Here is a 51196-nt window from a genome sequence, read left to right as displayed (position 1 = left end):
TTGATGGGGAGGGCAGGGTGGGGTGGCGAGAGCACCGATCTATCAGTTGCCCCACCGGCTGAATGTCGATTCACCCTCATCCTCCCCTCAAGGGGAGAGGGGACCAGATTGCCTCCAGCCCGATCACTTATCCCCCTCGGTCCCCACCGGTCATAAGATGCTCAGAGGGGGGAGCGATGTCGCCAAGTCTCAAAACACCAGACCTGACGCTCCGGAGCCCCTCACTCAACCCCATCCAGCCGCTCCCGCAGGCTCACCAGCTCACGCCGCAGCGCATCGGCCCCCGCAATATCGAGTCCACTGGCCTTGCCCACGGCCAATGGAATGCTCAGCGCCTTCTCGCGCAGCGCGCGGCCCTCATCGGTCAGCAACACCCGCACCTGCCGCTCGTCCTCTGCATCGCGCCGCCGCTCGACCAGCCCGCGCGCCTCCAGCCGCTTGAGCAGCGGCGTGATCGTGCCCGAATCCAGCAGCAGCCGTTCCCCCAGCGCCTTGACCGTCAGCCCGTCGCCTTCCCACAGCACCAGGAACACCAGATATTGCGGATAGGTCAGCCCCAGCGCGTCCAGCCGCGGCTTGTAAAATCGCGTGAAAGCATGCCCGGCCGCATAGACGGCAAAGCACAGCATCGAATCCAGCTTGAGCAGGTCCGGTTTGTCGGTCACGCCAGTCTCCATTCCACAACCACCGCCAAGAGTGTATCACGATAAATTAGATTGCGCAAAATTCAATTGCGCGCTATGTACAATCATCCAAGGAGACACAAAATGATCAAATCAGCCATCTACACCGCCCATGCCACCTCGACCGGTGGCCGCACCGGCACCAGCGCCACCGATGACGGCCGCCTCTCGGTTACCCTCGATACGCCCAAGGAAATGGGCGGCAATGGCGGCCCCGGCACCAATCCTGAACAGCTTTTCGCCGCCGGTTATTCCGCCTGCTTCCTTGGCGCCATCAAGGCCGTCGCCCGCGGCGACAAGATCAAGGTTCCCGACGAAACCAGCATCAACGCTGCCGTTTCCTTCGGCGAAAACGCCAATGGCATCGGCTTCGGCATCGCCGTCGCGCTCGAAGTCACCATTCCCGGCATGGACCATGACGCGGCCCTGGCGCTGGTCGAAAAAGCCCACCAGGTCTGCCCCTATTCCAACGCCACGCGCGGCAATATCGACGTCAAGCTCAGCGTCGCCTGATAACAAGACAGCCGCCCGGACCTGTGTCTGGGCGGCTGCGATCTTTGAAACCAAACTAAGTTCAGGCGGCTTCCGCCACCACATCCAGCGGTTCCCAGCGCTGCGTCTTGCGGTCCAGCGCCAGCGAGATGAAGAACAGAATCAGCCCGCCAACGGCCATGATCGCCCCGACCACGCCGGTCGATCCCCAGCCATAGCCCGCCGAAATCGCCAACCCGCCCAGCAGCGCCCCCAGCGCATTGGCCATGTTGAACGCTGCATGGTTGAGCGTCGCCGCCAGCGTCTGCCCTTCGGCTGCCACATCCATCAACCGCGTCTGCAAGGCCGTGCCGATGGCCACGGTGAAGCCCACCAGCAGCACGCTGATCGAAGCCGTCAGCCAGAATTGCGCGGTAAAAGGAATGATCGCCAGGCTCACCACATTGAACGCCAGCATGCCGCCGATGGTCGCCATCAGCGCCTTGTCGGCCATATAGGCACCCAGAATATTGCCCAGCGTCATGCCGATGCCGAACAGCGCCAGCACCAACGGCACCCAAACCATGGCAATACCCGTCACCTCGGTCAGCAGCGGCACCACATAGGTGAACACCGCAAACATCCCGCCGCAGCCAACCGCGCTGATCGCCAGCGTCAGCCACACCTGCGGGCGCTTGAGCGCACTCAATTCGCGTAAGGGACTCGCCCCATCGGCCAGCGCCACCATGGGCGCAAAGCGCGCGATCATCACCAGCGCCAGCACCCCGACAATGCCCACCCCGGTAAAGGTCGGCCGCCAGCCCATATATTGGCCCAGCCACGTCGCCATCGGCATGCCGATCAGCGTGGCAATGGTCAGCCCCAGCATCACCCGGCCAACGGCGCGGGCGCGATAGCCCACATCCACCATGGAGGCCGCCACCAGCGCGACAATGCCGAAATAGGCGCCATGCGGCAGCCCGCTGACAAAGCGCAGCGCAATCAGCGCCAGATAGTCGGGCGCCGCGGCACTGCCGAAATTGCCCAGCGCAAACAGCGCCATAAGCCCCAGCATCAGCGGCTTGCGCGGCACCTTGGCGAACAATATGGCGATCAGTGGCGCCCCCACCACGACGCCAAGCGCATAGGCGCTGATCACATGCCCCGCCTCGGGTTCGGAAATCCGCAGATCGCCCGCCAGATTTGGCAACAGCCCCATGATCGCAAATTCGCCCGTACCAATACCGAAGGCACCGATGGCCATGGCAAAGATCGCCAGCTTGGTGGACAGCGAGCCGAGCCCGACAGAGGGGTGGGAAGAATCGGTCACGGCAAATACTCCGGCAGACGCAAGGGCACGGCACAAAACGCCGTTACCGTCAGCAATGTGGGATGGCCGCAAAGGGATTGCGGTTCACCCCGACACTAAAATGTCAGCCCGCCACCCCACAATGCCGCTTTATGCAGGGCCGCGTTGCACCAATTGCCTGCCAGGCAAGGATAATCCGGCGACTTGCAAGCGCGACTGCAAACTGGTCATTTGCTCGAGCATTTCCCAGAGCCACAGCCATGACCGACCTGACCTTTCGCGACGCCACACCCGCCGACATCCCCACCATGCTCAAGCTCAGCCATGCAGGCGATGCCCGTGGCGCCGATACGCCACCGCTCGATCCGGCCACGCTGGACGATCCGCGCTATCGTGCCGCCTTTGACGAAATCGCCGCCGATCCCAAGCACCGCCTGGTCGTCGCCGAAAAAGACGGCGAAGTCGTCGGCACTCTGCAGATCAGCTACCTCCCCGGCCTGCCCAATTTCGGCATGAAGCGGGGCCTGCTCGAAAACGTGCATATCCGCAGCGACCTGCGCGGCGGCGGCTACGGCAGCATCATGGTGAAATGGGCCATAGAACGCTGCCGTGAAGCCGGATGCGGACTGGTCCAGCTGACCTCGAACAAGGTCCGCGTGGACGCGCACCGCTTCTACGAAAAACTCGGTTTCGCCAAAAGCCACGAAGGCTTCAAGCTCAAGCTCTAACCCTACCAGATCGCGTTATTGGTCGCCGGATCGCTGCCAACCTTGCCATTGGCGCGATCCAGCGCGGCGATCTTGGCCATGTCGTCCGCATCGAGTTCGAAATCGAACACATCTGCATTGGCCCGGATGCGGTCGGCATGCACCGATTTGGGGATGACGATCAGCCCCTCCTGGATATGCCAGCGAATGATCGCCTGCGCCGGGCTCTTGCCATGCTTGCTGGCAATCTCGCCAATCGTGGCATTGTCCAGCGCCGCGCCGCTGCCGAGCGGGCTATAGCTCTCAATGGCAATATTGTGCCGCTTGTGCAGGTCGCGCACGTCGCGCTGCTGGAATTCGGGATGCAACTCGATCTGGTTGACCGCTGGCGCAACGCCGCTATCGCCAATGATGCGCTCAAGATGCTCGGGCAGGAAATTGGACACCCCGATCGAGCGGATCCGGCCATCGCGCTGCAATTGCACGAAGGCCTTCCAGGTGTCGGAATATTTGTCCTGCGCCGGTACGGGCCAGTGGATCAGGAACAGGTCGAGATAATCAAGACCCAGCCGGTCCAGCGATCCCATGAACGATTTGAGCGTCGCATCATACCCTTGGTCGCGTGTGCGCAGCTTGGAGGTGATGAACAGCTCTTCGCGCGCCAGTCCACTGTCCTTGATCGCGGCCCCAACACCCTGCTCGTTGCTATAACCCTGCGCCGTATCGATCGAGCGATACCCAGCCTGTAGCGCCACGGCAATCGCCGCACCCACTGCATTATTGGGTATCTGCCAGACGCCAAACCCCAATTGGGGAATGGTCCGGCCGTCATTGAGCGTGATTGTCGGAATATCCGCCATCGTAAAAAATCCTTTGAGGCTAGAAAATGATCGCCAGGCCCGTGAGCGCCAGCAGGACAATAATGGCGATGCCGATCAGCATGATGAAGAAAATGATCTTGGCCAGTGCCGCGGCGCCCGCAGCTATGCCGGTGAACCCAAGCGCACCGGCAACCAATGCGACGACGACGAGAAGAATGAGCAATTGCAGCATGGTGAATTCCTTGTGGCGGCTTACCCTCGTCAACGCGCCGCCACCACAGGCCGTTCCGCCTTAAGCTGCGCCGTATCGTTCGCGGGCCCGCTCGCGCGCCTTGGCCGCAACCACTTCGCGGTCTTTGGGTGGCGCATCGGTATCGAGCGATTTGAGCAGCTTGCGCACCACCGCCTCGATCTCCTCGACGGCGGCGTGAAAGGCGGCCTCATTGGCTTTGGACGGGTGGGTATAGCCCGAAATCTTGCGCACGAATTGCAGCGAGGCATCGTGCATTTCATTGCGCGTGGCGGGCGGCTCGAAATTAAACAGGGTTCGGATATTGCGGCACATGACACCTCTCCTCGTACCCCAAGGCTGACTCCATCTCCCCTTTGGCGCAAGTCCTTGCGCTTACCAAGTATTAGCCAGCCCAAGCCTGCGCGATTGACCATCACCCGCCCGCTCCGTCAGATGGCGCCTCACTCGACGGCGAGGAACGCGACCGGTGACATCACGCAATGTGATCCTGCTCGGCGCGGTATTGGCCACATTTGGTGCAGCCCTGCCCTTGGCCGCCGCTGCTTACCTATCCTGGCAACTGGCCCTGAACGGGGAGCAGGAGCGCCTCTCCGCGCTCGCCGAACGCCTCATCACACGCATCAATATGACCATTGACGACGCCGGCCAGGCGCTCGAGACCATCAATGCCACAGACCTTGTGCCCTGCTCGGAACCGCATATCGCCGAAATGCGAGCACTGACCACGACGGGCACGATCAACGAGGTCGGCTATTTCGTGGGTGGTCTGCTGAAATGCACCTCCTGGGGCATCACCAAAACGCCAGTCCCGATGGCTCCCGCCGATTTCACCACAGCCAATGGCATCGCCATCACCGCCCCCTTCCAGTCCAGCATCGTCAGCGATGGGCGGCCGGTCATGGGTTTCCAGCTCGGTTCCTATAGCGTGCTGGTCGATCCGCAGCGTTTTGTCGATGTGAATGATGACACCAGTTCCGGCCTGGTCATCGCCCATGAAAACGGCACGCTGATCAGCGCAAACAACATACCCAACCCGGCCTTGCTCGCCTCGCTCGTAGCCAGTCCTGGCAGCGGCATGGATGACGGCACCATCTTTTCAGTCGCCGGGCAAAATGGCTGGCTCACCATGGCAACCAGCCCGCGCAGCACCATCCTTGCCGGCCTGCAACGCCAATTGCTGGTCCTGCTGCCCATCGGCATTGCCATAGCGGCGCTGATCGTGGGCGCCATCATCTGGGTCTCGCGCAAGCGCCTCTCCCCGGCCAGCGAATTGGCCCGCGCCGTGCGCAACCGTGAATTTTGTCGTCCACTACCAGCCGCTCATCGAACTCAAATCCGGCATTTGCGTCGGTGCCGAAGCCCTGGTGCGCTGGCGACGGCCTGATGGCACCATGGTCCGCCCGGATCTGTTCATCCCCCTCGCCGAGGAAAGCGGCCTCATCCTGCCCATCACCGATCAGGTGATCGAGGCCGTCATTGCCGATCTAGGCACGACACTGGTTGCCGACCGCTCGCTGCACGTCGCCGTCAACTTCTGCGCCGACGACATCCGCACCGGCCGCATGCTGCCAATCCTTGAGCACAAGCTGCGCAACGCCGGCATCAGGCCCCAGCAAATCTGGCTCGAAGCCACCGAACGGGGTTTCATCGATATAGAAGCCGCCCGCGCCACCATGAGCCGGGCTCGCGCCATGGGCCATTCCGTCGCCATCGACGATTTCGGCACCGGCTATTCCAGCTTGCAATATCTGCAGGACTTGCCGCTCGACGCGCTCAAGATCGACAAATCCTTCATCGACACGATCGGCAAAGGCAGCGCCACCAGTTCGGTCACCCCGCACATTATCGCCATGGCCAAAACCCTTGGCCTGTTCACCGTCGCCGAGGGAATCGAGACCCAGGAACAGGCCGATTATCTGATCGATCAGGCGGTCGGTTTCGGCCAGGGCTGGCTCTATGCCAGGCCCCTCCCCGCCAAGGCATTCATCGCCTTTCACCAGCAAAACCAGGCCAGCAAGGGCATCGCGCCCGAAGTGCTGCGCGCCGCGCCCTAGCGCAGCGGCACTGTCAGCGTACCACTCGCATTGAACAGGCGATTATCCGTACCGATGCCGCCATAGCCCAGTGTGGTTTTCCAACGCATCCCCTCCGGCAACGCGATTTCGACAGTGCCTTCCAGCCGTCCTCTCAATCCTTCAAAGCCATCCACGCTGTCGCGGCTCAAGACCGTTGCGCTGGTGTCGAGCCGCAGGCCCGCATTGATGACCACATTGTTTTGCGTCGTCAGCCGATAGGACACACCCGGCCCGATGGCGAGTCTGCCGCGGCCCAGTTCCTGCCCGAACACCAGATTGCCGGCTCCATCAAGGTAGGGCGCAACCCGCTCATCGAAATAGCTGAACCTGGCTTGCGGACTGAACGTCCACCGCCCCGAAGTCCATTGGCCCAGCAAGGCCGCCGTCATCAGCCAGGTGTCGGCGGCAAAGCGACCCTCTATGCCCTGGGCTTGGGTTATACCGGCCGACGAGCCACCGCTGCCCATCAGGTCGGCATAAACATTGTCCAGCACCCGCACCGTGGCATAGCCACCGGCCATCCAGCCGCCCCTCACCAATGCCGAAGCATCGCTCCAGTCCCGGATCATCGTGTCGGCTTCGACAAATCCCCCGATCAGCAAATCTTCGCCCACCACCCGGTCGACACCCATCGCCGCCACGCCGTACCGGCCCGCGGCCCCCTGCTCATTTGCCAGGGCAAAGGTCCCGCGCATCCAGACATCCCAGACATTACGCTGCTCATTGCCCAATATCCTTTCGAAGGCACCCAGCGAAGCCGCCACGGGAATGGGTCGTCCAGCCACAATGCCCGGGAGCGCATTCATGAAAAGCTGCGGCGAAGCCGCCACCGACACCGCTCCCTTGAGCCGCTCGATACGATCCTCGCTCGGCGGCAGGCTGGACAACAGCAGGTCCCCCCGCGCCGGCACCAGGCTCTCGATCAGCGCGGCCGCTCGCTCGGGCGCGCTCATGACGCTGAATGTGCAGATCAGCAATTCTCCAGGGTCCAGTACCAGTTCCGCCGAACCACTGGCCCGATCGCCCTGGCTATTATCGTCCGAACAATCCACGGCGCGCACGCTCATGCCCATGCCACTCGCATCATCGATGCCGATCCTGTATTCCCCTGCCGGCAGGGTGATTGGCCCGCTCTCGGCCATCCCGCCAAGACTGGCCAGGTGCAGATTGAGCGGTGGCGTCAGCGAGGAAAACCCAAACATCGCATCGGCACCGCTGACACGGATAACCACCAGGCCCGGCTCGCTGGCGGGTTGGCCCAGTGCCGGAGCAACGGCCGCCAGAACCAGGCACAAGGCCTTCAGCCCGCGCCGGAAAAGCCGGGCGAGGAAGAACATCCCGCATTGTCTCGTCCGGCGCCACCCGGACAATCCAACCATTTGCAATTGCCGTCCCTGCTTGCTCGGCGCCTAGTCGCGACCAAGCGGCCGCAGCGCCTCCTGCGTCTGGAGAGCCCCAGGACTGACGCTGGCTCTCCGCTCACCCCTCAGGGCTGCGGTTATGGTCACCCCGTTTGCCGTCACAATCCACCCCGCAGGCCGCAAGGGCGTCATGACCTGAGAGGGCGACTGGCCGATCGGGGACAGTCACACCCCGCCGCCCTGTCCACGACAAAGGGGCAGACCACCCCTTCCCTTTCCCGACTATCTCCGCTAGACAGCCCACCTAACCACCCCGTCCAAGCCTTCCCCAAGCGCCGCAACGCCCTGTTGTCGTGCGCGAATGGTGCGGGTGGCCTGAGCGCCGGGTGATTCTTCCTCGCCCGCCCCGTCCGTAGACCGAGCCGAGCGAGCCCAAAGAAATGCCAAAACGTACCGACATTAAATCGATCCTCATCATCGGTGCGGGTCCGATCATCATCGGGCAGGCTTGCGAGTTCGACTATTCGGGCACCCAGGCGTGCAAGGCGCTCAAGGAAGAGGGCTACCGTATCATCCTGGTGAATTCGAACCCGGCGACGATCATGACCGATCCGGACCTGGCCGATGCCACCTATATGGAACCGATCACTCCTGAAGTGGTTGCCAAGATCATCGAAAAGGAACGTCCCGATGCCCTGCTGCCCACCATGGGCGGCCAGACGGCACTGAACTGCGCGCTGTCGCTGCGCAAGATGGGCATTCTCGAAAAGTACAATGTCGAAATGATCGGTGCCACCGCCGAGGCCATCGACAAGGCCGAAGACCGCGAGCTGTTCCGCGACGCCATGAAAAAGATCGGGCTGGAAACGCCCCGCTCCATGCTGGCGCATAACACGATCGAAGCGCTGCAGGCCCTTGAGGTCATTGGTCTTCCCGCCATCATCCGCCCCAGCTTCACCCTGGGCGGCACCGGCGGCGGCATTGCCTATAACCGCGAGGAATATCTGGCGATCTGCGAAAGCGGCATCGACGCTTCGCCCACCAATGAAGTGCTGGTGGAAGAAAGCGTGCTCGGCTGGAAAGAGTACGAAATGGAAGTTGTCCGCGACAAGAAGGACAATTGCATCATCATCTGCTCGATCGAGAATATCGATCCCATGGGTGTGCATACCGGCGACTCCATCACCGTCGCCCCCGCCCTGACGCTGACCGATAAGGAATACCAGATCATGCGCGACGCCTCCCTGGCGGTGCTGCGCGAGATCGGCGTCGAGACCGGCGGCTCCAACGTGCAGTTCGGCATCAATCCCGCTGACGGCCGCATGGTCGTCATCGAGATGAACCCGCGCGTATCGCGCTCCTCCGCGCTCGCCTCCAAGGCCACCGGCTTCCCCATCGCCAAGGTCGCGGCGCGCCTGGCCGTCGGCTACACGCTGGATGAATTGGACAACGACATCACCGGCGGCATGACCCCGGCCTCGTTCGAGCCCACCATCGACTATGTCGTGGTGAAAATCCCGCGCTTCGCCTTCGAAAAGTTCCCCGGCGCCGACAATCGCCTGACCACGTCCATGAAGTCGGTCGGCGAAGCCATGGCCATTGGCCGCACCTTCCAGGAAAGCCTGCAAAAGGCCCTGCGCTCGCTCGAAACCGGCCTCACCGGTCTCAACGAGATCGGCATTCCCGGCCTGGGCGAAGGCGAAGACAAGAACGCCATCAAGGCCGCGCTCGGCACGCCCACGCCCAATCGCCTGCTGCATGTTGCCGAGGCCATGCGCCTGGGCATGAGCCTTGAGGACATTCACGAGGCCTGCAAGATCGATCCCTGGTTCCTCGAGCAGATGCAGGGCATCGTCGATACCGAGACCAAGGTGCGCCAATTCGGCCTGCCCCAGGACGCCGCCAATCTGCGCGCCCTCAAAGGCATGGGCTTCTCCGATGCCCGCCTCGCCCAGCTCGCCGCACTCAGGCCGTCCGACGTGCGCAAGCTGCGCCACTCGCTCGACGTGCGCCCGGCCTATAAGCGTATCGACACCTCCGCTGCCGAATTCGCCTCGCCAACGGCCTATATGTACTCGACCTATGAAACCACCTTTGCCGGCGCCGTGGCCGACGAGGCCCGCCCGTCCGACCGCAAGAAAGTGGTCATCCTGGGCGGTGGTCCCAACCGCATCGGCCAGGGCATCGAGTTCGATTATTGTTGCTGTCATGCCGCCTTTGCGCTGGCTGACGCCGGCTATGAAACCATCATGGTCAACTGCAACCCCGAGACCGTCTCGACCGATTACGACACCTCCGACCGGCTCTATTTCGAGCCACTGACCGAGGAAGACGTTATCGAAATCCTGCAGCGCGAAAAGCAGAACGGCACCCTGCACGGCGTCATCGTGCAATTCGGCGGCCAGACCCCGCTCAACCTGGCCGAAGCCGTGCTCAAGGCCGGCGTACCGATCCTGGGCACCCAGCCGGACGCCATCGATCTGGCCGAAGACCGCGACCTTTTCTCCAAGCTGCTCAACAAGCTGGAATTGACTCAGCCCAAGAACGGCATCGCCTATTCCCTTGAACAGGCTCGTCTTGTTGCCGAGCGCCTGGGCTATCCGCTGGTGATCCGCCCCTCCTATGTGCTGGGCGGCCGCGCCATGGCCATCGTCCACTCGGCCAATGATTTCGAACGCTATGTGCAGGACACGCTCACCGGCCTGGTCCCGCCCGATATCCTGCAGCGCTACCCCAACGACAAGACCGGCCAGATCAATTCGGTCCTCTCCGACAATCCGCTGCTGTTCGACGCCTACCTGTCCGGCGCCACCGAAATCGACGTCGACGCCCTTTGCGACGGCAAGGACGTATTTATTGCCGGCATCATGGAGCATATCGAAGAGGCCGGCATTCACTCCGGCGACAGCGCCTGTTCGCTGCCCCCGCAGAACCTGACGCCCGAAACCATGGCCGAACTCAAGCGGCAGACGGCCGAATTGGCCTTCGCCCTCAAGGTCGGCGGGCTGATGAATGTGCAATATGCGCTTAAGGACGGCGTGATCTACCTGCTCGAAGTCAATCCGCGCGCCTCCCGCACCGTGCCCTTCGTCGCCAAGGTGATCGGCCAGCCCATCGCCAAGATCGCCAGCCGCATCATGGCCGGCGAGAGCCTGGCCAGCTTTGGCCTCGTCGAAAAAACCTTCAAGCATGTCGCCGTCAAGGAAGCCGTGTTCCCGTTCAACCGCTTCCCCGGCGTCGATACGGTCCTCGGGCCGGAAATGAAGTCGACCGGCGAAGTGATTGGCCTCGATACCAATTTCGCCATGGCCTTCGCCAAGTCGCAAATGGGTGCCGGCTCCAAGGTCCCCACCAGCGGCACCGCCTTCATCTCGGTGCGTGATGCCGACAAGGCCTATATCGTCGATATGGCCCGCCATCTCGCCGAGGCCGGTTTCACCATCCTCGCCACCAGCGGCACCCAGCGCTATCTGGTGGAAAACGGCATTGCCGCCACCAAGATCAACAAGGTGCTCGAAGGGCGTCCGCACATCGTGGACTCCATGAAAAATGGCGGCGTGCAACTGGTGATCAACACCACCGATGGCATGAAGTCGATCTCCGACAGCCGCGACATCCGCCGCACCGCATTGCTCGCCAAGATCCCCTACTACACCACCATCGACGGCGCCCTCGCCGCCGTGGAAGGCATCGTCGCCCTCAAGCAAGGCAGCATGCAGGTCCGCTCCCTGCAAAGCTATTTCGCGGTTTAGCCGGCTGGGGGCTCACCCTGCCCCGAGACCGCCCATTCCATCGTCATTGCCCGGCTTGTCCGGGCAATCCATGCTTCCGCCAGCGCTGAGCAATGGATCACCCGGACAAGCCGGGTGATGACGATGAACCATGTGGTCGCGAGAACCACAAAGGTACAGTAAAGTTCCTTCGGCTTGACCACCCCCGCCCTCATACCTATCCTGCCCCCACCATGATGATGTCCGAAGCAACTAAGTTCGCAGTGCACTTGAACGCCTAACGGCGCTCATTGGAGCACGTCCGACGAGCGGTTTCCGCTCGATCCGGCTGTCCCTACGACGGCCACGCGAACTTATGGACATATCTCATGCCCTCTCATTCTGCTGCGCTCAGCCAAGCGCAAATCTCTGCCTTCATCAATGACGGCTTCGTCCGCATCGACAACGCCTTCCCCCACGAACTGGCCGACCAGGGCCGGGCTATCCTGTGGCGCGATACCGGCTGCGATCCTCATGATCCCGGCACCTGGACCAAGCCGGTCATTCGCTTGGGCTTCTCTTCCGACCTCCCCTTCCGCACCGCGGCCAATACCCCTCTCCTGCATGCAGCTTATGACCAGCTCACCGGCAAGGACCGGTGGCTGCCGCCGCAAGGCCTGGGGACGTTCCCTGTGCGCTTCCCCTCGCCCGATGATCCCGGCGACGCTGGCTGGCATGTCGATGTCAGCTTCGGCTGGCAGGAAAACCCGACCGATTTCCTGGCCTGGCGCGTCAATGTCAGCTCGAAAGATCGGGCCTTGCTGATGCTGTTCCTCTTCTCCGATGTCGGGGAGTTGGACGCGCCAACCCGCATCCGGGTCGGCTCGCATCGCGACATTGCCCGCCAGCTGGAACCTGCCGGAGAAGCCGGACTAAGCCTGCGCGAACTGGCTGCCGACGACTTTGCCGGCACGGCCCATTGCCCCGAAGTCCTGGCGACGGGCGAGGCCGGCACGGTCTATCTGTGCCATCCGTTCCTCGCCCACGCGGCGCAGCCCCACCGGGGAACGCGACCCCGCTTCATGGCCCAACCACCGCTCCAGCCCAGCGAACAGCTCTCGCTGGACCGGCCCGACGGCGCCTATTCCCCCGTCGAAACAGCCATCCGCCAGGCGCTCAACCGCGCCTGACATCCACCAGTAGGCCTCATGGTGAGCCAGTCGAACCACGCGGTCGTGGCACTATCTCGCCACGACCTCGCCCTTCGACAAGCTCAGGGTGAGGTCTGCCGGGAAATCAGCATTTCTCAGAGAACAAAATGACCAACTATTTCAAAGACGCCTTCAGCGGCATCCGGCTCGATGAGCAAGTCACCAATCCCAACATCATCGTGGGCCGCTACAGCTATTATTCCGGCTATTACCACGGCCATAGCTTCGACGATTGCGCCCGCTTCCTGATGACCACGCCGGGCGTCGACAAGCTGATCGTGGGCAGTTTCTGCTCCATCGGCTCAGGCGCTGCCTTCATCATGGCCGGCAATCAGGGCCATCGCTACGATTGGGTCAGCTCCTTCCCGTTCCACTACATGGCCGACGTGCCCGGCTTCGGCACGGCCGCGGACGCCTTTGCCCCGGCTGGCGATACCATTATCGGCAATGACGTGTGGATCGGCACCGAAGCCATCATCATGCCCGGCATCACCATCGGCCATGGCGCCGTCATCGGCACACGGGCGCTCGTCACCAAGGATGTCGAGCCCTATGCCATTATCGGCGGCAATCCGGCCAAGCCCATCCGCAAACGCTTCAGCGACGAGCACATCGCCATGCTGCTCCAAATGGCCTGGTGGGATTGGCCCCATGAACAGCTGATCGCCGCCATGTCATTGCTGACCAGCGGCGATATTGATGCCCTGCATCGCCATTGGCAGACGCTCTAGCCACGCTCAGAGGTCGCGGCCCCCGCCGCGACCTCAAGCCTATCCCCGGAAAAACGCCGCCACTTCAGCGAGTGCTCCGTCCACCGCCTCGTCATCGACATCCAGATGCGTCACCCAGCGTTGCTGGCCATAGCGTCCCGTCGTCCCGATGCCGCGTTCGCCGAGGAATGCATTGAACCGCTCGCCCAGTTCCGCCTCGCAATTGAGGAAGATGATATTGGTATGCGGGTTGATCACGGTGAGTTGGTCAAACGACGCCAGGCCTTCGGCCAGGCGCTTGGCCCGGCGATGATCATCGGCCAGCCGGGCGACATTATGCTCCAGTGCATAAAGCCCCGCCGCGGCCAAAATCCCCGACTGGCGCATGCCGCCGCCCAGCATTTTACGATTGCGCCGGGCCGTCTCTATCAGATCGCTCCGCCCGACCAGCACCGACCCCACCGGCGCACCCAAGCCTTTGGAAAGACAGATCGAAACCGTATCGAAATCTGCGACAAACTCCTTGATATCCATGCGCAGAGCCACGCTGGCATTGAACGCCCGCGCACCATCCAGATGCAGTCCCAGCCCATGCCGCTGCGCCAGCGCCGCCACTGCAGCCATGTAGTCCACCGGCAGGATCTGCCCGCCATGGGTATTTTCCAGCGCGATCACCCGCGTCGTCGCGAAATGGCTGTCACCGGCCTTGATCGCCGCCTCGATATCGCCCAGCGCCAGCGTGCCATCGGGCTGATGCGCAATCGGCTGCGGCTGGATCGAGCCGAGCACAGCCGCGCCACCGGCTTCCCAGCGGTAGCAATGGGCATTCTGCCCGGCGATATATTCGTCGCCGCGCCCGCAATGGCTCATCAGCGCCAGCAGGTTGGATTGCGTCCCCGACGGCACGAACAAAGCCGCGTCCTTGCCCAGCTTGGCCGCCATAAGCTGCTCCAGCCGGCTGACCGTGGGATCGTCGCCAAACACATCGTCGCCCAGCTCGGCCTCGACCATGGCCGTCCGCATGGCAGCGGAGGGCCTGGTGACAGTGTCGGAGCGGAAATCGTAGCGAATAGTGTTCATGCGGCAACCTCTATAGATATCGGAACAATCTCTACTGAGCGTTGCGGGTTTTGTCAGCAGCTAGGCCGCCACCCCACTGGCAGCGCCAAACAATGCAGCCATCTCGTCGTCTAGCGTTAGCGGACTGTTAACGCTGAGCGGCTTTCGCGCTAACACAAGGATGCCCTCGATGGGGGATCCGCGATCCTGCCGCAGCGTCGCCTTTTCGAAGCGTAGCACTTCCAGCCCGGCATCGAGCAAAGCCTGCCGCGCGGCCGCAACGCCATGGGCATAGCGCAGCGATGGCCGCAGGAACACCGCCTCATCGCCGTCATGGGCTTCAAGCGAAAATGCCAACAGGCCTCCGGGCAACATGGCCGGCACCACACCTGCCAGCACCGGCGGCAGCGCGCCGCAATAGATGAACACATCGGCCGCCGTCACGAGATCAGCCACGGCCACCCTTCCCGCCAGGGCGGCGACCAGCTCGGCCTTGTCGAGGCGATCGTAAATGCCCTTCTTGCCGGTTTCGGCAATCATGGCGGCGCTGAGGTCGACGCCTTCGAGATAGGATACCTTGGCGCGCACCCGCTCGCCCATCAGCCCGGTACCGCAGCCCAGGTCGATGGCGCGGGCGAAATGATCGATGCCCAGGTTCCCCATTTCCGCAACCAGCATGGCGTCGAGCAGAGCCGGCACCTGATAGCCGAGCGTCTGCAGCAATGCGCTTTCAAAGCGCGGCGCATATTGGTCGAACAGCGCCTCGACATAGCTGACCGCGGTGCCTTCGCTGGCACTGGCCGCGCCATGCGCCGCGAGCTTCAGGCCGGCGCCGAACAGCCCATCATCATCCAGCGCCTCAAGATGCCGCCATGCCGAGATCGCGCCGGAAATATCGCCTGCTTTTTCGCTATAATTGCCCAGCAATTCCCAGCCGGCCGCCCAGAGCGGCGTCAGCTCGAGCGCCTGCCCCATCAGATCGGCAGCTGCAGCATAATCCCCGCCCTCGGCCAGCATTTTGGCATAACCGGCACGGCGGTCGGCGATGACATCGCCGGAAGAATGAAACGCCTTGGTCAAGACGAAGTGATCTCTGGAGGGCAACCGGGCCCGCTGGCCCGGCGAGCCGGGGATTTGCAGCAAATCCGGGCCGAAATCAAGCCGCTCTTTGCGCTGCATGGCTGGGGTGCGACCAACAGGGCAATAGCCAATATCTGCAATTGGCGTAGTATGCCTGCGTCCCGGCCGGATTATTCACATCCGGCCGGCGGCAGGACGCCTTTGGCCGCAGGCTCATCGCGTGTCCGCACCGGGTTCCCCAAGACCTGGCGCAAATACTTGACGGAATTCATCTTTCCCCCGGCAAATCAGCAGATTGGCCGGGCGCTTTGTCATGTGTAAACAAATTATTGAACGCCGCTTTTTTTGCGGCTAAGCTCATCGGATCGAATATTGCGGCCGACCGATCTGATCCTGCGAATACCATTCGCGCATGCTGACGTCATTTTCCGATATTTCGATATCATCAAGTCTTGGTCATCACGACTGGGACCGTCTACCGCAGCGATTGCACGAGGGAAACGCGCATCATGGCAACTGGCACTGTGAAGTGGTTCAACGGCCAAAAGGGATATGGCTTCATTCAGCCTGACGAAGGCGGTGCGGACGTGTTCGTCCACATTTCCGCCGTTCAGCGCTCGGGTCTCAATGGCCTGGATGAAGGGCAGAAGGTCAGCTACGAGATCGTCAAGGACAAGCGGACCGGCAAATCCGCCGCCGACAATCTGACCGCATCCTGATCTAATCTACCTGCAGCAAAATCAATCAAGGGCGCATCGAGGGGATGCGCCCTTTTTGTTTGGGCGGGTGCAGATGCGCGTCACCATTGCTTTCCAAATTCGCCCCGCTTTCGCGGGAATGACACTGTTGGGAAGATGGTCCCGCCTCAGTAGACCTCATCCTGAGCCTGTCGAAGGACGGGGTCGTGGCACGCCGGCCTCCACTCGCTCGACCTCGTGGTTCGACAAGCTCACCATGAGGTCTCACAGGCAGGGGCCCCTACACCCCCTCCGGCGCCACCCGGATTACCTGCCCATTGTCCGCATCGGTCAATGCATAGATCGCGCCATCGGGGCCCACCCGCACATCGCGGATGCGGCCCAGTTCGCCTTCGAACAGGCGTTCTTCGCCCACAACCGTGTCGCCGTCCATGTCGAGCCGCACCATGACATTGCCGCTGAGGCCGCCGGTGATCAAATCGCCCTGCCAGCCCTTGATCAGCTCGGCGTCATAGAAGGTGAGGCCCGATGGCGAGATGGAGGGGTCCCAATAATGCAGCGGCTGCTCCATGCCCTCCTTTTCCGTGCCCTCCCCGATCGGGTCGCCGGAATAATGTTCGCCATAGGCGATGACCGGCCAGCCATAGTTCGCGCCCGGCCGGGGCATGTTGACCTCGTCGCCGCCGCTGGCACCATGCTCCACGATGAACAATGCCCCATCGCTCTGCCGTATCGCGGCGCCTTGCGGATTGCGGTGGCCCTTGCTCCACAATTCGGGCGCCCAGCCCTCCGGCCTGGGATTGTCGTCTGGCACCGAGCCATCGGGCGCGATGCGCACCACGGCGCCCGCCAGATCGCTCATATCCTGGGCACGATCCCTTCCCCCACGCTCACCCAGCGTCACGAACAGATTGCCATCCTGGCCGATAACGATGCGCGAGCCATAATGCAGGTTCCCCCCGGTAAAATTGTTCATGCGGAAAATGACATTCCGCTCGCTGAGCGCACCACTATCGCCCGCAAGTGACAGTGTGGCCGCCAGCACCGCCGTGCCCTGCCCGCCCTCGCCCGGCTCGGAGAAGCTGAGGTAAATCCGCCCGCTTTCAGCAAAATCCGGCGCCAGCGCCAGATCGAGCAAGCCGCCCTCCGCGCGCGCCACCACCGCCGGCAGGCCTTCGATCGGCGCGCCGACCGCCCCATCCTGGTCCACCACGCGCAATTGCCCGCTGCGTTCGGTCACCAGCATGCGCCCATCCGGCAGGAACCCCAAAGCCCAGGGATGATCGAGCCCTTCGGCAATCACCATCGCGGTCAGCGGCCCGGCAGAAGTCTCGATGGTTTGCGCTGATATAGGCGCCGCCAGCGACAGGGCCAGCGCGGCGCCAGCAAAAACCGGCAGGCGAGAGGGAGAAAGATGAAACATCCTTGGGCCTTTCGTTGGCAAATGCGCTAAATCTTGAATGGGCATGTGGAGATAACCATCTTCATTGTCCACACCCGCTTGACCGCAACGCGGCAGGCGGGCAATTTGAACCTATCTCCCCCAAAAACTTATCGTGATGCACACGCCGGGTTTGGCTGGGGAGTTTGACGTTTTTGCCGTGCCGAATGGAGGCGACGAATGGACAAGATCCCGATGACGGTCGGAGGCCACAAGGCCCTGACCGCCGAATATGAGCACCGTACTGCAACCGAGCGCCGTCGCATCATCGAGGCGATCGCCGAAGCACGCGCCCATGGGGACCTGTCGGAAAACGCCGAATATTCGGCCGCCAAGGAACAGCAGAGCCTCAATGAAGGCCGCATCCAGGAGCTGGAATCGATTCTGGCCCTGGCCGACATCATCGATGTGACCAAACTGTCCGGCGGCAGCGTGAAGTTCGGCGCCACGGTGACCTTCCTCGATGAGGATACCGAAGAAGAAAAGACCTATCAGGTCGTTGGCGATCCCGAGGCCGACGCCACTGGCGGACGCGTGTCGATTTCCTCGCCAATTGCCCGCGCCATGATCGGCAAGGAAGAAGGCGATTCGTTTGAAGTTTCGGCGCCCGGTGGGTCCCGCAGCTATGAGATCGTCAAGATCCAGTACATTTAACCGGGCCGATCGACAGTCATCTCAGGCCGAATCGAAAATGGTGTTTTCGAGAACCGGACCGGAGCGTACCTTTGGGTACGTGAGGACCGGAAGCGCAGAAAACGCCATTTGCAGGCGGCACCAGATGAATGACGGGGGTCCAGGCGCTCATTTCTTGGGCATTTGCCCAAGGCAGGCTGTGACATTTTAGTGCGATCCACAGCCGCGAGCGCCACAAAAGCGACTTAGCCTTGAAAGAGTACACCTTCGGCCATTAACCTAGGACCAATCGCCATTCGGCTTCAGCTGGATGGCGGCTGGCCCAAAAGGGAGGGCCGAGGGCTACTCGCATTTGTTGGAGAGCGTTGCGATGCACGCGAAAGTCATCATCATCGGTTCCGGTCCAGCCGGCTACACCGCCGCCATCTACGCGGCGCGCGCCATGCTGGAACCCGTGATGATTCAGGGTCTGCAGCCCGGTGGCCAGCTGACCATCACCACCGATGTCGAGAACTATCCCGGCTTTGCCGATGTCATCCAGGGCCCATGGCTCATGGACCAGATGAAGGCGCAGGCCGAACATGTCGGCACCAAGATCGTCAACGACCTCATCGTCAATGTCGATTTGGACAAGCGCCCCTTCGTGCTCACCGGCGATAGCGGCGACATCTACACCGCCGATAGCTTGATCATCGCCACAGGCGCCCAGGCCAAGTGGCTTGGCATTCCGTCCGAGCAGAAGTTCCAGGGCTTTGGCGTCTCCGCCTGCGCCACCTGCGACGGCTTTTTCTATCGCAACAAGGAAGTGCTGGTGGTCGGCGGCGGCAATACCGCGGTCGAAGAAGCGCTGTTCCTCACCAATTTCGCCTCCAAGGTCATCGTTGTGCACCGCCGCAACGAATTCCGCGCGGAGCGCATCCTGCAGGATCGCCTGTTCAAAAATCCCAAGATCGAAGTGCGCTGGAATACCGAGGTCGCCGAAGTCGGCGGCTCGTCCATGCCCACCTCGGTCAATTCGGTCACCCTGCGCGACACTACGACCGGCCGCACTTATGAACAGCCGATCGACGGTATTTTCGTCGCCATCGGCCATGCCCCAGCAACGTCAATATTTGCCGGCAAGCTGGACATGAAGCCCGGCGGCTATCTGCAGGTAAAGGCCGGCACGACCGAAACCAATATTCCCGGCGTCTTTGCCGCTGGGGATGTCACCGATGATGTTTACCGTCAGGCAATCACGGCCGCAGGCATGGGTTGCATGGCAGCGCTTGAAGCAGAACGATACCTGGCTGAACACGAGCTCGCCGAAGCGGCGGAGTAGACTGACCGACGACCCAAATAGAAAGCGTCACAAGAAATGCTCGACTGGGACAAGCTCCGGATTTTCCACACCGCCGCCGAGTCGGGCAGTTTCACACATGCCGCTGAAAAGCTGGGCATGAGCCAATCCGCCGTCAGCCGGCAGATCTCGGCGCTGGAGGATGATCTGGGCCTCAAGCTCTTCATCCGCCATGCGCGCGGGCTGGTGCTGACCGAAGTGGGCGAGCAATTGTTCCGCACCGCCCATCGCATGCATTGGGAACTCCAGCAGGTCGAAACCCAGATGTCCGAAAGCCAGGACGTCCCCACCGGCCCGCTCATCGTTACCACCACCGTGGGTATCGGTTCGACCTGGCTGTCGTCGCGGCTGGATGAGTTTTTGAAGCTCTATCCGCTGATCCAGCTCGAAATCCGCCTCAACGATGCCGAGCTCGACCTGGCCATGCGCGAGGCCGACGTCGCCATCCGCCTGCACCGCCCCAACCAGTCCGAAATGATCCAGCGCAAGCTGTTCACGGTGCACAACCACTTCTACGCCACCAATAGCTATATCGACGAATTCGGCATGCCCGCCACGGTCGATAACCTCGAAGACCACCGCATCATCAGTTTCGGCGAGCCGGTGCCCTCCTATCTGGGCGATATCAACTTCCTCGAACGCATGGGGCGCTCCGATTCCAGCCCGCGCCGCGCCGCACTCAAGGTCAATTCGATCTATGGCATGCTGCAGGCCTGCCGCGCCGGCATCGGCATCGCCATGCTGCCCGACTATGTGACTGAGAAGGAAGACGGCCTGATCCAGGTGCTGCCCGAGATCGAACTGCCGGCTTACGAAGCCTACTTTGTCTATCCCCCGGCTCTGAAGAACTCCAAGCGCGTCGGCGTGTTCCGCGATTTCCTGGTCGGCAAAGCCCGCGAGTGGAGCTTCTAATATCCCTTTGAGACCTCATGGTGAGCTTGTCGAACCACGAGGTCGGGCGCGCCAGGCGATCCCTACCCACGGTGTCATTCCCGCGAAAGCGGGAACCTCTGTTGGGAAGCTCAGGAAGAAAACGGAGGTTTCCGCTTTCGCGGGAATGACTCAGCTGTTGTAACTGGCCGGGTGGTTTACCATGCCCCTCATCACCACCATCGCCTTCGACGCCGATGATACGCTCTGGCAGAATGAGCAGTTTTTCCGGCTGACCGAGCAGCGCTTTGCCGATCTGCTCAAGGACTATACCGACGCGCCTGACCTCAATGATCGGCTGATCAAGGCGGTCACCGCCAATCTGCAATATTACGGCTTCGGCATGAAGGGCTTTGCCCTGTCCATGATCGAAACCGCGCTGGAAGTGACCGATCATAGTGTCCCCGGCACGGTGATTGCCGAAATTCTCGCCGCCGGGCGCGAGTTGCTGACCTATCCGCTGCAGACCCTGCCCTATGTCGACCAGGTGCTGGGCCAATTGCAGGATAGCCATCGGCTCATCATCATCACCAAGGGCGACACGTTCGACCAAGAGCGCAAACTTGCCGCCTCCGGCCTGGCCGATTATTTCGCCGCCGTCGAAATCGTCGCCGACAAGGATCCCGCCACCTATGCCCGCATCTTCGAGCGGCACAGCGACGGGGCAGCCCGCACGCTGATGGTGGGCAATTCACTGCGCTCCGATATCCTGCCGCCGCTGGCCGCCGGCAGTTTCGCCGTCTATGTGCCGCATGCACTGACCTGGTCCTATGAGCATGCCGCCGAGCCGGACGGAGAATCGCGCTATGCAAAAATCGAGCATATCGGGGAGCTTCCTGCCGCCATTGCGGCCTTCGAATCCAGCCATGGCTGAGATGGCCTGCTATTTTAAAGGCATTTGCGCCGCCGGCCCGCCTGCGACATACCGTACCGGCTCACGCTGGGCCTCTGATTTCATTGATATTTTAGCGCCAACATGCTCGCTGCGCATGGCTGGCATGTAACCTGCCTAATTGTTGAGCGCGATGCCGCCTCTTATATGAGCGCCATCACAGCGGCGCTTCCCTCCTCCCTTGCGCGCTGCTGCGTTCCCTCCTGGCGGGATTTATCCCGCTCCCTTGTGGCTTCGCTCTCCCCTCGAGCGAGGCCACTTTTGTTTTACCTGCAGCTTTTGCATGGCTGACATGTCAGCTTTCGTATTGCCGACTAGTTCAGTAGAGTTCATATAGAAGGCGTCGCTGAGGCGCGCTCCGAATCCTCCTCCCTCGGACCCCGCATCGCGACACCGAACCTGAGCCGTATCCTCCTCCCTCGGCAAAGGTTCAACGGTAGAGCGCATATCCTCCTCCCTTGCTCTCTACCCCACTTCAGATTTGGCTTCGGCCCAGTCATCGGCCCCATCTTCGGATGGGGCCTTTTTTTCGCGCCTATGCCGGCGCCGTGCATAGCTTCACTGCTCAAAGAATGGACAACTTGTCGCAGTGCCTAATGCATGGCTGACATGTTGAGACGGCCATTGCTGACCGGACGGTCAAATTCTATATGTGTATTCGTCGCTGGAAACGCCGCTCCGTATCCTCCTCCCTCGGACCCGCGTTTAGGCGACACCGGATCGAAGCCGTATCCTCCTCCCTCGGCTTGGGTCCACCCGGTTTGGTGCATATCCTCCTCCCTTGCACCGGACCATTACTTACGATTTGGCTTCGGCCCTATCATCAGGCCCCATCTTCGGATGGGGCCCTTTTTTTGTTCTGAAGTACGTGGAGCACGGGACAAACGCGGAGACCGGCTCTCAAATCCCGGCCATGCATGGCTGACCTTCCCATTGAGCGTTTGTTCCGCCGCATCACATGGTCGATAACGGCCTTAGGTTTTCCGCTTCGGCAGAAAGCCCCTGGCCTCGCCCATCCCCTCGGGCGGGGCCTTTTGCTTTTCAGGCCGGACAATTCTGCCGCCACAAGGCAAATTCTGCCGCCCTGAAATGGGTCGGCTGCGCTAACCCCCTGAAACCATTGAGCCGGCAAGCGGCACAGCGCTTGCAACGACCTTCTGGCAAAGCCAGGAGAATGCCCATGGTTGCCGTCAGCACGGCCTATAGCGCCAACACCTATTACTCTGCTGCGGCAAGCCAGACGGCCAATGCAAAAATCGCCGGCACGACCAACCCCGCCGCAACCGCGACAACGGATGCCGCAGCCACCTCGGTCACCCTCTCCGACGCTGCCAAGGCCGCGCTGGCCGCCAAGGATTTTGCCACCGTGCTGGCCGAGGCGCGCGCCAAGCTCAATGCCCTGCTGACCGAAGCTGGCCGCACCAATCCGCTGGAAAAGGATAAGCTGGCGCTCGATCTTTCGAGCCTTGACCCCCGCGAACTCTACGCCATGGCCAGCGACGACAGTTTCACCGCTGACGAGCAGACGGCGGCCGGGCTCGAAATGCAGCGCCAGCTCGAGGCCGCCTTGGCTGGCCCCGCCGCCGTCGCCAAGGTCACCGGCAATTATCAGGGACTCTACAAGGCCGCCGCCGAATATCTCGATAGCCTGGGCGCCGAGGAAAAAGCCGCCCCCGACTGGATCGCCGCCCGCGCCGCCGTCACCGAAGGCCTCAAGCAGTTGCAGGCCGATCCCAAGAAATTGCCCGATGCCGGCGAGGACGATCCCGTCGCCATCTACCTGGCGCTGCTCAAGGCCGGCGAAACCACCACGCCGCGCCCCATTACCGACGTCGCCACTTCCGCCCGCAGCACGCTCGACGCGCTCTATGCCGATGCCACCGCCTCGGGCAAGGCGCCCACCTTCAACAAGAATACGAGTGTGGGGACCTATATCGACCTGTCCAAATTCGACAGCCGCATGCTGTCCTCCATCGTGCTGGACACGTCAGGCCAATTCACGCCCGAGGAAACCCGCGCCGCCGACCAGGCCCTGCGCGCCAAGAGCGGGGCAGCGCTGGTCGCCGGCTTCCAGAACGCCGCCAAATCCAGCGACCCCACCGCCTTCAGCCAGAACATCATCTCGATCTATGCCTCGATGAGCCCCGAAGAACGCCAGGCCGCCGGCTGGAGCGAAGACTTCTACGAAGCAGCGTTGGGCAGCTACCAATCGACCTCCCAACTGGTCAAAATGTTCGCTGACGCTGGTGGGTCCAGCACGAGCTTTTTGGGATTGTTGGGGCAGTAGGGGGTTCTCGGCCGCCTGAGTTTCTCAACCGAGGGAATTCGGCCGCGGATCTCTCAACATCCACCGTGTCATTCCGGCGCAGGCCGGAATCCAGGTCCGTGGCGCACCGCACACATCCAGCGCCGGGATAGCCTTCAGCATGGATTCCGGCCTGCGCCGGAATGACATCGTGGCGGGGTGAGATGGCGGCGCACGCCCATTGCCTCCACCATCACCGCATCTCCCTCGGGCTCGACCCGAGGGCCGTCCTCAACCCGGCACAAGCGGCGAGTGGCCCTCGGGTCGAGCCCGAGGGAGATCGTGCGGAGGAGGGAACGGGTGCCTCGGTCCACATCCACCGGGTCATTCCCGCGGATGATTGCAAGACCAGGCGACCGTTGAGGGGTCTCGGTTAGGGCCTACGCAATCCCCGCGCAAAACCCCTGGATCCGCCTGACCGCTTCTTCCAGCTCGGCATTGCTCGCCGCATAGCTCAGCCGGAAATGACCCGGTAGGCCAAAGGCCGCGCCATGCACCAGCGCCACGCCGGTTTCTTCCAGCAGCGCCATGACGAAATCCTCGTCCGTGGTCAGCAGCTTGCCGCCGGCGCTGGTCTTGCCGAGCAGCCGCTTGCAGGAGGGGAACACGTAGAACGCGCCTTCGGGCACGAGGCAATCGAGCCCGGTATTGGCATTGAGCCCCGCCACCACAAGATCGCGCCGCTCTTGGAACGCCTGCCGCCACTCGGCCAGAAATTCCTGCGGCCCGTTCAGCGCCTCGACGGCGGCCCATTGCGAGATGGAACTGGGATTGGTGGTCGACTGGCCCTGCAGCTTGGTCATGGCCGCCAGCAGTGGGCGTGGGCCAGTGCAATAGCCGATGCGCCAGCCGGTCATGGCGTGCGACTTGCTCACTCCATTCATGGTCAGCGTCCGCTTCTGCAAAGCCGGCTCGACCTGGGCGATGGTGGCGAAAACCCCGCCATCATAGACCAGCACTTCATAGATATCGTCGGTGAGGATATGCACATGCGGGTGGCGCAGCAGCACCTCGGCCAGCCCCTTGAGCTCGGCGGCCGAATAGGCGGCACCCGTGGGGTTGGATGGCGTATTGAGGATCAGCCACTTGGTCCTGGGCGTAATGGCCGCTTCCAATACTTCGGGCCTCAGCTTGAAGCCGGTCGTGTCATCGGCCACGGCAAAAACCGGCTCGGCGCCGCAGAGCCGCACGATTTCGGGATAGCTGACCCAATAGGGCACCGGCACCACGACCTCATCGCCCGGATTGAGCGTCGCCATCAGGGCATTGAAAATGATCTGCTTGCCGCCCGAGGAGACGAAGCAATCGGCCGCCGTGACATCGAGCCCGTTGTCGCGCCGGAACTTGGCCGCCACCGCTTCCTTGAGCTCGGCAATGCCATCCACATTGGTATAACGCGTCTTGCCTTCGTCCATGGCCTTGATCGCAGCCTGGCGCACATGGAGCGGGGTGTTGAAATCGGGTTCGCCCGCCGAGAGCGCAATAATGTCGCGCCCCTGCTCGGCCATCACCCGGGCCTTCTGGCTGATCGCCACCGTCGCCGAGGGGGCCACCCGCGCCAGTGCATCAGACAAGAACGCCATTTCATCTCTCCCGGGAAATATTGGGCAAACTGATATTGCCTCAGGCCCGCCGGGGCAACTGGCTTGATGGCTTATTTCGCCGGTGGCGGCGCCGTGGACTCCCGCACGACCAACTCCGTCGACAAGACCCGCCGGCCCTCGACCTGGGTTTCGCCCAATGCTGCATCCACCGCCAGCCGCGCAATCTCGTGCATCGGCTGGGCCATGGTGGTCAGCTTGGGCGTGGCGACCGCGGCCTCAGGCACGCCATCAAAGCCGATCACCGATACATCGCCGGGCACATCCCGGCCCGAGCGGAACAGCCAATCGACGGCATACATGGCGATCTTGTCGGACATGGCGAGGATGGCGGTTGGAGGCTCGGGGGCAGCAAATATCTGCGCCATAGCCGCATGGGTGCTGGTCTCGTCCTCCAGCGTGCCATAGATCGGCACCGATTGCGGATCCATCCCGGCTTCCTGCAGCGCCTGCCAATAGCCCAGCGCCCGGTCGCGCGAGGTGGAATACCAGGCCTGCCGCACCAGTGCCTCGTCGGCCTTTCCGAAGTGACCATCGCTCAGCATTGTCGACAGGATCGCAAAGCGGCGATGTCCCAAGCCCAGCATATGCTCGGCCGCGAGGCGCGCGCCGTTGAAATTATCGACGCCAATGGCCGGGACCGATTGATCCTCCGCCCCGATCGCCAGCGCCACATAGGGCAATTGGCGTTGCCGCGTGATATCGACCAGCCGTTCCCCGCCCTCGACGCAAAGCAGGATGAAACCATCCACCAGCGCCGATTGCACATTCCAATCCAGCCGCTCGTCGCTTCGTGCCGATATCAGCGCCACACCCGCTCCGCGCCCATCGCAGATATCGGAAATCTCGGCCATCAACTGGCGGGCCCACAGGTCCTCGAAAAAATAACTGAGCGGCTCGATGGCGGCGACGCCCACCGCATTGACCTTGCCCGCCCGCAGCAGGCGCCCGGTAATGCTGGGGCCGCCATATCCCAGTTCCTTGGCCACGGCATGCACACGCTCGCGCACTTCCTCGCGCACGATTTCGGGACGGCTGAACACATTGGACGCGGTGCCCTGCGACACGCCGGCCGCCTTGGCCACGTCCCTCAGCCTGATTTTTTCCGGACCCTGCTTGGCCAAAAGCCCCGCCTTTCAGTGGTTATTTCATTGACTAGCATCAATTTTGGATCGGTTCAATTTTTGCTTGACTCCCCCTAGCACAAAGACTTAGATTTGAACCGGTTCAACGCATTCCCATGCCGGCGAATTGAATCGGTTCAATTCGTTCATTCGCCTCAGGAGGTTCAAATGATCCCTGCCAGCTATATGTTCAAGCAAGTCTATCATCAGCATTGGGAAGCCGCGGAGCCGGAGGTTGCGCTCGTCACCCAGCCACGCGGTGGCATTGTCATTCCCCTGCGCCAGATCATCGCCCTGGCGGCCCGCGCCCTGGATAATCTGCGGCATCGCGGCCATGGAAATTCCGCGCACACCGCCGGGTAACGCCACACTTCTGCCGCCAAATGGTACGCCACGGGTCGCATTCGGTCCCAACTCGAACCGCATTCGCATGGCTTTATGGGATGATCGCAACGAACATACGACGTCGATCCCATGCACAAATCTGCGTCCCCCAAGCGGAAAAGTCTCAAGCTCTATGCCATCGCCTCGTCGGCCGCCCTGGCCCTCGGCGCATCTGGTGCCCTGGTTGCTGGCGTCACACCGGCAAGCGCGGCGAGCCTGGCCCACCAGGTTGACCCGCAAATCGCGGCCTTCATGGTGCCGCTGACCATTCTGCTGTTTGCGATCCTCTACGAAGCCGGCCGCATTGCCCTGCGCGGCAATCTCCCTGTGGAGGCCCCTGCTCATCGCACGGCGCGCCGCTACTGGTCCCCGGGCCGCGGCGAAGGCTGACTTCAAGCCTACCTGATCTCCCAAAGTTCCTGACCAAATCAGACTGGACCGGCCTTGCGCCGGTCCTTTTTCATTGCACGATGTTCGACCAACCGACTATTGCCCTCCCCGGTCAGCAGGATCACACTCCTTATCGAGGAGGACTGAACCATGCTGGTTGATACGATACTGCAGAACAAGGGTGCTCTGGTTTACACCCTGCCCGAAACGGGCACGCTCGCCGACGCTGTCGCCATGCTCAACGCGCACAATATCGGTGCGGTCGTCATCACGCATAAGGACGGCACCATTGCCGGTATTCTGTCAGAACGCGACGTCGTGCGCCGCCTGGGCGAAGGCGCAGCTTCGGCATTGAGCCTCACCATTGCCGAATGCATGACCCGCTCGGTCCACACCACCAGCCGCCAGGCCCATATCGACGACATCATGGAGCGCATGACGCTTTCGCGCGTCCGCCATATGCCGGTCACCGAAGGCAAGACACTGATCGGCATCGTCTCGATCGGCGACGTGGTCAAGCTCAAGATCGAGCAGATCGAACGCGAAGCCGAGGAATTGCGGGAATATATCGCATCATGAACTAGCCGGCAGATCGGGCCTCCCTCCCCCTTGCTAGGAGGGAGGCACATCGCGGCTTATCAGATATTCGCGTCGACCAGCGCCTTGAGCTGGGCCATTTCATCCCCGGTCAGATCGACCAGCGGCGGACGCACGGGGCCGGCTTTGCGGCCGCGCACTTCCAGGCCCGCCTTGATGATCGAGACGGCATAACCCTTGCGGCGGTTGCGCAGCACGGTCAGCGGGAAGAAGAAATCCTTGAGAATGGCGTCGGTCGTCTTGGTGTCGCCGGCCCGCAGCGCGGTGTAGAAGCGCTGCGCCAGTTCTGGGACGAAGTTGAACACGGCCGAGGAATAGGTGGTGACGCCGGCGGCGAAATAGGCCGTGGCGTAGAGTTCGTGCGTCGGCATGCCGCCGATATAGGTCAGGCGATCACCCAGCTTGGTGGTGATTTCGATCACGCGGTCGACTTCGCCATAGCCGTCCTTGAAGCCGATCAGGTTGGGGCATTGGTCGCATAGCTTTTGCAGGCTATCGGCGGTGAGCACGATATTGTCGCGGTTATAGACCACGACGCCGATGCCGACAGCATCGCAGATCGCCTTGACGTGGGCGACCAGGCCCTCCTGCTCAGAGAACATCAGATAAGGTGGCAGCAGCAGCACGCCATCGGCGCCGGCAGCTTCAGCGGCCTTGGCCATTTCGACAGCCATGGCCGTGCCATAGGCCGCGCCGCCCAGGATTGGCGTCTTGCCCGCCGTGGTCTTGGCAATCCGGGTGATATGGGCGACTTCGGCCGGGGTCAGCGAGAACAGCTCACCCGTGCCCCCCGGGGCGAACAGCACGGCGGCACCAAACCCATCCAGCCAATCGATATGGGTGCGATAGGCCTCCTCGTCGATGCTCAGATCGGCATTGAAGGTGGTCACGGGGAAGGAGAGCAGGCCGCTGCCGAGCGCTACCTTGAGTTCGCTGGGGGTCATGGAAAAGGGATCCTCTAAATCAGGAAATTAATAGGTGTCGAGCGCCTGCAGCAGCGCGGCGGTGTAGCCATAGCAATAGGCAAAGGCGACGCCTTGCGGATCGCGGCCGGCAATGGTGGGAACGTGGTCGGGCATGACCATGTATTGGTAGCCCACTTCCTTGTAGACCTTGAGCGAGGCGGCCATGTCCATGTCGCCTTCATCGGGGAAGGTTTCCATGAAGGACAGCTTGTGGCCGCGGATATTGCGGAAATGCAGGTTGAAAATCTTGTTCCGGCTGCCGAACCAGCGGATCACGTCTTCGATTTCCGCGCGCGGATTGTCGAGCATTTCGCCCACCGTGCCCTGGCAGAAATTGAGGCCGTGATAGGGGCTCTCATGCATGGTGACGAACTTCTTGAGCCCCTCCACCGTGCCGAGTACGCGGGTGACGCCCTTGTAGCCGGGCGGGGTATAGGGATCATGCGGGTGGCAGGCGAGGCGGATCCTGTTGGCCTCGGCGACCGGCACGACGCGGGAAAGGAAATAGTCGATCCGCTCCCAGTTTTCTTCTTCCGAAAGCACACCGGCCAGGCCCGGCGCGGCGTTCTGGTCGGTCTTGTCCCAGCGGAACGAGGCATTGAGCGAGCCGCCGCGACCCAATTCGTCCGGTGTGCGCGGAATGCCGATCAGGTTGAGATTATATTTGGCGGCGGGAATACCGGCGATCGCCAGGTTTTCGATCAATTGGCAAATGGCATCGAGCTGGCGGTCGCGCTCCGGCCCGGCCAGCAGAATATCGGGATAGGTCGCCGTCTCGATCGGGCTCGAGGGCAGCGGCAGCTGGATCATGTCCAGGATCAGATCGAAACTCTCGACCTTGTCGCGCAGGCGCTTGAGATCATCGAGCGTCCAGGTGCCGAGCTTGGTTTCGGGATCGGCGCAGATGTGCTTGATGCCAAGCTGCGCCCAGACGCGATAGTCATCGTCATCACGGGCGGCGAGCTGAGTTCCTACATACATGACATACCCCTCGTTCAATCAACGAGGTATGACATAATATGAATTTTGAAGTCTGTCGAGCGATTAGCGCGCCAGCCGGCGATAGCGCTTCTGGCTGTTGAGCAGATGTTCGCGCATGGCGGCGCGGGCGCCCTCGGGGTCCTGGTCCGCGATGGCGTCGATGATCCGGCCATGCTCGGCAATGACGCCGGTCAAATAGTCTACATCCCTAGCGTCGGGCAACGTCGGGAACTGGCTGCGCGGGATCGAGCGGGGGCCGAAGCGGGCCAGCGATTCGCTGTAGTAGTGATTGTTGGTGGCCCGCGCGATGGCCAGGTGGAAGGCGAAATCGGCATCCACCGTCGGCGCGCCGGCCTCGATATTGGCAATCATATGCTGGTTGGCGTCGCGAATCGCTTCTTCTTGCTGGGGAGAGCGGCGATAGGCCGAGATAGCGGCGGATTCGACCTCGATGGCGAGGCGGAATTCCAGCAGTTCCAGGGTTTCGGGAATGCTCTTGATCTCGCCGGGCGTCAGGTGGACCTGGCTGCGGTCGCCCTGCGGTTCGGCCACGAATATGCCCTTGCCCTGCACGGGGGTAACGAGCCCGGCGGCGCGCAATTCGGCAATCGCCTCGCGCACCACGGTGCGACTGACGCCGAATTCGAGTTCGAGCTGGATTTCGGTGGGAAGCTGGGCCCCGACGCTGAGATCGCCGGTGACGATGCGGTCGCGCAAGGCATCGATGACAGCCTGGGCCAGTCGCTGGCGGCGGCGGATCGGGCTCTTGCTGTCGCTACTCATCTATCCCCCTCGGCATCATCGGGCCGTGATTCCAACCGGCTTGCCAGCCATCATCACATAAAGTAAGTCATATGACGAGATACCAATGACGTCTTAGCGCCAAAGGTAGCAATGCCGGAGGAAAAATGGAACTGTTTTCGATTCGATTGGGCGTGGACGCTGCCCAATCGGTATTTCCACATCCGACGGTCGCGCCTGGCACAATCGCCAAGCCGCATGCCATCTGAAACAGAGCGGCCGACATGAAAGAATTCAACTTCAAGGAACTGGGCCAGCGCTTCGTGCAATTGCTGGTCAGCCTGTTCATCCTGCTGCTGGTCACCTTCGTGATCGGCCGCGTGCTGCCCACCGATCCGGTTGGCGCCATTGTCGGCGAACTGGCCGATCCGGCTGCGTTCGAAGCCATGCGCCAGCGGCTGGGGCTCGATCTGCCGCTCTATCAGCAATTCTGGATCTATGTGACCTCGCTGCTGCATGGCGACATGGGCACCGCCATCCTCACCGGCAATCCGGTGACGCAGGACCTGGCCTCGGCCTTCCCCGCCACGCTGGAACTGGCGACGCTGGCGGTGATCATCTCCACCGTGGTCGGCGTGCCGCTCGGCATGGCGGCAGCGTTGTACCGCGACACGCTGGTCGACCAGATCGCCCGCGTCGTCTCGCTGGTCGGCCATTCCATTCCCGTCTTCTGGTTCGGCATTGTCGGCCTCGTCATCTTCTATGCAGGCCTCTCCTGGGTCGGTGGCCCGGGCCGTGTCGACATTTATCTCGAAGGCCTGGTCGAGCCGCGCACGGGGTTGCTGCTAGTCGATAGCCTCCTGGCCGGAGACATGGAGGTGTTCTGGAACGCGATCAGCCACATCATCCTGCCGGCCTGCATCCTGGCCTATTCGGCCATGGCCTACATTACCCGCATGACGCGCAGCTTCACGCTGGAACAGCTCAACCAGGATTATGTCACGGCAGCGCGCGCCAAGGGCGTGTCCTCGGCCGGCATCGTGATCGGGCATATCCTGCCCAATATTTCGGTGCAGCTGGTGACCATTCTCGCCATTTCCTATGGCGGGCTGCTGGAAGGCGCCGTAGTCACCGAGATCGTCTTCTCCTGGCCCGGCATCGGCCAATACATGACCAATGCGCTGATGATCGGCGACATGAATGCCGTGCTGGCCTCGACGCTCATTATCGGCCTCATCTTCATGCTGCTCAATTTCGTTGCGGACCTCGCCTATGTCTTCCTTGATCCCCGTACCCGCGAGGCGACCTCATGAGTAATGTCGAGACCCTTCCCGGGCGTGGCGGCTTTGGCCGCCTGTTTGGCCGCATGACGACCACCGTGCGGCTCAGCCTCTCCAAACTGTCGCGTGAACCGCTGGGCATGCTGGGCTTTATCGTCTTGGCGCTATTGATCGTCATCGCGATCTTTGCGCCCTGGATTGCCCCCTATAGCCCCACCGCGCAAAACCTGCCCAATGCCTTGCAGGCGCCGAGCTGGACGCATTGGGCGGGCACCGATGAATTCGGCCGCGATATCCTGTCGCGCCTGATCCATGGCACCCGCATCACCATCCAGACCGTGCTGGCAGTAACGCTGATCGTCGGCCCGGTCGGGCTGATCGTGGGCGTGGTGGCCGGCTTTGTCGGCGGCCGTACCGATGCCATCCTGATGCGCGCCACCGATATCGTGCTGTCCTTCCCCTCGCTGATCCTGGCGCTGGCCTTTGCCGCCGCCATGGGCGCCGGGCTGCAAACCGCGATCATCGCCATTTCGCTGACGGGCTGGCCACCGATCGCGCGCCTGGCACGGGCCGAGGCGCTGGTCGTGCGCAATACCGATTATGTGGCGGCCGCCCGGCTCTATGGCGCTTCGCCCCTGCGCGTCCTGTTCCTCTATATCGCCCCGATGTGCATTCCCTCGGTGGTGGTGCGGCTGACGCTCAATATGGCCGGCATTATCCTGACCGCTGCGGCTTTGGGCTTTCTGGGTCTGGGCGCCCAGCCGCCGGCGCCGGAATGGGGCGCGATGATTTCGAACGGCCGCAAATTCATGCTGGATTATTGGTGGGTCGCGGTGATGCCCGGCCTGGCCATTCTCATCACCAGCCTTGCCTTCAATCTGGTGGGCGATGCCCTCCGTGACCTGCTGGATCCGCGCCATGTCCGCTCCTGATCAGACCATTCTCAGCGTCAGCAAGCTCTCGGTGCGGTTTGCGCAAAGCCAGGTTCTGGCCGTGCGCGACGTGAGCTTTGAGCTGGGCGCCGAACGGCTGGGCATTGTGGGGGAGTCTGGTTCGGGCAAGTCCACCGTCGGCCGCGCCATCATGCGGCTGCTGCCCAATTCGGCCAGGGTCGAGGCCGAACGGCTCGACTTTGAAGGCACACCCCTGCTCGGACTCAACGAAGCCCATATGCGCAAGCTGCGCGGCCACAAAATGGCGCTGATCATGCAGGATCCGCGCTATTCGCTGAACCCGGTGCTCTCGGTGGGCAAGCAGGTGGCCGAGGCCGCCAGGCTGCACCTGGGCCTGGGCAAGCGCGAGGCCTATGCCACGGCTTCCGCCATGCTCGAGCGCGTCCGCATTGCCGATGTCGAACGCACGATGCGGCTTTATCCGCACCAGATTTCGGGCGGCATGGGCCAGCGCGTGATGATCGCCATGATGCTGCTGGCCAAGCCGGCTGTGGTGATTGCGGACGAGCCGACCTCGGCGCTCGATGTCAGCGTCCGCGGCGATGTCCTCAAGCTGCTCGACGAATTGGTCACCGAGAACAATTCGGGCCTGGTGCTGATCAGCCATGATATCCGTATGGTCGCCGCGTTCTGCCAGCGCATCCTGGTCATGTACAAGGGCCATGTGGTGGAAAGCCTGACCCGGCTGGAAGACGCCAGCCACCCCTATACCAAGGGCCTGATCGCGGCCATGCCCGATCCCCGCCATCCGGTAAAGCGCCTGCAGGTGCTCGACCGCAAGGCAATCGACGCAGCGGAGGCGCGGCCATGATCGAAGTCGAAAACCTGGAAGTCGCCTTCGGCAAGGGCGACGATCGCAAGCAGGTCGTCAAATCGGTGTCGTTCAAGGTCGCCAAGGGCGAAACGCTGGGCATTGTGGGCGAATCCGGCTGCGGCAAATCCACCGTGCTGCGCTCGCTGGCCGGGCTCGACCGGCACTGGACCGGCCGCATCGCGCTGGCCGGGCAGGATGTTGCCAAGGAGCGCACCAAGGAACAGTTCGAGCTGGCCCAGATGGTGTTTCAGGACCCCTATGGCTCGATCCATCCACGCCATCGCATCGAGCGGGTGCTGGCCGAACCTTTGCGCGCGATGAAGCGCGGCGAAGGCTGGGATCGCGTCGTCCCAGCCCTGGAGCGCGTGGGTCTGCCGGCCGCTTTTGCCGAACGGTTTCCCCATGAATTGTCCGGTGGCCAACGCCAGCGCGTCGCTATCGCGCGGGCCCTGATGCTGGCGCCGCAGATCCTGCTGCTGGACGAACCCACCTCCGCGCTCGACGTCTCGGTGCAGGCCGAAGTGCTCAACCTGCTGAGCGATCTGCGCGAAGAGCGGCAACTGACCTATGTACTGGTCAGCCACGACCTCTCGGTCATCGCCCATATGTGCGACCGCGTGCTGGTGATGAAGGAGGGTATGTTCGTGGATGAACTCACCCCCGACGCCTTCCGCGGCGGCGAGATTACCCAGCCCTATTCCAAGACACTGTTCGAGGCGAGTTTCCTGTAAAGGCAGCGAGCCCCGATCCAGTCCCCTCCCCCTTGAGGGGAGGGCTAGGACCGCCGCTTCACCTCTCCCTTGGGGGAGAGGTCGGCCCGTTTGGGCCGGGTGAGGGGGCCTTCCTTGGCTCCGCACCAAGAAAAGGCCCCCTCACCCCACCTCTCCCCCAAGGGAGAGGGGGCGATCGCACAAATATCGCGGGACGGTCCCACAGACCTGAATGTCGATTGATGGGGCCAGCCGCCCTACCCCACCGCCAGCACCAACCGGCTCACAATCGTCCCCTCACACCACATGGGGAAATTGGTCCCCCACTTATTATTGTGAACGTTGACGCGAAAGCCCCCGGAAAAATCCGGCCGCCCCAGCTGAAACGGCATGAAATCCGCCCCGGCCGGTGCCACCAGCGCGCTATCGAGCAGGCCCACGCTCACCGGCACATCGCCAATCACCGCCCGCACCGCCTCGACGGCCTGCAATTGCCCGCCGCCGCGCTCGACAATGGCGTCGCTCGCCTGCCACAACCCCATCTTGCACAAAGCCCAGCCAGTTGCATTGCCGGGTGTGAAGGATAGGAAACTGGCCTCCGGCATACGATTGGCCGGCTTGTCGCGCAGCACCGCCGAAATCTCCAGCTGCCGCGCATCCAGCGCCCTGATCGTCAATTCAATCTGCCGCGGCGCCCCCAGCGTCTCATGCGCCAGCCCCGGCATTTCGCCCACCGCACTCCGACCGGCAATGCCTTTGAGAACCGGCACAAAGCTCTGCGTCACGGCCGTCCTGGCTCGCGCCAGCCCCGGCTTGTCATGATCGAGCACGGCCCATTCCAGCCGATGCTGCAGATAGCTATCCAGATGCCGCTGCAACTCGGTCCAGTCATAGCTTTCATAGCGATAGCCCAGTAGCGAACTATCAACACCCTCGATGACGACACCCGCTGGCGACACAATCCGCGCGACATCGCCCATCACCGGGTCAAGCGTCACCACCCAACCGCCATCGCTCAATTGATGCCCCGCAGTCAGCGCCCCCACCACCTCCGGCTCCCGCACCGCGGCCTCAGCCAAGGCACGATCCTCCTGCCCCAAAGCTGCGACCGCCGCATCGAGATAGCCCCGCTGCTCGGCCCAGGATTGCTCGGCATAGGCAAAGCGATAATCGCTCTGCCGCGCCGCCTCGAAGGCCGGCCGGTCCCATGCCCTGTCATCCCGCAGATAGGTCTTGATATCGACGCCCCAGGTGTGTTCGGCCACCATGGCGAGCCCACGCCCAAAGGCCAGCCGCTCCGGCGTCAGCTCGGCCTCAAACTCATCATAAAGCCGCTGCAACGCCCGGAACCGCGCAACTTTGGCGGGATCGCTCCCCACCCCATGGATCCAGCTATCGCCGATCTCCTTGGTCACCGCGGGAAAGCTGTCGCGCCGCTCCCACATCGCCGCCGCGAAAGTGTCCAGCGTCGACGCCACGATCTCCGCATCGGGCTGGGCATGCCCCAGCGCCCGCACCGCCTCGACCGTCTGCCCCACGCTTTGGGGCCCGATATTGTCGTTGGTATGGGCAAAACTCAGCCCGATATCGGCGCCCGCCGGGAAATCCGTCTCCCCATAGGACGCCTGATACATGACCACGATTTCGGATCCATCCGGCGCCTGCCAGCGGAAGATCGGCGGCACAGTGGGCACCGGACTGGCCGTATTCACTCCCAGATGCAGGAATTTGACCCCCGCCTCAACCAGCAACGGCACCATGCCCAAAGTATGCCCCGGCACATCCGTCATCTTGGCCGCAATTGTAGTCTTACCAAAACGCTCGTCCAGCTCTCGCGCATAGCTCAGCCCCGCCCGGAAAACCGAAGGCGACATCAGCTCGGTATGCGTCGTGAACGGCAGAGCGTGCCAGGCAATCAGCCCCCGCTCGATAGCCCGCTCCAGCCGCTTGACCCGCTCTGGCCCCTGGCTATTGAGATGGTCCCAGATCAGCCAGGCCCCCGTCGTCCAGATGAACGCCGGCCGCTCCGCGTTCTCGGCATGAAAATGCTCGCCGGTTGCAATGGCCTGCGGAATGAACTGCTCATGATATTGGCGCCGCACCTTGGCCGCGTGGTCGGTAAAGCCGATATCGAGATGGGTCTTGAAGACCAGATGGATACGCTTGGTATTCATGAAAATTCCGATCAGCCCACAGTGCCGCGCACGACCAGCCTTGTTTGCAAAGTCTCGACAAAGGCGGGCGCGCCGGGATCGTTGAGCCGCCGCAGGATCAGCCGCACCAGCGCCCGCACGCGTTCGCCGAGGTCGATCTTGACCGTGGTCAGGCTGTAGCTTTTCCAGTGCGATTGCTCGATATCGTCGAAGCCGACGACCTTGACATCTTGCGGCACGCGCAGCCCGAATTCGTGCCGCAGCGCATCAATCACCCCGAAGGCGCCCACGTCATTGGCGGCAAAAACCGCATCCGCCCCCTGCCCCACCCGGAACAGATCGATGGTCGCGGCATAGGCCGTGTCATAGGTAAAATCGCCCGGGAAAACGATCGGCTCAGCCAGCCCGCGATCGGCCATCACCGCGCGCAAGGTCTGTTCCCGCGCCACGCTCGCCAGCGATCGCGGCAGGCCCGACAGATAGGCAATCCGCCGCGCGCCATAGCCCTGTAGCAGCGCCACTGCCTGCTCGATACCATTGCGCTGCATGATATTGAGCCGGTCATGCAGCGTTTTATCCGAGACCAGCACGCCCGTTTCAGGCTGCCCCTCCAGCGGATAATGCACATAGATCGGCACCGCCCGGTCGAGCACCCGCGCCAGTGTCGCCGGCGGGATATTCTCGACAAACGCAATGACCGCGTCTGGATTGAACCCCTTCATATAGGTCAGCAGCGTCTCATCCATGCTCATATCGGTCTGCGTCTTGAACAGCAGGGTGGCAAAGCCCTCATTCTGCAGGGCCGTGGTCAGCGCGTCGATTTCCTGGCTTTCCCAGGGGCTGCACACATCGGGCACGATCACGCCCACCAGGTGCGAACGCCCGCTGACCAGCGCCCGCGCCGCCCGGTCCGGCGTGTAATTCAGTTCCTGCGCGATGCGCAGGATCAGCGCGCGCTTCTCCGGTTTGAGCGAGGTATGCGGATTGAACGCCCGCGACACCGCCACGCGCGACACCTTGGCCCGCTCCGCCACCATCTGTGCCGTCGCACGTTCCCGCGCAGGCGCCCCGGTCTCGCTCAAGCAATCCTCCCGCACATTTATGAAATCGTGTTCAAAACACTGGCTTTCGTCCGCCGCACTGTCAAGCATGGGCTTTTTCGCCGCGCAATCGAAATCCACATGATCTGTCATGCAACCTTTGCAAAACATGGCCACCATGCCCCGGCACGTTTTGACCCTCGTTGCGCCGCGCATTGACGAGTCGTGAAAACGTGTTCATTGTTCATGGGTTCGCGTCTTTCGGGCCCAGCCCGGAACCGCGAGCCAATACCGGCTACCGGACCAATCCGGAGCCATACATGGGAGGTTTTGCGATGAGCAATCGTCTGCGCGCCCTGGCCTTTGGCCTTGTCGGCGCTACTGCAATGGCCGGTCCGGCTTTCGCCGTCGACCTCGAGATCACCTGCCGCTGCGTCATTGGCGGCGTCAACAGCGGCACCGCCGAGTGGATCCAGAACAGCGTCATCCCCGCCTTCGAGGCCGCCAATCCCGATATCAACGTGACGCTGAACCAGTTTGGCGGCGAGGACGCCCAGCTGACCCAGCAATTGGCGCTCGATTTCTCGACCGGCGCGGGCCCCGACGTCACCGCGTTCGACGGCTTCCTGATCCCCAGCTTCGTCGAAGGCGGCCTGCTCAAGCCTCTCAACGAAGTCGCCGGCCCCGAAGTCGATGACTGGTCCGGGTGGGCCGCCCTGTCGGAAGGCTCGCGCGCCCTGATGCTCTACGAAGACCAATATTACGGCATCCCGGTCGGCACCGATGTGCGCATGCTCTACACCCGCAAGGACATGCTGACCGAGGCCGGCATCGACGCCGAGACCTGGCAGCCCACCTCCTGGGCCGACATTCTCGACGCCGCCCGCGCTATCAAGAAGGTCAAGCCCGACAGCTTCCCCATCCAGCTCAATGCCGGCGTCGCCATGGGCGAAGCCACCACCATGCAGGGCTATTGGCTGGCGCTGCTGGGCACGGGCGAATCCGTTCTCGATGCGGATGGCAAATGGATCGTGGGCAGCCAGGGCATTTTGGATACCCTCAATCTCTACAAGACCATCTACGTCGACGAGCAGCTCGGCGATGCCCGCGCCCAATTGCTGGCCGATGGCCGCAACCGTTCCTTCGCCAATTTCCGCGATGGCGTCACGGCCCTGCTGTTCGAGGGCGATTATTTCTACCGCTCGGTCACCCCCGAAGGCTCCGAATTTGCCGTCCCCGACCGCGACAAGGTCATGGGCTGGGTGAAGATTCCCGCCGAGGAACCCGGCAAGGGCATTCGCGGTCAGGATTTCGTCACCATTTCGGGCGGCACGGGCTATGTGCTTAATCCGGCCACTGACGCACCCAAGGAAGCCTGGGCTTTCCTCTCTTTCATGAACGAGCCGGCCCAGCTCGATGCCTTCCAGGCGATCCAGCCGCGCATCACCGCGCGCACTGACGTGGCGATCCCCAACAGTCCCTTCCTGACCCAGACCAGCCAGGAATTGCTGCCCATCACCACCGCGCGGCCGAACGATCCCGACTACAACGCGGTCTCCGCCGAAATCCAGCGCATGACCGAAAGCGTGGTCTCGGGCGAGCTCTCCCCCGAAGACGCCATGGCCCAATATCGCGACGCAGTCATCCGCATCGTGGGCGAAGAAAACACCGTCAGCCTGCTCTGACGCAAGAGGTTCCCCCCAGGACCGCCCGATGTCCCACGGGACATCGGGTGTTGGGAGAGGCACCGCACTCCCCTCCCCACAACGTCATCCCGGCGCAGGCCGGGATCCATGCTGAAGGCCATCCACGCCATCCAGCTGGAGGAGGGAACACAGCATGGATTCCGGCCTGCGCCGGAACGGCACCGAATACTGGACGAGATCAGGAAAACGGCATGACAGCTGAACCAACCACACCAGTACCGAAACCCGCCCGCCGCTTCGCCCTGCTGTCCAACCGCGCCGGCGCCGTCTTCCTCACCCCGGCCGGCCTGCTCGTGGCCCTCTTCGTGATCATCCCCTTTTTCTGGGTGATCTTCGTATCCTTCACCAATCGCACCCTGCTCGGCCGCACCGCGCTCAATCCCGAATTTGTGGGCCTCGCCAATTACTTCGCGCTGTTCGACCCCTCCAATTTCTTCCAGCGCGGCCAGTTCGGCTTCTCGCTTATCCTCACCACCCAATTCGTGCTGGCCTCGGCGCTGATCGGCCAGGCCCTGCTCGGCCTGCTGCTCGCCTGGCTGATCCAGACCGTGCCACCCTGGATCAAGCGCCTCACCGAAACCTTCGTCATCGCCGCCTGGATCCTGCCCGAAGTGGTGATCGGCTTTGCCTGGTTCGCCTTTCTCGATCGCGACCAGGGCACGCTCAATGCCATGCTCACCAGCGTGGGCCTGCCCAGGGGCGATTTCCTGCTGCAGCAGCCCTTCTGGGTCATCGTGGTGTTCAATACCTGGCGCGGCGCCGCCTTCTCCATGATGCTGTTCAACTCGGCCTTTTCCTCGATTCCGCCCAGCTATTTCCAGGCGGCCGATGTGGCCGGAGCCTCTTCCTGGCAAAAGTTCAAGGATATCGCCCTCCCCCTCATCCGGGGCCATGTGGTGACCGATCTGATCCTGATCACCATGTGGACCTTCAACACCTTTACCCCGTTCCTGCTCACCAATGGCGGCCCCTCCTACCGCACTGAATTGCTCTCGATTTACAATTACCGGGTGGCCTTCCGCGATTTCGAATTCGGCAAGGGCGCCGCCGTCGGCGTCATCATCATGCTGGTCAATCTGGCCTTCGCGCTGATCTACCTCACCATCGGCCGCAAGAAGCGGGTGTAAGCCATGAAACTCACCTTCCCCGCCTTTGCCGGCCGCATCGCCTTTTCCGCCCTCGCCGCACTGCTCGGGGCCATTTTCGCGCTGCCGCTGATCTGGTTCATCTTCGCTCCGTTCAACGCACGGGCCGAGCTGGGCATCACCGTGCCCGATCCCTGGACGCTGTCCAATTTCATGACCGTGTTCCAGAACAACTTCGCCATGCAGGCGCTATGGAACAGCCTGATCCAGTCCATTGGCGGCGTCATCCTCGTGGGCGCCGCAGCAACGCTCGCCGCCTATGCCCTCAGCCGCTCATCCATCCCCGGCAAGGGCGCCGTCACCTATATCCTGCTGCTGTTTTCCTCGGTCGTGTCGGGCTCGGCCGCCATGGTGCCGATCTTCCTCATCGTCTCGGCCATGGGGCTGATCGATAGCCATCTGGCCGTCATCCTCACCTTTGCCGGCGGGCTGCTGCCCACCGCCATGTTCATCCTGCGCGACTTCATCGACTCCATCCCCAAATCCTACGAGGAAAGCGCCATGGTCGCCGGCGCCTCCCCCGTCCAGGCGTTTTTCGATGTCGCCCTGCCGGTGATCCGCCCGGGCATTGTGGTCGTCGTCGTCTGGGCCTTCGTCAATATCTGGGGCAGCTTCCTCATCCCCTTCATCCTCTTGCGCAGCGACAAGCTGATGCCGGCTTCGGTGGCCATCTATTCCTTCTATTCGGAAGCCGGCACGCCCACCGTCACCCTGCTGGCGGCCTATTCGCTGATCTATTCGCTCCCCGTCATCATTCTCTACCTGTTCGTCAGCTGGAAGTTTGGCTTCCGGTTCTTCGGCGGCATCAAAGCCTAGGGCCCCCATTTCATGGCTTCAGTCGAATTCAGACACGTCACCAAGACCTTCGGCAGCTTCAACGCCGTTTCCGATGTCAGCTTTGCCATTGGCGATGGTGAATTCGTGTGCCTGCTCGGCCCCTCCGGCTGCGGCAAGACCACCAGCCTGCGCATGATTGCAGGCCTTGAAACCCCCAGCCATGGCCAGGTGCTGATCGGAGGCGACGACGTCACCAATCTGCACCCCAAGGACCGCCAGATTTCCATGGTGTTCCAGGATTATGCGCTCTATCCGCATATGAACCTGGCCGACAATATCGCCTATCCGCTCAAGGTGCGGGGCGAGCCCGTCCAGAAGCGCCACGGCCGCGCCAGGGAAGTGGCCGATGTCCTCAAGATCGGCCATCTGATGGATCGCCTGCCGAGCCAGATTTCCGGCGGCCAGCAGCAGCGCACTTCGCTGGCCCGCGCGCTGGTCTATCCCTCCCGCGTCTATCTGTTCGATGAACCGCTTTCCAATCTCGACGCCAAGCTGCGGCTGGAAGCCCGCGGCTTCCTCAATCACCTGCAGCGCGACATGGGCATGACCGCTGTTTACGTCACCCACGACCAGGCCGAAGCCATGGCGCTCGCCACCCGCATCGCCGTGATGGATCAGGGCCGCATCGTGCAATATGCCCCGCCCATCGAAATCTACCGCCGCCCGGCCACCACCTTCGTCGCCAATTTCGTCGGCAATCCACCGATGAACCTGGTGCCCGTGGAAGCAACCCATGGCGACGGCCAATTGCAGCTCAAGGCCGATGGCCTGACCCTATCGCCCCTCCCCATGTCCTCCGGCATCGCCGCCGCCCTCGCCAATAGTAAAAGCCTCACCCTGGGCATCCGCCCCGAACACCTCGCCATTGCCGAACCGGGCACCGGTAACGCCATTTCCGGCACCCTCTTCGCCAACGAAAACATGGGCCCCGAAAGCCTCGTCACCATCGAGCGCCCCGACGCCTCCCGCCTCACCGCCCGCATCTTCACCGATGACCACATCGCGCTGACCGACGCCGTCACACTGGGTTTCTCCCCCGAGCACATCCACCTCTTCGACAGCACCGGCGCCCGCATCCCCGCCGACAGGGAACAGCCGCTGTGAGCATACCCTCCACAAACTCCATGCCGGCGGAGGCTCACCTCGCCCCTCAGGGGAGAGGGGACGATAGAGCCCTGAAGTTCCATATGCGACGGCCTCAAGCGGAGGCGGCAAAATATCGATCCAAGTCATGACCACGATCACCACCGCCATCACCCGCGCCGACCAGTCCGCCAACCCCTATTTCTACATCCCCTTCGACGTCCCAGCCGGCACCACCCGCATTGACGTCACCCTTGCCTATCCCAAGGCCGAAGACTGCATCATCGACCTGGGCGCCTTCGACCCGCGCGACACCGGCTACCCCACCGAACACGGTTTCCGCGGCTGGAGCGGCGGCGCGCGCGACCATTTCTTCATCGCCACGGACGACGCCACCCCCGGCTATATCCACGGCGATATCCCGCCCGGCCGTTGGAACGTCATTCTGGGTCTCTACAAAATCCCCGAAACGGGCGCCGAGGCCATAGTCACCATCACTCTCGACAGCGCCGCCCGGCGCCTGGCGCCCCAGCCCGCCCGCACCTTCCCCATCCGTCGCCAACCCGGCTGGTACAAGGGCGACCTGCACTGCCACACCTACCATTCCGACGCCAAGGGCAGCCCCGAACTGCTCCACGCCGCCGCCAAACAGGCCGGCCTCGATTTCCTCGCCATTGCCGACCACAACACCATCACCCAGCGCCGCTATTTCCACCCCAATTCCAGCCCCGACCTGGTTTTCGTGCGCGCCGTGGAAATCACCACGGCAGTCGGCCACGCCAATGTCTTTGGCGTCGATGACTGGATCGATTTCCGCATGACCCAGCCTTCCGACGCGCACACTTTGGCCCAGTTGGTGCATGAAAAAGGCGGCCTGCTCTCGATCAACCACGACAAGCCCACCATCCCCTGGGATTACGAGCTGCCCGAGATCGACTGCATGGAAGTCTGGCAATCCACCTGGCTGGCCTGGAACTGGATTTCCCTCGAGCGCTACCAGCGCCGCCTCGCCGCCGGCTTGCGCATCTCCGCCATTGGCGGCTCGGACTATCACCAGCCCGATCGCCTCATGCCCGAAGGTCCGCTGGTCCTCGCCCGCCCCACCACAGTGCTCTGGCTGGACGAACTCTCCGAAGACGCCGTTCTCGCCGCCATGCAGGCCGGCCACGGCTACATCACCGAAAGCCCCACGGGGCCCCATCTGTCCATCACCGTCGATGGCCAGCCCATGGGCGCAACGGTCAATGGCGCGGCCAAAGCCACCGCGACCGTCCGCGGTGCCATCGGCGACCGCCTCGTCTGGATCGACGCCCAAGGCCCCCTGGCCGAAACCACTATCCCCAGTGACGATTGGGAAACCGAGCTGGCCTTGTCCGGCGCCAAAACCTTCATCCGCGCCGAAATCATCGCCGACGCCAGCCGCGAGCGCCTGATTGCCGACTTCACCAGCGCCCTCGATGGCCCCGGCCTGCCATGGGGGCTAAGGGAAAGCGACCTGGCCCACCAGCCGATAAGGCGAGCGCTCAGCAATCCGATCTATCTGACGCGCTAAGAAGAAGGCGAGTGCGTCATTCTGCACTCAACCGCATCACCCCCGCCGCACTCGCCGCAAACCCACACCCGCGATAAAACCCCGCCAGCTGCGGTTCAAAATCCACATGCAGCCATTCCGCGCCTCGTGCCCGCGCCAGCTCCGCCGCCCGCCGCACCAATCCCGTCGCAATCCCCTTGCGCTGATGCCCCGCATGCACACACGTATCGAGTACGAAAGCATGCACGCCCCCGTCCCACGCCACATTGACAAACCCCACCAGTACGCCCGCCTCATAGGCCCCGACATGGGCCAGGCTCCGCTCCAATACGCGCTCATAGCCCCCCGCCACGGGCCCACCCCAGGCGCTGCGCCATAGCCCGTTCAGTGCCGCCAGATCGGGAAATGGATCATTCACCAATTCCACCATGCCGCCTCCCTTCCTTACCAACCTGACCAAGTCTTCATCCGCCCGCAAGGTCGCGAACAGTTCGCCTCCCCTATGGTCCTTTCGATACCGGACGAACCGGTCCCATGCAAAAGGACTTGCTCCCATGAAGACGATCTCCAAGCCCGCCATCGTGGCACTGCTGACCGCCGCCCTCGGCTTCACCTCCCTTGCCCCCAGCTTCGCCCAGGAAACAGGCGTGGCGGCCCCCACTGCTCCTGCCGCCGCCGATGTGCAAAAGCCCGGCCCCGGCCACAATCGCTTCCAGCATAAAGGTCAGTTCCCCGAAGGCGGAATGCGCCGCATGGAGCTGCGCCATGGCGGCGGCTTCTTCAATTTCGAGCGCGGTGCCGAAGCGGCCGAAATCGGCCTGGTCCGGCTCAGCCACCGCATCGACCTCACCGCCGAGCAGCAGCCCCTGTTCGATGCCATGAAAACCGCCGTGCTGGCCGCCGCCGATGACTTCGCCACCGCCGCCCAGGCCGCCCGCCCCGCAACCGATGCGGAAAAGCCCGATGTCGCAGCCCGGCTCGACGCCCGCATTGCCATCACCTCGGCCCATCTGGCGGCGCTTGAAGCCATCAAGCCCTCCGTCACCGCCTTCTTCGATAGCCTCACCCCCGAGCAGCAGCAGGCCCTGGCGCCCGAGCGCGGCGAGCGTCCCAATTGGGGCCGCCCCGGCCAGGATGGTCCGGCCCAGCCGGCCCAGCCCGCGCCCACCAACGGCTAGTCTGACCGGCTGTTAGCCAATGCCCTTCTCACCTCGCCCCTCAGGGGAGAGGTCGGCGGCAAAGCCGTCGGGTGAGGGGTGCGATGCGACCGCATTCGCTATGCCCCAGCATTGCATCCCTCCCCCCTGGAGGGCGAAGGGAAGCAACTCCCCTGCCCCCATTTCCTTTCGGCGCCGCCTATACCTCCTGTGGTGGCGCCGTCCCATGCGTGGCTCCTGGCCTAACCCTCACCAGGAGGCGCGCACAAACCCCGGCCCGCAAACGGCCGGGGTTTGCTTTTGTCCAATCATCCACTACCAATCTGGGGCACCTCTTTGGATATATAGATGACCGCCCTGCCTCTCGATCCGGCCCGCATTCGGGCGCATTTCCCTTCTCTTTCCGAACCCTCCCTTGCGGGCCAGGCCTTCTTCGAAAATGCCGGCGGCTCCTACACGGCCCGGCCCGTGCTCGATACGCTCGAGCATTTCTACCGCACGACCAAAGTGCAGCCCTATGGCGTCTACCCCGCCTCCATCGCGGCGGGCCAAGCCATGGACCGCAGTTATGAGCGCATCGCCCAGGCCTTCAATGTCGATCCCGACTGGATCCATTTCGGCCCCTCCACCTCCGCCAATACCTATGTGCTGGCCAATGCCTTTGGCGCCTGGCTCAAGCCCGGCGACGCCATCATTGTCACCAATCAGGATCACGAAGCCAATACCGGCAATTGGCGGCGCCTCGCCGCGCGCGGCATCGAAGTGCGCGAATGGCGCGTCGATCCGCAAACCGGCCGCCTCAATCTCTCCGGCCTCGATGCCATCCTCGACGCCAAGGTGCGTCTCGTCGCCGCCCCGCATTGCTCCAACATTGTCGGCGAGATCAACCCCATCGCCGAAATCTCGGCCCGCGCCCATGCCGCCGGCGCCGTCACCGCCATCGATGGCGTCAGCTACGCGCCCCACGGCCTGCCTGACCTCAATGAATTGGGCGCCGATATCTACCTATTCTCCGCCTACAAGGTTTATGGCCCCCATCTTGGCGTCATGGCCATCCGCCCGTCCCTGGCGTTGGAACTGCCCAATCAGGGCCACTATTTCAACGACGCCAAGCTGCGCTATCGCCTGACCCCCGCCGGTCCCGACCACGCCCAGATCGCTGCCGTCGGCGCCATTGCGGACTATTTCGAAACCGTCGCTGACATTGCCGGCGGCACTGGCAATCCCTTCGCCCGCGCCCGCAAGGCCATGCGGAACCAGGAAATCGCCCTGGTTCAGCCGCTACTCGATTACCTGCGCGGCAAGAACAATGTCCGCCTTGTCGGTCCCGGCGACGCCGAAAGCCGCGCCCCCACCGTCTCGCTGATCCTGTCCGAACCCGGCGCCACCGTCGCCGCCCGCCTCGCCAAGCATGGCGTGATGGCCAGCGGCGGCAATTTCTACGCCGTGCGCCTGCTCGAGGCTATGGGCGTGGACCCCAATCACGGCGTCCTCCGCCTCTCCTTCGTGCACTACACCACGCCCGAAGAAGTTGCCCAGCTGATTGCCGCGCTGGACGCGGAGCTGCCCTGAGCTTTCCTCCCAGTAGACCTCATGGTGAGCCTGTCGAACCACGAGGTCGTGGCACCATCCAGTCACGACCTCGTCCTTCGACAAGCTCAGGATGAGGTCTGTTGCAAATCCGGTAATTCATGTCCCGCCCCCTCGCCGCCCTGACGCTCCTCTTCTGCACCATGCTCTGGGGCCTCGCCTTCGTGGCACAAAAGTCGGCCATGGATGCCATGGGTCCGCTGACCTTTTCGGGCACCCGCTTCATCATCGGCGGCCTGCTCATTGCCCCGCTCGCCTTGCGCGAACTCCGCCGCACTGCCAGCCGCCCCACCGCGCGCCAATGGCAGCTCGTCGCCCTCATGTGCGCAGTCTTCTTCGCCGGATCGACCCTGCAGCAATATGGGCTGGTGCTGACCACGGTGACCAATTCGGGGTTCCTCACCGGGCTCTACGTCTTCTTCGTCCCGGTCATCGGCCTGCTCGCTGCCCGCATCGTGCCGCATCCCATCATCTGGTTCTGTGCGCCCATAGCACTGCTCGGCATTTACCTGCTCAATGGGGGCAATTTCGACAGCTTCAACCTCGGCGACGCCCTCGTCATCGCCTGCGCCGTGTTCTGGGCGCTACACGTCCTGCTGCTGGGGCACCTGGCCACCGCCACCGGCCTGCCCATCCTGCTCTCGGTGATCACCTTCCTCAGCGTGGGCATTGTCTCGGCCGTGCTGGCCGTACCGATCGAAGCGCCGGATCTGGCCAGCATCAGCAATGGCTGGATCGAAATCGCCTATTCGGCCTGCTTCTCGACGGCAATCGCCTTCACCGGCCAGGCCATCGCCCAGCAATATCTGCCCGCCGCCAATGCCGCGATCATCCTCTCCGCCGAAAGCCTTTTCGCGGCGCTGGGCGGCGCCCTCATCCTGGGCGAACGCCTACCGCCCATCGGCTATCTAGGCGCCGCGCTGATTTTCCTTGCCATCGTCCTGGTCGAAACCGTGCCGCCCCTCTGGGCAAAGCGGCGGGGTTAGGGCACGCAGTTCCCACACCCCCCTCTGGGGACTTCCCGCTTGCGCGATTCCTCCTTTCATCGTCATCACCCGGCTTGTCCGGGTGATCCATCTCTCTGCGCCCACAGCGGCAATGGATTGCCCGGACAAGCCGGGCAATGACGATGGAGGGGAGTTTGGGAGAACTTGGCAAGATCGTCAAAAAGTTCGAATGCCAAGCCCCTAATCACCATACCGGTGCATCTGATAGGTCCTGCACACCACCAGCATGAAGCATCCCTGCAGCGAAATCTGGTCTTCGCTCACCTGGGTAATCGTGCCGCTGGCCGTGTGCCCATAAAGGTGCAGATCGCCCTTCCACTGATTGGGCTTGATCTGCGGCGCATGGTCGATCAGCAACGTATTGAGATAGGGCAGGTTCTCGGGGCTATCGCCCCCATTGCCCAGCCAGATCAGCTCGCCACACAGCTGGGTGCCGTCGCCACACAGGGTCACCTTGTAGCGCGAGTCACGGCTCTCGACCTCCCAAACACCTTCCGGCGACGCCAGCGCCGGCAGCGTCGCCGCCGCGGCAAAACCCAATGCAGCCAAAGCGCGAACCATTGCCTTCATGCCAATTCTCCAGATGCTGACTTGCCGGAACATAGGAAGCCATCCTGCCCTTCGCAAACTGAACTCGGCCTGAATATCCATGTCACGCCCGCGTCACAGAAGCCCGCTAGCCTCTGCCTTGTCCCGGCGATCCCCATGCAGCCCGGACTGCCGCGCCCCACGTCCCCAACGTCGCGCCCGGCCTTTTGGAGCCCGGCCGCCAACCCCGGCTCCGCCGATCAGATCGGCATTTCGGCCGCCCTCGTGGCGGCCTCTTTTTTGGCGCCGCCGCAATGAACTGTTGAACGCCGCCGGCGAGGCTTCTAGCCTTGCCCATTCCGGTCTATTGGCTTGATGAAATACCCTGCGCAAAACCCCAGAGTCCCGCACCCGCATGGCCAAACTTTACTTCTCCTACGCGGCAATGAATGCGGGCAAATCCACGCTTCTGTTGCAGGCCGCCTATAATTACCGCGAGCGCGGCATGCGCCCGCTGCTCTATACCTCCGCGCTTTATGCCGAGGACGGCGTCGGCCTGATCAGCTCACGCATCGGCATTGCCGAACCGGCCGAACTCTATTCATCCAAAGACGATCTCTACCAGGCCGTGCGCGACCATATGGACGAAGCCAAGGTCGATTGCGTCTTTGTCGACGAAGCGCAATTCCTCACGCCAGACCAGGTCTGGCAGCTCGCCCGCGTCGCCGATCGCCTCAAGATTCCGGTCATGTGCTTTGGCCTGCGCACCGATTTCCGCGGCAAGCTGTTTCCCGGATCCAGCCAACTCCTCGCCATTGCCGATGTGCTGCGCGAAATCCGCACCATCTGCGAATGCGGCGCCAAGGCCACCATGGTCGTGCGCCAGGATACAACCGGCCGCGTGCTGACCGATGGCGAGCAGGTTTCGATCGAGAAATCGGTCTATATTTCCCTCTGCCGCAAGCATTGGGAAGAAGCGGTTGGCCGCTGGCCCGTGAAAGGACCCGAACATGATCACTGACACCACCGACCCCAAGGGTGCGCTCACCATCCGCACCCTGGCCATGCCCGCCGACACCAACCCTGCCGGTGATATTTTCGGCGGCTGGGTGATGAGCCAGATGGATATTGCCGGCGCCATCGCCGCCGTCGAGCGCGCCCAGGGCCGTGTCGTCACCGTCGCCGTCGAAGCCATGACCTTCATCGCCCCGGTCAAGGTGGGCGATATCCTGTGCGTCTACACCACTATCGAGCGCGTCGGAAACACCTCGATCACCGTGGGTCTGGAAGCCTGGGCCCGCCGCAACCGGCTCGATGATCGCGTCAAGGTCACCGAAGGCCGCTTTGTCTATGTCTCGCTCGGCGAAGACGGCCAGAAGCGCCGCATCGAACCTTCGTAAGAGCACAGGCTAGCCGCGATCCCGCCTCACCTCGCCCCTCAGGGGAGAGAGCCTGCCCTCGGGCGACGACCGAGGGGCGACGGCGCAGAAGGCGGGTGAGGGGTGCGATGCTTCCACATCTCCAATGTCCCAGCATCGCGCCCTCACCCTGACGCTCCAAACTGTACCAATCGTTCAGCCCACATTCACCTGACTGGTGTTTATTAGGTGCCATCAGCCGCCGATTGGCGGTCCACGGGGAGCACACATGAAATCCTTCCGCCTCGCCATTTTCACCGCCATGGCCGCCCTGGCATCGGTCGGTGCCGCCCTGGCCGCGCCGGCAACCGTCACCACCAATGTCAATGTGCGCTCCGGTCCCAGCCAGCAGACCGCCGTACTCGACGTGCTGCAGGCCGGCACCCGGATCGATGCCCAATGCGACAGCAGCGGCTGGTGCCGGGTGAGTTACGGCCGCGCCTCCGGCTGGGTCTCTGCCGCCTATGTCGCCATTGGCGGCCCGGCGATACAACCGCCACGCCCGCAACCCCAGCCCGTCCCTGGCAATGGTGGCGGCTGGTTCCCCGGCAATCCCGGCCCCGGCCCGGGCAATGGTGGTGGCTGGAATCCAGGCCCCGGCAATGGCGGCTGGAATCCAGGCTGGCCGCAGCCGCCGCGCCCGCAACCCCAGCCTCCGCGTCCGCCCCAGCCTCCGGTCTATGAAGATGCCGGCGCCTGCTTCTATAGCGAGCGCAACATGCGCGGCCGCAGCTTCTGCCTCGATCAGGGGGAAACCATGGACAGCCTGCCCCGTGGCTGGAACGACGCCATCCGCTCGGTCGAGGTCTTCGGCGGCGCCCGCGTCGATCTGTGTTCCGATCAGTTCCAATACGGCGCCTGCGTGACGCTGCGCTCCGACACCCCGCGCCTGCGCGGCCAGATCGACAGCCAGGCTTCGTCCATCGACGTCTACTAGGCTGAACCGACAGGTCTTGGAGTCAATTTCGAGAGCCCCGATCCGCCTCCCTCCCCCTTGAGGGGAGGGATTGAGGGTGGGGGTTCTGAGCGTTCCGCCAACATGGAGCTTCTGGAGGCTCAACACCCCTCAAGGACAGGGGACTGGCTCGTGGCTCTCCCTCTGTCAGAAAACCGAGGCGATTGCCCTAGGGGCGTGGGGTCAGGCCAGGGCGCACGCACACTCCGTAGGCTATTGATTTAGCAACCATAATAGCGTGTGGCCGGGGAACTTTGTACGCCCGGTCCCGTTTCTGATCTAATGTGGCGAAAAATTGTCTGGCGTTGAGTGAGGAGCGTCATCCATGCAATCCCATAAAAACAGAATGCTGCTGAAGATCGTTGCGGCCATTGCCGTCGCAGCGGCCGCCGTCGTGGTGTTCCTGCCTGCCGCCCAGGCGGCGCCCGGCACCATCACCACCAATGTCAATGTCCGCCAGGGACCGGGCACCAATTATGCCGTGGTCGATGTGGCGCGCGCCGGCACCCGGGTAGATGTCCAGCGCTGCCAGGGCTCCTGGTGCTATATCGCCAAGGCAGGGCCGGATGGCTGGGTTTCCGCCCGCTACCTCACTGCCGGCGGCCGCCCGGTCAATCCGAACCAGCCCGGCCTGTCCTTCGGCTTCACAATTGGCGGTCCCGATGGCTCGATCAGCATCGGCATCGGCCAGCCCAACCCGCCGCGTCTCCCGCGCCCGCCCCTCATCCAGCCGCCCCCCTTCTACCCCCAAGTCTGCTTCTTCGACCGCCCCCGCATGCGCGGCGAACGATTCTGCCTCGCAGCTGTCCAGGCCCATC

At 62.8% G+C, this 51196-nt stretch carries 50 protein-coding genes; 32 read left to right on the top strand and 18 right to left on the bottom strand.

The window, feature by feature from the left end; genetic code table 11:
* Nucleotides 1-221 precede the first annotated feature (221 nt).
* Entirely contained in the window at nucleotides 222-629 is a 408-nt protein-coding gene (locus FF80_RS11880; RefSeq protein WP_280113899.1) for a MarR family transcriptional regulator, read from the bottom strand.
* A gap of 138 nt (nucleotides 630-767) precedes the next feature.
* Here FF80_RS11880 and FF80_RS11875 point away from each other — a divergent pair, with 138 nt between their 5' ends.
* Nucleotides 768-1196 carry an organic hydroperoxide resistance protein gene (locus FF80_RS11875; protein ID WP_035100593.1) on the top strand — a complete coding sequence of 143 codons (429 nt, stop codon included), beginning with the start codon at nucleotides 768-770 and terminating at the stop codon, nucleotides 1194-1196.
* A gap of 61 nt (nucleotides 1197-1257) precedes the next feature.
* On the opposite strand, the gene FF80_RS11870 is transcribed toward FF80_RS11875, so the two are convergent.
* On the bottom strand, nucleotides 1258-2484 hold the full coding sequence (locus tag FF80_RS11870; protein WP_052153447.1) for an MFS transporter: 1227 nt from the start codon (nucleotides 2482-2484) through the stop codon (nucleotides 1258-1260).
* A gap of 239 nt (nucleotides 2485-2723) precedes the next feature.
* Between FF80_RS11870 and FF80_RS11865 the strand changes: the two genes are divergently transcribed.
* A complete protein-coding gene (locus FF80_RS11865) occupies nucleotides 2724-3191 on the top strand; it encodes a GNAT family N-acetyltransferase (RefSeq protein WP_035100592.1) in 468 nt (155 codons plus the stop codon).
* A gap of 2 nt (nucleotides 3192-3193) precedes the next feature.
* On the opposite strand, the gene FF80_RS11860 is transcribed toward FF80_RS11865, so the two are convergent.
* From FF80_RS11860 to FF80_RS11850, 3 genes are read right to left on the bottom strand one after another with little or no spacing between them, the layout of a single operon-like run.
* The gene (locus tag FF80_RS11860; RefSeq protein ID WP_035100589.1) at nucleotides 3194-4030 is read right to left on the bottom strand and encodes an aldo/keto reductase; all 837 of its coding nucleotides are present in this window, start codon (nucleotides 4028-4030) and stop codon (nucleotides 3194-3196) included.
* A 19-nt stretch (nucleotides 4031-4049) separates the two neighbouring features.
* On the bottom strand, nucleotides 4050-4223 hold the full coding sequence (locus FF80_RS21390) for a DUF1328 family protein (RefSeq protein ID WP_035100586.1): 174 nt from the start codon (nucleotides 4221-4223) through the stop codon (nucleotides 4050-4052).
* A 60-nt stretch (nucleotides 4224-4283) separates the two neighbouring features.
* A complete protein-coding gene (locus tag FF80_RS11850; RefSeq protein WP_035100583.1) occupies nucleotides 4284-4556 on the bottom strand; it encodes a DUF2277 domain-containing protein in 273 nt (90 codons plus the stop codon).
* Nucleotides 4557-4710: 154 nt separating this feature from the next.
* Between FF80_RS11850 and FF80_RS22400 the strand changes: the two genes are divergently transcribed.
* The gene (locus FF80_RS22400; protein WP_348270329.1) at nucleotides 4711-5628 is read left to right on the top strand and encodes a CSS-motif domain-containing protein; all 918 of its coding nucleotides are present in this window, start codon (nucleotides 4711-4713) and stop codon (nucleotides 5626-5628) included.
* The gene (locus FF80_RS22395) at nucleotides 5537-6298 is read left to right on the top strand and encodes an EAL domain-containing protein (protein WP_348270328.1); all 762 of its coding nucleotides are present in this window, start codon (nucleotides 5537-5539) and stop codon (nucleotides 6296-6298) included. The genes FF80_RS22400 and FF80_RS22395 overlap by 92 nt, the downstream gene beginning before the upstream one ends.
* Here FF80_RS22395 and FF80_RS11840 read toward each other — a convergent pair.
* The gene (locus FF80_RS11840) at nucleotides 6295-7656 is read right to left on the bottom strand and encodes an autotransporter outer membrane beta-barrel domain-containing protein (protein ID WP_035100581.1); all 1362 of its coding nucleotides are present in this window, start codon (nucleotides 7654-7656) and stop codon (nucleotides 6295-6297) included. The genes FF80_RS22395 and FF80_RS11840 overlap by 4 nt on opposite strands.
* 464 nt (nucleotides 7657-8120) lie before the next feature.
* On the opposite strand from FF80_RS11840, the gene carB reads away from it, so the two are divergent.
* From carB to catB, 3 genes are all read left to right on the top strand, one after another.
* Nucleotides 8121-11432 carry a carbamoyl-phosphate synthase large subunit gene (carB, locus tag FF80_RS11835; protein WP_035100577.1) on the top strand — a complete coding sequence of 1104 codons (3312 nt, stop codon included), beginning with the start codon at nucleotides 8121-8123 and terminating at the stop codon, nucleotides 11430-11432.
* A gap of 347 nt (nucleotides 11433-11779) precedes the next feature.
* Nucleotides 11780-12580 carry a phytanoyl-CoA dioxygenase family protein gene (locus FF80_RS11825; RefSeq protein WP_035100572.1) on the top strand — a complete coding sequence of 267 codons (801 nt, stop codon included), beginning with the start codon at nucleotides 11780-11782 and terminating at the stop codon, nucleotides 12578-12580.
* A gap of 128 nt (nucleotides 12581-12708) precedes the next feature.
* The gene (catB, locus tag FF80_RS11820) at nucleotides 12709-13332 is read left to right on the top strand and encodes a type B chloramphenicol O-acetyltransferase (RefSeq protein WP_035100570.1); all 624 of its coding nucleotides are present in this window, start codon (nucleotides 12709-12711) and stop codon (nucleotides 13330-13332) included.
* Between the two features lie 39 nt (nucleotides 13333-13371).
* Here catB and ltaE read toward each other — a convergent pair whose 3' ends face one another.
* Together ltaE and FF80_RS11810 are read right to left on the bottom strand one after the other, a co-directional pair.
* A complete protein-coding gene (gene ltaE / locus FF80_RS11815) occupies nucleotides 13372-14391 on the bottom strand; it encodes a low-specificity L-threonine aldolase (RefSeq protein ID WP_035100568.1) in 1020 nt (339 codons plus the stop codon).
* A 60-nt stretch (nucleotides 14392-14451) separates the two neighbouring features.
* Nucleotides 14452-15549: a methyltransferase gene (locus tag FF80_RS11810; protein ID WP_152558362.1), complete on the bottom strand. Its 1098-nt coding sequence runs from the start codon at nucleotides 15547-15549 to the stop codon at nucleotides 14452-14454.
* Nucleotides 15550-15959: 410 nt separating this feature from the next.
* On the opposite strand from FF80_RS11810, the gene FF80_RS11805 reads away from it, so the two are divergent.
* Nucleotides 15960-16169, top strand: a complete 210-nt coding sequence (locus FF80_RS11805; protein WP_035080396.1) for a cold-shock protein — start codon at nucleotides 15960-15962, stop codon at nucleotides 16167-16169.
* A 259-nt stretch (nucleotides 16170-16428) separates the two neighbouring features.
* Here FF80_RS11805 and FF80_RS11800 read toward each other — a convergent pair whose 3' ends face one another.
* Nucleotides 16429-17571 (bottom strand): PQQ-dependent sugar dehydrogenase, encoded by a 1143-nt coding sequence (locus FF80_RS11800; RefSeq protein ID WP_200877193.1) that lies wholly within the window; start codon nucleotides 17569-17571, stop codon nucleotides 16429-16431.
* Between the two features lie 198 nt (nucleotides 17572-17769).
* Between FF80_RS11800 and greA the strand changes: the two genes are divergently transcribed.
* The 5 genes from greA (at nucleotide 17770) to FF80_RS11770 (ending at nucleotide 23670) form a co-directional block, all read left to right on the top strand.
* Entirely contained in the window at nucleotides 17770-18243 is a 474-nt protein-coding gene (gene greA / locus FF80_RS11795; protein WP_035100566.1) for a transcription elongation factor GreA, read from the top strand.
* Between the two features lie 349 nt (nucleotides 18244-18592).
* Nucleotides 18593-19543, top strand: a complete 951-nt coding sequence (gene trxB / locus FF80_RS11790) for a thioredoxin-disulfide reductase (RefSeq protein WP_035100565.1) — start codon at nucleotides 18593-18595, stop codon at nucleotides 19541-19543.
* 36 nt (nucleotides 19544-19579) lie between these two features.
* Nucleotides 19580-20473, top strand: coding sequence for a LysR family transcriptional regulator (locus FF80_RS11785; protein WP_035100564.1), 894 nt, complete (start codon nucleotides 19580-19582; stop codon nucleotides 20471-20473).
* 181 nt (nucleotides 20474-20654) lie between these two features.
* The gene (locus tag FF80_RS11780; RefSeq protein ID WP_035100561.1) at nucleotides 20655-21365 is read left to right on the top strand and encodes an HAD family hydrolase; all 711 of its coding nucleotides are present in this window, start codon (nucleotides 20655-20657) and stop codon (nucleotides 21363-21365) included.
* Between the two features lie 1198 nt (nucleotides 21366-22563).
* On the top strand, nucleotides 22564-23670 hold the full coding sequence (locus tag FF80_RS11770; protein ID WP_052153446.1) for a hypothetical protein: 1107 nt from the start codon (nucleotides 22564-22566) through the stop codon (nucleotides 23668-23670).
* Between the two features lie 398 nt (nucleotides 23671-24068).
* Here FF80_RS11770 and FF80_RS11760 read toward each other — a convergent pair whose 3' ends face one another.
* Both FF80_RS11760 and FF80_RS11755 read right to left on the bottom strand, forming a co-directional pair.
* On the bottom strand, nucleotides 24069-25271 hold the full coding sequence (locus FF80_RS11760) for a pyridoxal phosphate-dependent aminotransferase (protein ID WP_035100553.1): 1203 nt from the start codon (nucleotides 25269-25271) through the stop codon (nucleotides 24069-24071).
* A gap of 71 nt (nucleotides 25272-25342) precedes the next feature.
* Nucleotides 25343-26374 (bottom strand): LacI family DNA-binding transcriptional regulator, encoded by a 1032-nt coding sequence (locus FF80_RS11755; RefSeq protein WP_244445765.1) that lies wholly within the window; start codon nucleotides 26372-26374, stop codon nucleotides 25343-25345.
* A gap of 207 nt (nucleotides 26375-26581) precedes the next feature.
* On the opposite strand from FF80_RS11755, the gene FF80_RS11750 reads away from it, so the two are divergent.
* From FF80_RS11750 to FF80_RS11740, 3 genes are all read left to right on the top strand, one after another.
* Complete coding sequence (locus tag FF80_RS11750; RefSeq protein ID WP_035100547.1) at nucleotides 26582-26776, top strand: hypothetical protein; 195 nt, start codon at nucleotides 26582-26584, stop codon at nucleotides 26774-26776.
* Nucleotides 26777-26887: 111 nt separating this feature from the next.
* A complete protein-coding gene (locus FF80_RS11745) occupies nucleotides 26888-27187 on the top strand; it encodes a hypothetical protein (RefSeq protein ID WP_035100544.1) in 300 nt (99 codons plus the stop codon).
* A 150-nt stretch (nucleotides 27188-27337) separates the two neighbouring features.
* Nucleotides 27338-27766 carry a CBS domain-containing protein gene (locus FF80_RS11740; RefSeq protein ID WP_035100541.1) on the top strand — a complete coding sequence of 143 codons (429 nt, stop codon included), beginning with the start codon at nucleotides 27338-27340 and terminating at the stop codon, nucleotides 27764-27766.
* A 59-nt stretch (nucleotides 27767-27825) separates the two neighbouring features.
* On the opposite strand, the gene kdgD is transcribed toward FF80_RS11740, so the two are convergent.
* The 3 genes from kdgD to FF80_RS11725 all read right to left on the bottom strand — a co-directional run bounded on the left by kdgD (nucleotide 27826) and on the right by FF80_RS11725 (nucleotide 30513).
* Entirely contained in the window at nucleotides 27826-28728 is a 903-nt protein-coding gene (gene kdgD, locus FF80_RS11735) for a 5-dehydro-4-deoxyglucarate dehydratase (protein WP_035100540.1), read from the bottom strand.
* Between the two features lie 27 nt (nucleotides 28729-28755).
* On the bottom strand, nucleotides 28756-29730 hold the full coding sequence (locus FF80_RS11730; RefSeq protein WP_035100538.1) for a mannonate dehydratase: 975 nt from the start codon (nucleotides 29728-29730) through the stop codon (nucleotides 28756-28758).
* A 63-nt stretch (nucleotides 29731-29793) separates the two neighbouring features.
* Nucleotides 29794-30513 carry a FadR/GntR family transcriptional regulator gene (locus FF80_RS11725; protein WP_035100537.1) on the bottom strand — a complete coding sequence of 240 codons (720 nt, stop codon included), beginning with the start codon at nucleotides 30511-30513 and terminating at the stop codon, nucleotides 29794-29796.
* 242 nt (nucleotides 30514-30755) lie between these two features.
* Between FF80_RS11725 and FF80_RS11720 the strand changes: the two genes are divergently transcribed.
* The 4 genes from FF80_RS11720 to FF80_RS11705 are packed head-to-tail and all read left to right on the top strand — an operon-like array spanning nucleotide 30756 to nucleotide 34249.
* A complete protein-coding gene (locus FF80_RS11720; RefSeq protein WP_035100536.1) occupies nucleotides 30756-31784 on the top strand; it encodes an ABC transporter permease in 1029 nt (342 codons plus the stop codon).
* Between the two features lie 53 nt (nucleotides 31785-31837).
* Entirely contained in the window at nucleotides 31838-32683 is an 846-nt protein-coding gene (locus tag FF80_RS11715; RefSeq protein WP_052153449.1) for an ABC transporter permease, read from the top strand.
* Nucleotides 32670-33515, top strand: a complete 846-nt coding sequence (locus FF80_RS11710) for an ABC transporter ATP-binding protein (protein WP_035100532.1) — start codon at nucleotides 32670-32672, stop codon at nucleotides 33513-33515. The genes FF80_RS11715 and FF80_RS11710 overlap by 14 nt, the downstream gene beginning before the upstream one ends.
* Nucleotides 33512-34249 carry an ABC transporter ATP-binding protein gene (locus FF80_RS11705; protein ID WP_035100530.1) on the top strand — a complete coding sequence of 246 codons (738 nt, stop codon included), beginning with the start codon at nucleotides 33512-33514 and terminating at the stop codon, nucleotides 34247-34249. Before FF80_RS11710 ends, FF80_RS11705 begins: the two co-directional genes overlap by 4 nt.
* Before the next feature lie 236 nt (nucleotides 34250-34485).
* On the opposite strand, the gene FF80_RS11700 is transcribed toward FF80_RS11705, so the two are convergent.
* Nucleotides 34486-36402: a DUF5054 domain-containing protein gene (locus FF80_RS11700; RefSeq protein WP_035100528.1), complete on the bottom strand. Its 1917-nt coding sequence runs from the start codon at nucleotides 36400-36402 to the stop codon at nucleotides 34486-34488.
* Nucleotides 36403-36413: 11 nt separating this feature from the next.
* On the bottom strand, nucleotides 36414-37463 hold the full coding sequence (locus FF80_RS11695; protein ID WP_035100604.1) for a LacI family DNA-binding transcriptional regulator: 1050 nt from the start codon (nucleotides 37461-37463) through the stop codon (nucleotides 36414-36416).
* A gap of 293 nt (nucleotides 37464-37756) precedes the next feature.
* Here FF80_RS11695 and FF80_RS11690 point away from each other — a divergent pair, with 293 nt between their 5' ends.
* The 5 genes from FF80_RS11690 (at nucleotide 37757) to FF80_RS11670 (ending at nucleotide 43744) form a co-directional block, all read left to right on the top strand.
* Nucleotides 37757-39106 (top strand): extracellular solute-binding protein, encoded by a 1350-nt coding sequence (locus FF80_RS11690; protein ID WP_035100525.1) that lies wholly within the window; start codon nucleotides 37757-37759, stop codon nucleotides 39104-39106.
* Nucleotides 39107-39318: 212 nt separating this feature from the next.
* Nucleotides 39319-40254 (top strand): sugar ABC transporter permease, encoded by a 936-nt coding sequence (locus FF80_RS11685; protein ID WP_052153445.1) that lies wholly within the window; start codon nucleotides 39319-39321, stop codon nucleotides 40252-40254.
* Between the two features lie 3 nt (nucleotides 40255-40257).
* Nucleotides 40258-41088 (top strand): carbohydrate ABC transporter permease, encoded by an 831-nt coding sequence (locus FF80_RS11680; protein ID WP_035100523.1) that lies wholly within the window; start codon nucleotides 40258-40260, stop codon nucleotides 41086-41088.
* 12 nt (nucleotides 41089-41100) lie between these two features.
* Nucleotides 41101-42213: an ABC transporter ATP-binding protein gene (locus FF80_RS11675; protein ID WP_035100521.1), complete on the top strand. Its 1113-nt coding sequence runs from the start codon at nucleotides 41101-41103 to the stop codon at nucleotides 42211-42213.
* Between the two features lie 127 nt (nucleotides 42214-42340).
* A complete protein-coding gene (locus tag FF80_RS11670) occupies nucleotides 42341-43744 on the top strand; it encodes a CehA/McbA family metallohydrolase (protein WP_035100518.1) in 1404 nt (467 codons plus the stop codon).
* A gap of 16 nt (nucleotides 43745-43760) precedes the next feature.
* Here the strand turns inward: FF80_RS11670 and FF80_RS11665 are convergent, their stop codons facing one another.
* Nucleotides 43761-44153 (bottom strand): GNAT family N-acetyltransferase, encoded by a 393-nt coding sequence (locus FF80_RS11665; RefSeq protein WP_035100599.1) that lies wholly within the window; start codon nucleotides 44151-44153, stop codon nucleotides 43761-43763.
* A 124-nt stretch (nucleotides 44154-44277) separates the two neighbouring features.
* Between FF80_RS11665 and FF80_RS11660 the strand changes: the two genes are divergently transcribed.
* The 3 genes from FF80_RS11660 (at nucleotide 44278) to FF80_RS11645 (ending at nucleotide 47456) form a co-directional block, all read left to right on the top strand.
* The gene (locus tag FF80_RS11660) at nucleotides 44278-44901 is read left to right on the top strand and encodes a Spy/CpxP family protein refolding chaperone (RefSeq protein ID WP_035100517.1); all 624 of its coding nucleotides are present in this window, start codon (nucleotides 44278-44280) and stop codon (nucleotides 44899-44901) included.
* Nucleotides 44902-45228: 327 nt separating this feature from the next.
* Complete coding sequence (locus tag FF80_RS11650; protein ID WP_035100513.1) at nucleotides 45229-46452, top strand: aminotransferase class V-fold PLP-dependent enzyme; 1224 nt, start codon at nucleotides 45229-45231, stop codon at nucleotides 46450-46452.
* 119 nt (nucleotides 46453-46571) lie between these two features.
* Nucleotides 46572-47456 (top strand): DMT family transporter, encoded by an 885-nt coding sequence (locus FF80_RS11645; protein ID WP_035100510.1) that lies wholly within the window; start codon nucleotides 46572-46574, stop codon nucleotides 47454-47456.
* Between the two features lie 201 nt (nucleotides 47457-47657).
* Here FF80_RS11645 and FF80_RS11640 read toward each other — a convergent pair whose 3' ends face one another.
* Entirely contained in the window at nucleotides 47658-48047 is a 390-nt protein-coding gene (locus FF80_RS11640) for a DUF2147 domain-containing protein (RefSeq protein ID WP_035100509.1), read from the bottom strand.
* Nucleotides 48048-48420: 373 nt separating this feature from the next.
* Between FF80_RS11640 and FF80_RS11635 the strand changes: the two genes are divergently transcribed.
* The 4 genes from FF80_RS11635 to FF80_RS20995 all read left to right on the top strand — a co-directional run.
* The gene (locus FF80_RS11635) at nucleotides 48421-49026 is read left to right on the top strand and encodes a thymidine kinase (protein ID WP_035100508.1); all 606 of its coding nucleotides are present in this window, start codon (nucleotides 48421-48423) and stop codon (nucleotides 49024-49026) included.
* On the top strand, nucleotides 49016-49405 hold the full coding sequence (locus FF80_RS11630) for an acyl-CoA thioesterase (protein ID WP_035100506.1): 390 nt from the start codon (nucleotides 49016-49018) through the stop codon (nucleotides 49403-49405). Before FF80_RS11635 ends, FF80_RS11630 begins: the two co-directional genes overlap by 11 nt.
* Nucleotides 49406-49652: 247 nt before the next feature.
* Nucleotides 49653-50360, top strand: coding sequence for an SH3 domain-containing protein (locus FF80_RS21000; RefSeq protein ID WP_052153444.1), 708 nt, complete (start codon nucleotides 49653-49655; stop codon nucleotides 50358-50360).
* Nucleotides 50361-50703: 343 nt separating this feature from the next.
* Nucleotides 50704-51196: SH3 domain-containing protein (locus FF80_RS20995; RefSeq protein ID WP_152558359.1), on the top strand; the 493-nt coding region annotated here is incomplete at its 3' end.

The organism is Devosia sp. LC5, assembly GCF_000735585.1.
Lineage (GTDB): Bacteria > Pseudomonadota > Alphaproteobacteria > Rhizobiales > Devosiaceae > Devosia.
Note: the sequence above shows the minus strand (reverse complement) of the source record. Positions and strands in the feature narration are given on the sequence as shown.

What these genes read in the sequence shown, in the direction of transcription:
- FF80_RS11880 (WP_280113899.1), bottom strand. Translation starts at nt 629, where the DNA reads ATGCTGTGCTTTGCCGTCTATGCGGCCGGGCATGCTTTCACGCGATTT.
- FF80_RS11875 (WP_035100593.1), top strand. Translation starts at nt 768, where the DNA reads ATGATCAAATCAGCCATCTACACCGCCCATGCCACCTCGACCGGTGGC.
- FF80_RS11865 (WP_035100592.1), top strand. Translation starts at nt 2,724, where the DNA reads ATGACCGACCTGACCTTTCGCGACGCCACACCCGCCGACATCCCCACC.
- FF80_RS11860 (WP_035100589.1), bottom strand. Translation starts at nt 4,030, where the DNA reads ATGGCGGATATTCCGACAATCACGCTCAATGACGGCCGGACCATTCCC.
- FF80_RS21390 (WP_035100586.1), bottom strand. Translation starts at nt 4,223, where the DNA reads ATGCTGCAATTGCTCATTCTTCTCGTCGTCGTCGCATTGGTTGCCGGT.
- FF80_RS11850 (WP_035100583.1), bottom strand. Translation starts at nt 4,556, where the DNA reads ATGTGCCGCAATATCCGAACCCTGTTTAATTTCGAGCCGCCCGCCACG.
- FF80_RS11840 (WP_035100581.1), bottom strand. Translation starts at nt 7,656, where the DNA reads ATGTTCTTCCTCGCCCGGCTTTTCCGGCGCGGGCTGAAGGCCTTGTGC.
- carB (WP_035100577.1), top strand. Translation starts at nt 8,121, where the DNA reads ATGCCAAAACGTACCGACATTAAATCGATCCTCATCATCGGTGCGGGT.
- FF80_RS11825 (WP_035100572.1), top strand. Translation starts at nt 11,780, where the DNA reads ATGCCCTCTCATTCTGCTGCGCTCAGCCAAGCGCAAATCTCTGCCTTC.
- catB (WP_035100570.1), top strand. Translation starts at nt 12,709, where the DNA reads ATGACCAACTATTTCAAAGACGCCTTCAGCGGCATCCGGCTCGATGAG.
- ltaE (WP_035100568.1), bottom strand. Translation starts at nt 14,391, where the DNA reads ATGAACACTATTCGCTACGATTTCCGCTCCGACACTGTCACCAGGCCC.
- FF80_RS11810 (WP_152558362.1), bottom strand. Translation starts at nt 15,549, where the DNA reads ATGCAGCGCAAAGAGCGGCTTGATTTCGGCCCGGATTTGCTGCAAATC.
- FF80_RS11805 (WP_035080396.1), top strand. Translation starts at nt 15,960, where the DNA reads ATGGCAACTGGCACTGTGAAGTGGTTCAACGGCCAAAAGGGATATGGC.
- FF80_RS11800 (WP_200877193.1), bottom strand. Translation starts at nt 17,571, where the DNA reads ATGTTTCATCTTTCTCCCTCTCGCCTGCCGGTTTTTGCTGGCGCCGCG.
- greA (WP_035100566.1), top strand. Translation starts at nt 17,770, where the DNA reads ATGGACAAGATCCCGATGACGGTCGGAGGCCACAAGGCCCTGACCGCC.
- trxB (WP_035100565.1), top strand. Translation starts at nt 18,593, where the DNA reads ATGCACGCGAAAGTCATCATCATCGGTTCCGGTCCAGCCGGCTACACC.
- FF80_RS11785 (WP_035100564.1), top strand. Translation starts at nt 19,580, where the DNA reads ATGCTCGACTGGGACAAGCTCCGGATTTTCCACACCGCCGCCGAGTCG.
- FF80_RS11780 (WP_035100561.1), top strand. Translation starts at nt 20,655, where the DNA reads ATGCCCCTCATCACCACCATCGCCTTCGACGCCGATGATACGCTCTGG.
- FF80_RS11770 (WP_052153446.1), top strand. Translation starts at nt 22,564, where the DNA reads ATGGTTGCCGTCAGCACGGCCTATAGCGCCAACACCTATTACTCTGCT.
- FF80_RS11760 (WP_035100553.1), bottom strand. Translation starts at nt 25,271, where the DNA reads ATGGCGTTCTTGTCTGATGCACTGGCGCGGGTGGCCCCCTCGGCGACG.
- FF80_RS11750 (WP_035100547.1), top strand. Translation starts at nt 26,582, where the DNA reads ATGATCCCTGCCAGCTATATGTTCAAGCAAGTCTATCATCAGCATTGG.
- FF80_RS11745 (WP_035100544.1), top strand. Translation starts at nt 26,888, where the DNA reads ATGCACAAATCTGCGTCCCCCAAGCGGAAAAGTCTCAAGCTCTATGCC.
- FF80_RS11740 (WP_035100541.1), top strand. Translation starts at nt 27,338, where the DNA reads ATGCTGGTTGATACGATACTGCAGAACAAGGGTGCTCTGGTTTACACC.
- kdgD (WP_035100540.1), bottom strand. Translation starts at nt 28,728, where the DNA reads ATGACCCCCAGCGAACTCAAGGTAGCGCTCGGCAGCGGCCTGCTCTCC.
- FF80_RS11730 (WP_035100538.1), bottom strand. Translation starts at nt 29,730, where the DNA reads ATGTATGTAGGAACTCAGCTCGCCGCCCGTGATGACGATGACTATCGC.
- FF80_RS11725 (WP_035100537.1), bottom strand. Translation starts at nt 30,513, where the DNA reads ATGAGTAGCGACAGCAAGAGCCCGATCCGCCGCCGCCAGCGACTGGCC.
- FF80_RS11720 (WP_035100536.1), top strand. Translation starts at nt 30,756, where the DNA reads ATGAAAGAATTCAACTTCAAGGAACTGGGCCAGCGCTTCGTGCAATTG.
- FF80_RS11715 (WP_052153449.1), top strand. Translation starts at nt 31,838, where the DNA reads ATGACGACCACCGTGCGGCTCAGCCTCTCCAAACTGTCGCGTGAACCG.
- FF80_RS11710 (WP_035100532.1), top strand. Translation starts at nt 32,670, where the DNA reads ATGTCCGCTCCTGATCAGACCATTCTCAGCGTCAGCAAGCTCTCGGTG.
- FF80_RS11705 (WP_035100530.1), top strand. Translation starts at nt 33,512, where the DNA reads ATGATCGAAGTCGAAAACCTGGAAGTCGCCTTCGGCAAGGGCGACGAT.
- FF80_RS11700 (WP_035100528.1), bottom strand. Translation starts at nt 36,402, where the DNA reads ATGAATACCAAGCGTATCCATCTGGTCTTCAAGACCCATCTCGATATC.
- FF80_RS11690 (WP_035100525.1), top strand. Translation starts at nt 37,757, where the DNA reads ATGAGCAATCGTCTGCGCGCCCTGGCCTTTGGCCTTGTCGGCGCTACT.
- FF80_RS11685 (WP_052153445.1), top strand. Translation starts at nt 39,319, where the DNA reads ATGACAGCTGAACCAACCACACCAGTACCGAAACCCGCCCGCCGCTTC.
- FF80_RS11680 (WP_035100523.1), top strand. Translation starts at nt 40,258, where the DNA reads ATGAAACTCACCTTCCCCGCCTTTGCCGGCCGCATCGCCTTTTCCGCC.
- FF80_RS11675 (WP_035100521.1), top strand. Translation starts at nt 41,101, where the DNA reads ATGGCTTCAGTCGAATTCAGACACGTCACCAAGACCTTCGGCAGCTTC.
- FF80_RS11670 (WP_035100518.1), top strand. Translation starts at nt 42,341, where the DNA reads ATGACCACGATCACCACCGCCATCACCCGCGCCGACCAGTCCGCCAAC.
- FF80_RS11665 (WP_035100599.1), bottom strand. Translation starts at nt 44,153, where the DNA reads ATGGTGGAATTGGTGAATGATCCATTTCCCGATCTGGCGGCACTGAAC.
- FF80_RS11660 (WP_035100517.1), top strand. Translation starts at nt 44,278, where the DNA reads ATGAAGACGATCTCCAAGCCCGCCATCGTGGCACTGCTGACCGCCGCC.
- FF80_RS11650 (WP_035100513.1), top strand. Translation starts at nt 45,229, where the DNA reads ATGACCGCCCTGCCTCTCGATCCGGCCCGCATTCGGGCGCATTTCCCT.
- FF80_RS11645 (WP_035100510.1), top strand. Translation starts at nt 46,572, where the DNA reads ATGTCCCGCCCCCTCGCCGCCCTGACGCTCCTCTTCTGCACCATGCTC.
- FF80_RS11640 (WP_035100509.1), bottom strand. Translation starts at nt 48,047, where the DNA reads ATGAAGGCAATGGTTCGCGCTTTGGCTGCATTGGGTTTTGCCGCGGCG.
- FF80_RS11635 (WP_035100508.1), top strand. Translation starts at nt 48,421, where the DNA reads ATGGCCAAACTTTACTTCTCCTACGCGGCAATGAATGCGGGCAAATCC.
- FF80_RS11630 (WP_035100506.1), top strand. Translation starts at nt 49,016, where the DNA reads ATGATCACTGACACCACCGACCCCAAGGGTGCGCTCACCATCCGCACC.
- FF80_RS21000 (WP_052153444.1), top strand. Translation starts at nt 49,653, where the DNA reads ATGAAATCCTTCCGCCTCGCCATTTTCACCGCCATGGCCGCCCTGGCA.